We start from the raw sequence: 57,671 nt of genomic DNA, 5'->3' as shown, positions 1-57,671 counted from the left end.
TGGCTTATGCTTATTAGTACTGGTACGGACATTTGCTATGCTAGGTGAAAATTTAAAACAATTCGTGAACCCACAACAGACGCATGATAAATAAGCACGGACATCTAAGTGAGAGGAGGTCGATTATGCTAGAAATTAGCAAGCTTTCTATTCGGTTTAATCGGCTGGATCGCCGCCTGCGACAGGTGCATACAGAAACCATACATAATCTTCATCTATCCGTTACAGCCCAAGAGATTCTAGCCGTTGTAGGTTCCAGCGGTTCTGGTAAAAGTCTACTCGCACATGCCATATTAGGTATTCTCCCCAGTAATGCGCAAGTCACGGGTAGCATCCAATTTAAGGGTGAAGAATTGACGCCAGATAGACAAAGACGGATACGTGGGAAAGAAATCGCGCTCATCCCACAATCTGTTCAGTATTTGGATCCATTGATACGCGTCGGTGAGCAAGTGCAGCAATCCGTTCGTCAAGGTGATCCGGTAGCACTTAGGCGGAAGGCTTTTAACAAGTATAACCTCGCTGATTATGTGGCAAAATGGTTTCCCTTCCAGTTATCCGGTGGCATGGCTCGTAAAATTCTTGTCTCAACCGCAACGGTTAGCGGAGCTAGATTGTTCATCGCCGATGAGCCAACACCCGGACTTGATACTTTAGCAATGACGGAGACATTGAATCGTTTCCGTCTATTGGCGGAGGACGGCTGCGCGGTGATGCTGATCACACATGATATCGAGGCTGCTTTAACTGTAGCGGATAGAATTGCCGTGTTATATGCGGGAACGGTTGTGGAAATTGCGCAGCGCAGCGATTTTACGGGTAACGGGGAGAGACTGCGACACCCCTATACAAAGGCGTTATGGAAAGCACTCCCAGGTCAACAATTTGTTGCTATCCCTGGCTCTCAACCATTACCGGATGCATTACCGAAGGGGTGCGTGTTTGCTCCGCGTTGTTCGTCAGCAACAATCGAATGTGAAGAGTCTTCACCAGAGCCGCGTACACTGAGGAACGGAGAAGTGAGGTGCTTGCATGCCACTTGAGGGGAAATCACTTGGCTATCGTTATAACAAAGGGGCATGGGTTTTGCAGCAAATGACTATTCGTATGGAAGCTGGCGAGTTTGTCGGACTTGTCGGGCCAAGTGGTTGCGGCAAATCTACGCTTGGTAAATTACTTGCGGGACACCTTCAACCCACGGAAGGTCATGTTCTTCTAGACGGCGGTTCGATACCTTCTGGTGTACGAAATCCTGTGCAATTAGTTCTTCAGCATCCTGAACAGGCGGTGAACCCCAAATGGAAGCTGCGGAGAACATTGGCGGAGTCGGGCAAAATTGACGAACATATGTTATCGGAGCTAGCCATTGAGGATGCGTGGTTAAATCGCTACCCTAGCGAACTATCGGGTGGAGAATTGCAGAGAATATGCGTTGCTAGGGCGCTCGGATCCGGCACTCGTTATTTGATCGCAGATGAAATGAGCACCATGCTCGATGCCATTACGCAAGCACAAATTTGGCAGTCGGTGCTGAAATGGGCTGAGCGAAATCATACAAGTATACTGGTCATTAGTCATGAGCATCAATTAGTGAATAGATTATGCAGTAGAGTAGTGGAGTGGCAGAGTTAAAAAATCTCTAATGTTTTACTAAATTTATGACGACAATATGATAAAATTAAATTAGTAAATGACATAGATGATTTATCCTCTGGGGGGAAGCTTCATGTTATCGCGTAGACAGTTTATTAAAAGATTGCTTGCAACCGCATTCGCATTAACGGGTGTCGGTGCACTGCTCAAACAATCATTAAAGGGATCTGATACGAAAGTAGCGGTGACGGATGCCTCGCAGGAGCACATAATCCCGCAAGTATCCGCACATCCGGTTTCGGTGGACTCCAACAATCATCGATTATTACTCTCATTTTTCCTACTTAGCGATGTGCATATTTCCAACAATGGCACCACTACGATTATTGATAAGCTTCATTCGGCATTGAAAGATATCACTCATTTTGAGTCGCCCGTAGATACGATCGTATTCGGCGGGGATATCACGGATATAGGCCGGGATCAAGATTACAAGCTTTTCCGAAAAGTATTAGACAACTACAAATTACCGCCTCTCTACGCGAATATGGGCAATCACGACTATTACGACATTTGGATAAGCAGTAAGGGAGATTGGTCCGCGGAAACTGTCCCCAACGGGAAAACTGATGCGATGTCCCGTGAACGCTTCATGAAGTTTTTTGGCTATAAAGATAAGCCTTACAAAGATGTCTGGATGAATGATGTACATCTGATTATGATGTCGCAAGAGACCTATGTGCAGGAGAACCCTGAGGTGGGGGAGGGTGCATGGTATTCGGATAAGCAGCTTGCCTGGCTCGAAAATATGATGAAAACGCATGAAGATGGAAAGCCAGCTTTCGTCTTCATCCATCAACCACTGCCGGCACCCGATACAGAAGGGAAACCGCCTCAATTGCTCCGAGCCAAAGAGTTTCGGGCAATCTTAGCGCCTTATAAGAATGTTTTTGTCATGTCCGGGCACACCCATCGTAACTTCGCAACGGAAAATCACTATAACACACAGAACACCTTTCACTGGTTCAATAATGCTTCTGTCGGTAAAACACGCAGTACGGACAATCCCAATTGTGCGCAAGGCATGTATGTTCAAATCTACACCAACGAAGTTGTGGTTCGTGGCCGGGAATTTTCGGATAAGACCTGGATCGAATCGGCAACATACACCGTACCCATGGTTCATGCCAAACAAGCATAGTTGTATGATCATATAAATGGTATTTAGGGGAAAGGACATGCACATGGGGCATGTCTTTTTATATTATCCCGTGCTCCGCGCGAATAGATGGATTTAATACAGTTAAATTTGGGGATTTCTCGTCGAAAATTAGATTAGATGGATAAGCTACAGGTAATTTTAGACATTTTACTCGATAGGCACAAAAGTGGCAGTTTTAACTACATATTTTACAGTTAATTCGAATTTCAGAGGGAATTCCCTTTAAATAGATGTAAATTTTCCACTTAATACAAATAAACAGGCTATATCCGCCAGTGAATACTAAACGACATTTTCATCTTATTTATTTACCATGGTACAATTAGTTGCTATCGCGTAGTTTAACGGATTCTGAGGAGGCGTTGTAGTTGGATATCAAACGAATATTAGTGACCGGGCGAATGTATAAAGAGCTTGAAAAGCTTGCTTCAATGGACACGAAGAGGGAGTATCTGTTTCTTTCAGAGACGGAAGTATGTCCGAATCACTTCGACTGGGCGGATGGTTATGTGGCCTTTAAACCGACGGAGTCGTTTCATTTCGGTAAATTGCTGTGGATTCATGCGCTTGGAGCCGGCGTTGATGCATTTATATTTGATCGCGAATGGAAAAAGGATGTCATGTTAACGCGTACGGTCGGCAATTTTGGGCGGAAAATAGGGGAATATTGCTTAAGCTATCTACTTGCCGATTTACAACGTCATGATATATTCCAGCATGCTCAGTCCCAAAGGCAATGGCTGCCATCACAGCAGAAGCTGCTGCATGAATTGAATATCGTCATTATCGGAACAGGTACGATTGGCGAGGAAGTGGGGAGGATGCTTAGCAATTTTGGAGTAAATATATACGGAATTTCTCGCAGTGGCGCAGCGAACCGTCATTTTAACAAGGTACTTCCGATTACCGAAGTGCACCAGGTGTTACCTCAAGCCGATTGGGTCGTAAACACGTTACCCCTAACACCAAGCACGGAACGTTTATTTGAAAGACGCTTATTTTCCTACATGCAGGGTGCTGGCTTTATTAATGTTGGTAGGGGCGCTTCGGTGGATGAGAACGCACTACTGGAAGCGATTGAACTGGGACAGGTGCGTAGAGCAGTTCTTGATGTGTTTAGGGAGGAACCTCTACCCGTACTTTCGCCGTTGTGGGCTCATCCGAACGTGGTCATTACGCCGCATATTTCTGCTGTTACAGGGGTGGATGAAGCAATTGAGGGATTGCTCGCTGTGCTTGGAGAAATCGATAATGGACAAGAGCGAGTTAGCCAATCGGTGGATGTACAACGAGGTTATTAGTTCTTTATGAGTTGTATTCCTGTAAAATTAGGAGCCAATCTAATAGTTATAGAACTTTATTACGGAGCCCATTTTGGGCTCTTTTTGACGTTTGAGAGATTAGAATTCCTATGATAAATTAGGCCATCGACGAGCCTGTTAATCTTCAGGTGTTGGATAATTATTTGAGCGGATCTTCTCTACGATTGCTGAAGGCGGCGAATGGGGAAGAGGCGCTGGCGCTTATCGAACAGCAGGTACCTGATCTCCTGCTACTGGATGTGCTGCTGCCTGATATGAACGGCTACGACATTTGTCGTCGTCTTCGCGAACGATATGACGAAAGTACTTTGCCGATCATCCTGCTAACGGCCAAAGGACGATTGGTCGATCTACTGGAAGGCTTCGATGCTGGGGCAAATGATTACATCGTCAAACCGTTCACCCGTCATGAACTGCTGGCACGTGTAGGCATTCAAATGAAGTTGTCGCGCTTCACATTAGAGTTAGAACGGATGGTTCAGGAGCGTACCTCCGAACTGGAGTTTACGACGAATCGCCTTCGAGAATCCGTCCGTGAAACGGCTGAGACGCTTAACGAATTGACGCTAATGGAAGAGCGGAACCTGCTCGCCCAGGAAATTCATGACCACGTCGGACACACGCTAACCACCTCCATCGTACAGATGGAGGCTGCCAAAATGCTGCTCGAACGCGGCGATCCCCGCGGCAACGATAAGCTGGCGCTTTCGCAGCAGCTGGTCCGTAAAGGGCTGGACGATATTCGTGAGTCTGTCCGTACTTTGAAGCAGCAAGGAGTGGATTTCCAGCTGGAACCCGCGCTTAAGCAGTTGCTGGCACAAACGGAGGAAGTAGCAGGGATGAAAGTCGACCATGCCATTTCACCGCTTCCGCCGCTAAGCTCCATGCACAAAAAAGCGATCTACCACGCGCTCAAAGAAGGGCTAACCAACGGAATTCGCCACGGCCGCTGTACTAGCTTCCAGTTTAAACTTAATACTAGTGATGACAAACTGATCTTCTCGCTTTGGAACGACGGAGAGCGCTATGAGGCGACTGCCTTGGGCTTCGGTCTTCAGTCGATGATGGAGCGAATCACGCAATTGGGGGGCAGTCTTCGGATATCCCGGGACGTGGAGCAGGGAGCAGACGGGTGTTTGTTAGTCATTGAGTTGCCAGTCGTAGGAGTCAAGTAGAAGGGAAGTGAGATAGTCGAAATAATCGACTATCTCGCAAGAAACTGGCGCCTGCGAGGGTGAGATAGTCGAAAAAATCGACTATCTCGCAAGAAACTGGCGCCTGCGGGGGTGAGATAGTCGAAATAATCGACTATCTCGCAAGAAACTGGCGCCTGCGGGGGTGAGATAGTCGAAATAATCGACTATCACGCAAGGAATCAGTGCCTAGGGAAGTGAGATAGTCGAAATAATCGACTATCTCGCAAGAAATCAGCGCCTGTTGGGGTGAGATAGTCGAAATAATCGACTATCTCACAAGAAATCGGCGCCTGCGGAGGTGAGATAGTCGAAATAATCGACGATCTCGCAAGGAACCAGCGCCTGCTGGTGGGAGATAGTCGAAATAATCGACGATCTCGAGTAACTTCACCAGCGATGGAATAAAATCGAACTCCTTCGGCAACAAAAAAAAAGGATTCCCCGCCACATACATGGCTTTGGGAATCCTATTTGCTATGCTTATGCCTCGCGCTCCAGCTCCTTGCGAACGATCGGCGCGACTTTCGTGCCGAGCAGCTCGATCGTGCGCAGCAATTCATGATGCGGCAGTGTGCTAACATCCGCATGCAAGAGGAATCGCGTTATGCCGAGGTTCTTGCGGAGCAAGATGATTTTCTCCGCTACATACTCGGGATCGCCGACGTACAGTGCACCGCGAAGGCTTCGCGCTGCATCGAACGTGTCACGCGTGTAGGGCGACCAGCCGCGCTCACGGCCAATCGTGTTCATCATGGCTTCCGTTGCTGGGTAGAACAAGTCGGCCGCTTTCTCACTAGTATCCGATATGAAGCCGTGCGAATGCGTCGCGATCTGCAACTTGCTTACGTCGTGACCCGCTTTAGCGGCCGATTCCTTGTATAGATTGACTAGCGAAGCGAACCTCTCCGGCATACCGCCAATAATCGCAAAGACGACTGGCAGTCCTAGTATGCCAGCGCGAATCGCGGAATCCGGATTACCGCCAGTTCCGATCCATACGGGTAACGGCTCTTGTACAGCTCGCGGATAAACGCCTAAGTTATTAATGCCAGCGCGATGGCCGCCTTTCCAGCTTACTTTCTCTGTTTCGCGGATCGCGAGCAGGAGCTCCAGTTTTTCCTCAAATAGGCTGTCGTAGTGGTTTAAGTCGTATCCAAAAAGCGGAAAAGATTCGATAAAAGATCCGCGGCCCGCCATAATTTCTGCGCGTCCATTGGATAATCCGTCTAAGGTGGAGAACGCTTGGTAAACGCGAACTGGATCATCCGAAGATAACACCGTCACGGCGCTCGAGAGGCGGATTCGTTTGGTCGTGGAAGCAGCTGCCGCCAAAATAACAGCCGGTGCTGAGCTCGCATAATCTGCTCGATGATGTTCGCCAATGGCATAAACGTCTAGGCCAACTTGATCGGCCAAATTTATTTCCTCTACCGCTTGACGGAGCCTTTCCGCATGTGTGATGCCATTAGCTCTTGGAGCAGCCTCGAGAAATGTGCTTATTCCTATTTCAAAAGTTGATGTTGTATGGTTGGACATATTAAATCGCTCCTTTCAGATTAACTCTATTATACTATAATATATAATGTAACTCAAGAAAAGTAAGCAAGTTACTAAGCGCATCCATTCAATCTTCTCTCATCTGTTTCTTACCGTAAACTCGAAAAAGCTTTACAAAAGACATAAAGTGATGTCTGATTATACATGTTGTCTATCAAATTCACATATCGCTCAGGAGGTTAAGTATGCAAACAGGAAATCGCATGTTTCGAACAGAAGTGGTAAATGGGTGGGGACGTCTTCCAGAAGGTCAGACTTTTGGTTATACGCATGGCATTGTTGCCGATTCGGAAGACAATATTTACGTACTTCATACAGGCGTGCCGAATATGTCGGTATTCAGTCGTTCAGGCGAATGGATCAAATCGTGGACTGTTGAAGGTATAGAAGCCAATGCACACGGTTTATACCTCCATAAAGAGCATGACGGTGAATATTTGTACATGACGGATTGTGGACTTGGGACAGTGGTAAAAACAACACTTAACGGTGAAGTCGTACTTCGTTTGACTCCGCCTGATCTAGGTGACGTTTACTCTGATGAAAAAAAATACAAGCCAACTGATCTGGCTGTCGCGCCAAACGGCGACATTTATGTGACGGACGGCTACGGTCAGCATTGGATTCATCAGTATAATGCCCAAGGAGATCGTATCCATTCTTGGGGTGGAACAGGAAGTGAACCTGGCTTAATGAAATGCCCCCATGGCATTTCCGTTAAACTCACGGGCAGCGAACCTGAGCTCTATGTTGCTGATCGAGGGAATCATCGCATTCAAGTATTCACACTAAGTGGAGATTTCAAGCGTTTTATCGACAATGATATGGATATGCCATGCTCCTTCTATTTTCATGAGGGACTCATGTTCTTCCCCGACTTACATAGTAGGGTGACTGTATTCAACTCGGAAGATGATTCACTTGTCGCTCATCTTGGTGAAGATCAATTAGCCTACAAACAGCAAGGTTGGCCTAATTTACCCAAGGAATATTATCGGGATAACCGCTTTAGTTCACCTCATGGCGTCTGTGTAGATTCACTGGGAGATGTCTATGTGGCCGAGTGGATTATCGATGGGCGTATAACGAAGTTGCGTCGTGTATAACGACATATAACAGAATTTAAGTAAGGCTGCCTGGTTTGAGGCAGTCTTTTTTCTTTTTTGCAGAACCATCAAATGGTGACATCAGTCTGTATTTTGCTTACCCAATCGGATAAGTAAAGGTTCAAAGTTTCGATTTTGATGACGCTGTTCATGTTTTGATGGGTATTCAGACGATAGGATATCGGAACATAATTAAGTAGTGCCCTCTTGTCAGAGGCGATCGAGGGTTTTCATTTTTGAAACACGAGGGGGCAATCGAATGGCTAGAATCTGCATTGTTGACGATGAACCAATCATCGGAGTTGGCCTCAAAACGCTGATTGAAGAATATAAACGATTTAATGAAATCGACGTATTTACGGATGGCGAGTCCGCCTTGTCGAACATTATGGCTAACCCTCCTGACGTCGTGTTGACAGATATACGAATGCCTCGGATGGACGGGCTAGAGCTATGCCGACATATACAGCAACTAAAGTTATCAACCAAAGTTGTCGTCCTTTCTGGATACGGAGATTTTGCCTATGCGCAAAAATGTATGTCCTACGGTGTACAAGAATATTTACTGAAGCCAATTACAGAAATCGAGCTTTTTCCAATATTGAATAAAATGCTATCCATGCGGGAAGCTGCACTTATTTCCTTTACTCATTTTGAACAATGGATCGATCAATTAGAAGAAGCGATTTGGATGATGGACAAAGTACGGGTCGATGAATTGCTTGATGAGGGCAAACGGGAGTTGTTCGATGTTGATACGGAGCTCCAACAACACCTGCGGGTATCCGACGCAGTAAAGTTACTTCACAAGAAACTGAATGCCAGAGGGGCATACAGGGTTGAGGTGAAACCATTTGTAGAGGAGCATACAGTCATCACGATTACGTACGAAAGGTTTCAGGTGGAAATAAGAAGCTGGATTCAGCGGCTGAGCGAATATCGCAATCATGAGAGAATCGATGTACTGGAGGCAGCGATTCAATATATTGATGAGCATCTCTTCGAGGATGAGCTTTCACTGGAGAAAGTTGCAGGGAAGCTAGGACTAACGCCGACCTATTTCAGCCATTATTTTAAGAAACATACGAACGAAACCTTCGTGCAACACCGGATGCGCAAACGCATTGATCGAGCTAAACAACTGCTTGCCGTACCCCATTACAAAATTATCGACATTGTAGCCGAGGTTGGTTACGAGAGCTACCCGCATTTTACGCGCGTATTTAAAAAGGCAACTGGATATTCCCCCACCGAATATCGCGGACTGCTCGGGATCAAGTAATGAATAGCAGACTTGTTCGTAAGGTTTACATCTACTTCGTCATTATTATCACGTTAGCCTTGGTGACGGTGGGGGTTACCGGCTATTGGCGATCGTCCAACGAACTGGAGAACCAGTATGAAGGGCTGTTGACTCAAATCGTTGATAATGTCCTACATGAAACCGATCTATTTCTGAAAAGCTATGAGAGGGCTACACTTTCAATTTTAATTTCACCTGTAGTGAAAGAGGCGCTAGATCTTCCCTACCATGCTACTTCAGGGTTTTATTCTTCCGAAATAGCGATGAAGGGAGTATTTCAACCCGTTCTCATTAACAATCCAGAAATCTCGATGACATACATCGTCGGTTACAACGGGTTCCAAGCAACCGATTTCAATGCTCACATTGTCCCTTTTAATTACAAGGGTTTTGATGAATATGTGGAACAGATGAAGGATGACGATACGATTAACGGGAAGCTCACGATCAAAGATTCCGGATTTCTAGACGGTCATCTCACACTCATACGCAAATTGGCGGATCGAACCTCATCTACCTTATTTAAAGGGATCATGGGTTTTGAGCTCAAAATTGGGGAGTTAAACACGCTCTGGAAGGGTATTAAACTCGGGAACTCGGGGTATTTTTTTATCGTTAACGATCGTGGGAAAATACTGTATCATCCGGATTCGAGCCGAATCGGGAAACAGCTCGATGGCATGCATTTCAATACGGTTGAAGCCAAAACAGATCAAGTATTTGAATTGCCCGGAGAACCGGGGCGAGTATTTTTCAGCAGAAAATCCGATTACTCCGGTTGGACGTTAGTGGCAAGCATGTCCATTTCTGAACAGCGACAGCCCATTTCCGATTTGCGGCAAACGATATTAATTGTAGGTATCATTACTTTGTTTTTGGCCACATTCCTAGCTTATCGATTCGGTCAATCGATTGTTCGTCCTGTTCGATTATTGGAGAATGGCATGCGTCAGACGGCAAAAGGTCTATGGACTCGAGTACCACTCACTGGGAGCTTAGATGAAATGGACCAGCTAATCATCAGCTATAATACGATGGTCTCTCGGCTGGAAGAGTTGGTTGAGCGGGTTTACGAGACCGAACTGCGCAATCAAGACAATATGATGAAACGGCAGCAAGCGGAGTTTCAATCCCTGCAATTACAGATTAACCCGCACTTTTTGTACAACACGTTGGAAATTATTATTTGCTATGCTGTCATCCAAAAATCCAGCGAAATCAAAGACATTGTTCGTTCTCTGTCGTATATGCTGCGTTATTCCATCCGTACTGACTTGGAGGAAATTACGGTAGCGAATGAGCTCAAACACATTCTGTACTTCATGTCGATTATGAAATATCGCAACCAGCGCGAATTCGAGATTGATGTTCGGATCTCTACGGATTATTTGCTGGACAGCATGGTTCGTTTGACGCTGCAACCCTTGGTGGAGAATGTATTTAAGCATGCGTTTCCCTATGGAATCGAGGATAAGCACACAATCATTATAGACGCTTGGAAGAATGAAGCGGATTTTTATGTCATCGTTCAAGATAATGGCTGCGGTATCGAAGCCGAATCCCTACTGCAATTAAACACACGACTCCTGAATAGCCGACAGGAGAAGCTGGTGGATACGCAACCCACATTCGAAGGCAGCATCGGACTGCTCAATGTGCATAACCGAATTCAGATGGTTTTCGGGCAGCAGTATGGACTTTCTGTTCAAAGCGAGCAGGGGAGCGGCACGAAAGTTACGATTCACATGCCAACTTCCAGTGCAAAAAAAGTCATAGCGGTGTAAATGAACACAATGCTTGGCGCACCTTGCTTTTTGTATGCTGTAGACAGATGTACATTACACATACCGAGTTATGGTCATCGACTAGGGAGGGATTTATGGACATATCGGCTAGTAAAAGTGGCACACGATCTGCAGTTTTCGTGAAAAAGGAAAATTACTTGTTTAGGCTTAAGAAAAATGCATCCAACCATTGGCAGCTTTACGTGCTAATGCTGCTGCCCATTATTTATTTGATCATTTTCAAATACGTGCCGATGTATGGTGCTGTGATTGCGTTCAAAAATTATATTCCCACAAAAGGGGTATGGGGCAGTGATTGGGTTGGGCTGAAGCATTTTGATCGTTTTTTTCATTCGTATGAATTTGTGCGGATTATGAAGAACACAGTCGTTCTCAGCCTCTATAGTTTACTTGCGGGGTTTCCGTTCCCCATCATACTCGCGCTTTCCTTGAATTACGTTAATTCTCGTTTCTTTAAAAAATCCGTGCAAATGATCACCTATGCGCCGCATTTTATCTCTGTCGTTGTCATGGTAGGTATCATTTTGCAAATGATGGATCCTCGGGTAGGCCTGATCCAGAAGATTATGAAGTATTTCGGACTGCCTACCATCAATTTCATGGGTATACCCGAGTGGTTTTCACATGTTTTTGTCTGGTCCGGTACTTGGCAAAATGTTGGATTCTCCTGCATCATTTACTTGGCAGCGCTTGCAGCTGTCGATCCTTCGCTCCACGAGGCAGCTGTTGTAGATGGCGCGAATAAAGTACGGCGAATGTGGCACGTCGATTTGCCTGGTATTCTGCCGGTTGCGGTCATTCTGCTCATCATGAACACCGGCCATGTGTTAGACATCGGCTTCGAAAAGGTGTTGCTGTTGCAGAATCCGCTGAATATGAGCTCATCGGAAGTCATCGATACCTTTGTGTACAAAGTCGGTTTGGCATCAACCGCAATCAATTATTCCTATTCATCTGCCATTGGGTTGTTTAAATCGGTCATTAATTTGATCCTGCTCGTTCTCGTTAATCGAATAGCTAGACAATTAGGGCAAACCAGTCTGTGGTAAAGGAGGCGCGTCAATGACGGGAAGCATTAAGGAAAGTGCAGATGACAGACTTTTTACAATTCTGAATTACATCATCCTATTTATTTTTACTATTACGATTCTATATCCGTTGATTTATATTGTCAGTGCTTCCTTCAGCTCATCCACCGCGGTTATTTCCGGCAAAGTCTGGTTGTATCCGATTGAGCCGACGCTAGCGGGTTATGAAGCAGTATTTAAGCATCGCTTGATCATGTCGAGCTTCTTGAATTCCGTATTTTATACCGTGGTGGGAACAACCATCAATGTCCTGTTTACACTCATTGCGGCATATCCGCTTTCGCGAAAAGATTTTATGCCACGTAATGCCGTCATGGCGTTGTTCGTATTCACCATGATGTTTTCAGGGGGATTGATCCCGTCGTATCTGGTTGTGAAAGAGCTTGGTATGATCGACACAAGGTGGTCATTAATTATTCCAGGAGCGCTCGGTGTGATGAATATGATCATTGCCCGCACGTATTTTCAAACGACCATTCCCGAAGAATTGCTTGAAGCCTCTCAAATGGATGGCTGTAGTGATTTTACATTTGTACGAAAGATCGTACTTCCCTTGTCAGGCCCTATCATAGCAGTCATTTCCTTGTTCTATGCAGTAGGGCATTGGAACCAATACTTTAGCGCATTGCTCTATTTGAAACATCAAGAGTTGTACCCGATTCAATTGGTGTTAAGGGATATTTTGGTGCAAAACGAGGTCGATGCGTCGATGATAACCGACCTTGCAGATCAGGCTGCAAAAGATGGTCTGCGGGAGTTGTTGAAATTTTCCCTTATCGTCGTGTCTACGCTGCCCGTGCTCATCATCTATCCATTCATACAAAGGCATTTTGTCAAAGGCATGATGATTGGTTCATTAAAAGGCTAAAGGGAGGTTTTTACATGAAAAGAGGGTTAAAAGCTTTAGTAGCAATTACGGCATCGTCATTAGTACTTCTAAGCGCATGTTCGGACAGCGGATCGAAGGAGGCTGCCAAGCAGACGGAAACCATCGTCGATGATCAAGTAACACCAGCGGGCCAATTCCCGATCACGAAAGAAAAGACAACACTCAAAGTGATGGTCAAAGGCTCCAGCATTGTCGAAAACTTCGCAACAAACGAGTTCACCAAGTGGTTAGAAGAGAAAACGAACATTCATATCGATTGGGAAGTGGCTCCGGAAAAAACATTTGCAGAGAAGCTCAACGTTTCACTCGCAAGTGGTGATTACCCAGACGTGCTGCTTAACATGAGTGTATCGCCGATTCAGCAATCGATTTATGGGAAGGACGGCGTCTTTATTCCGCTGAATCCCTACATCGACAAATATGGTGTTGAAATGAAAAAGATGTTCGAACAAGTTACCTATGTGAAAGATCTGATTACGATGCCTGACGGTAAAATTTATTCGGTTCCACAGGTCAATGATTGTTACCATTGCTCACTTGGTCAGAAAATGTGGATTTATAAACCTTGGCTTGATAAACTTGGGTTAAAAATGCCAGAAACGACGGAAGAGTTTTATCAAGTACTCAAAGCTTTTAAAGAAAAAGATCCGAATGGAAATGGTAAAGCAGATGAGATCCCGCTTGTGGGTGCAACGAATGGACCCTCCTCTACGTTAGATCTATTTCTGCCAAGTGCATTTATCGAGAAGGATTTCAACCTGCGCTTTGTGAAGGATGGCAAGGTCCAAGTTGCCTATAATCAACCTGAGTGGAAAGAAGCTTTGAAGTACATGAATAAAATGTTCGCCGAGGGCTTAATTTCCCCGCAAACGTTTACGCAAGATAGAAACCAGCTGAAACAAATGGGGATGAACCCGGAAATTCCAATTCTGGGAGCCATTGCGTCACAAAATCAGACGGTATTCGTCGAAGTGGATAACGCGAGATTCAAAGATTACGTCTCCGTTCCTCCGCTCAAAGGGCCAACAGGGATACGTTCTACAGCCTACAATCCTTATGCGGTTTCTGCAGGACAATACGTCATTACGAATAAAGCGAAAAATCCGGCTGCCGCATTCCGTATGGCTGACTTGCTGCTTTCGGAAGAAGCGACACTCCGCAGTACACAGGGACGTCCAGATCAAGAGTGGGTGCGTCCTGCCCAAGGTGAGCTTGGCGTTAACGGTAAGCAAGCGGTATGGAAACCGATCGTATCGTTTGGCAAGCTGCAAAACATACATTGGGCGCAAGCAGGACCTTCGCTGCGTACGAACGAGTTACGCTTAAGCGTAGCGGCGGATCCGAAAAATTCACTTGAACTTATTTTATATAATGAAACGAAAAAATACGAACCTTTTGGAACGAATCCGAGCAAGATTGTACCGCCATTGTTCTTCACAAACGAACAGGCCGAGGAACTATCTACGCTTGAGAAGACATTGACCGATTACAGAACTGAATTTTTCGCCAAAACAGTTACAGGCTCACTAGACGTTGAGAAAGAGTGGAACAACTACTTAAGCACGTTGGACAAAATGAATATTAAACGCTACTTGGAAATTTACCAACAAGCTTATACCCAATTTAAAGCTAAGAAATAGAAACAGAAATAGAAATAGATCACATCCAGATCATACAGAATGATGTGGCAAGGGAGAGCGTGTTTAACATGAAAGAGAAAACGATTAAGACGGATTTAGCTGAACGACCTCATGTCGTATTTCTTATAGCGGACGATCATCGTGGTGAAGCTATCGGAGCTTACGGCAATGAAGCCGTGCGGACGCCGGTGCTGGATTCGCTGGTAGCCAGCGGGACAGCATGTCGGAATACACATATATTCGGTGCTCTAACCGGAGCGGTTTGCGCGCCAAGCAGAGCATGCGTCCATACCGGTATTCCGCTCTTCCGAGCGACGATCGGCAAGGATATGACGAACCGGGAACATTCGAGCGTAATTCGCTCGGATGTTCGGCTCATGCCGCAGACAATGCGCGATGCTGGGTATCGTACACATGCGGTCGGCAAATGGCACAACGACAAGGCAAGCCTCGCCCGGAGTTTCGAAGGGGGAGATAAGCTGCATTTTCACGGGATGAGCGATCATACCCATGTTCCTGTGTTTGATTATGACCCGTCTGGGATGTATCCGAAGGAACAGGAATATATGGAACATACGTTCTCAACTGAGTTGTTTACCAACGCAGCCGTCAACTTTATCGAGGATTATGAGGAAAAGCAGCCATTTTTCCTGTATGTCGCTTATACAGCACCGCATGATCCGCGAACCGCGCCTGAGCCGTATGCAAGTATGTACGACAAGTCTGATATAACGCTGCCTCCGAACTTTATGCGAGAACATCCATTCGATACAGGGGATATGGTCGTGCGGGACGAAAAACTTGCGGGGTGGCCGAGGGACGAGGACGAAATTCGGCAGCATATGGCCGATTATTACGCGATGATAAGCCACATGGATGCGCAAATTGGTAGGGTCATTGAAGCGCTGAAGGCTAAGGGCATCTATGACAATACGCTCATCGTCTATACTGCGGATCATGGCTTGGCAGTCGGGCAACACGGACTGATGGGCAAGCAGAACCTTTACGAACATAGCGTGCGCATCCCGCTTATTTTCCGAGGCCCGGGTGTGCCGCAAGGCAACCAGGTGCATGCGCTGGCCAGTAATATCGATATATTCCCAACAGTTGCCGGGCTATGTGAGGTCGACTTGCCTGAGGAAACCGAAGGCATATCACTGCATCCCATCTTCTCAGGAGAAAGCGTTGGTGATCGCGGAATCGTAGGCTCCGTTTATCGAGATTTGCAGCGAATGGTAACGGATGGTCGATGGAAGTTGATCCGATATTATCGCTCGCCAATTACTAACACAGGGACGGAACGAATCCAGTTGTTCGATCTACAAGACGATCCATGGGAAACGCATGACTTGTCCGCAGAGCCTGAGTATGCTGAGCACATTAAACGGCTTGCCTCTGAATTAGTAGCTTGGATGCATGCTTCCAGTGATATTTTGCAAGATAAGCCCGTGATTCCAGTTCTCGTATAGATTGAAAGGTGAAATGAACATGCAAACCATTGAAATCAATAACGCTTGGTTTCGGGGTGCCGTTTCCATTGAAACGAATGAAAACGGACTTCAACCTTGGCGTTTACCTCACGACCAGCTCCGCTTATATGCATCTAAATTAGTGGAGAAAGCAGGTGAAGCAGCGGGTGTAAGACTTGCTTTTCTAACCGACTCCAGGACAGTGGGTCTACACGTCGCATCTGAGGATCAAGATAGACAATTTGACATTGTAATTGAAGATGAATACATCGGAACCAAGACTCTCCTTGCTGGTGATGACCTCTGTTTATTTTCAAACTTACCAGACAGTATGAAGCGAGTTGACTTATATTTTCCGCAATATGCTGTCGTCACTGTGAAATCTCTCAAGGTTGATGTGGGGGCAACGGCTGTGCTCGCGCCAAGCAATCAATCAAGGTGGGTTACATACGGGAGCTCCATCACACAATGCACCACTGCTGAAAGTCCAGCTCATACGTGGCCGGCAATCGTTGCACGCCATAGAAGTTGGGATCTGACATGTTTGGGATTCGCTGGACAATGTCATTTGGAACCCATGGTTGCTCGCGTCATTCGTGACCTTCCAGCTGACGTCATTTCCTTGTGTCTTGGCATTAATGTGATGGGTGGCCATAGTTTAAATATCCGGACCTTTCGTTCTGCGATCTTTGGCATGGTGTCGATCATTCGGGAAAAGCATCCCTATACGCCTATCTATTTATTTTCGCCTATTTATTGTCCTCACAGGGAAACGGACGAGAACGTAGTAGGGATGAACTTGGTTACCATGAGGAAGGAGATCCAAGAAGCGGTGAATATCCTAACTTCTTATGGGGACTCAAACCTTACGTATGTAGACGGCTTGGAAATCATGGGAGAAGCTTTTGTCGACCACCTTCCAGACCAGCTGCATCCGAATGCAGGAGGCTATAAAATTATGGCTAATCAGGTACTCGGAAAATTAAAAGATAGGTATATGTAAGTAAGATTGCTACATACGCCATTTATTCAAAAATCCCTTAATGAACCGGCTGCATGTGACCCGGCATTAAGGGGTTTTTTGTAATGTAATTGTACGGAACTGTGACGTTCGCCTATATCCTGAATAGTGTAATGTAAGACACGGATATCTCCTAGGAGTGAGCATATGACTAAGGTCAAAAATCTTTGGAAACCTGTATTCATGAATAAGATTAAAATTAAGAAATCTACCGGCGATTTACCTCGAGGACCCGTTAACTTATTTGCTCGCTTAATCAGTCCGAATCCAATTACGACCTTCACCCCCGAACAACGTTTCCCGATCATTAATAACACGGCTTTTATCAGCCAGTATTCTAGTGTTGTTGGCGATGTAACACTTAGTAAAAATGTCTATATCGCACCAAATGCCACGTTGCGTGCAGATGAAGGTACGCCTTTTTTTATCGGGGAAAATACGAATATTCAAGATGGAGTCGTCCTGCACGGACTGGCTCACGAATATATCTTGGTCGATAACAAAAAGTATTCGATCTATATCGCAAACAGCGTCTCCATTGCTCATGGGGCACTCATTCATGGTCCTTGTTATATTGGGGAAAAGGTATTCGTAGGATTCAAATCTATCATATTTAATGCCTCTATAGGGCATGGCTCAGTGATATCTATGGATTCCGTAGTTACCGGCGGAGTAAAAATTGCGCCTAATCGATTCGTTCCACCTGGAGCGCATGTGGATACGCAAGCTAAAGCTGACTCTCTGCGCAGAGTGCCGAAAGATCAAGTTGAATTCGCCCGCGAAGTACAACGCGTAAATCGGGAGTTCCCTCATTCTTATCATCTATTATTCGGTACAGAGCGGTGTTCTTGTGGCGTCGCCTTTGAGCGAAACTTTTTATTGAAAAAATGATGCTACATTGCTAAAGGGCTGCCGGGTGGCAGCTCTTTTCTTATTGGATACTAATCGTAAACGCAGAGTTTCTTGCTCCCTGAATGTTATTTATGATTCCTTATGAATTTGTGCTAAAATATGGATAGGCAACTTCTTGCTCTACATATCTAAGCATACAGCAAATCCCAAAATATTAATTCTGGAGGTACTACTATGGATGATTATTTTTTGGTTAAAGACGGTCGAATTGTACGCTGGGACGGGATAACACTGGGTGGAACCAAAATCCGAGCCGATGAGCTAGTCGAGTCATTTGGTCGTAAAGCTCTTGAGGAAATTGAACGTTTTGGTTTTTACAGCATAAAGAAAGCTTAACGATTTTTTGGAATAACAGTATCTCAATCAAAGCCGCGGATAACGTGGCTTTTTTATTATGACATAAGGTGACATATTCAAGGTTTATATTTGTTGTAGATCGACGAAAGGAGCAACTACTCTTGAAACGGAAAATAATTTTAGATTTGGCAGTAACGTTAGATGGGTATATCGAAGGGAAAAATGGAGAAGTTGATTGGTGCGTGATGGATCCTGAAATGGGGTTTGTCGATTTCCTAAACCAAATTGATACCATCTTGTATGGCCGGAAAAGCTATGATTTATGGGGACAATATACACCAGAGTTAGATCATGCGGATGCTGATAAAGAATTGTGGAGCTTAGTTCATAGTAAATATAAATATGTGTTTTCCAAGACACAAAAAGGTACTGATCATAAAGCCATCTACATCAATGATAATATTTTTGAAGAAGTAACGACATTAAAGAATAAGCCTGGCAAAGATATTTGGCTATATGGCGGAGCAAGTCTTATTACAACTTTTATCCATTTAGGACTTGTTGACGAGTTTAGATTGTCTGTTCATCCCGTTATTCTGGGAGAAGGTAAGCCGTTATTCGTTGATATTAAACAGAGGTTGAATTTACAACTAGTGCATACAAAAACGTTTTCATCTGGCGTTGTGCAACTCATCTATCATTGGAGTGGGAAATAAATAAAAAAATGTAGACTCTCAGTTAATTGCTAAGGGTCTACATTTTTAATTTCCAGAATTTACTTGCTACTTTATAACCATAAACGTATAGTAAGTATAATAATTGTGAACAACCCTATTTTAAAGGAGGAACAGTCTATGAAAATAAAAGAATCGGGAATTATTTTGTTTACAGAGAATTATGAGAAAGCAGTGGACTATTATGTAAACCAAATTGGATTAACATTACGATTGCAAAAAGATGATTTGTCATTTTTAGATTTTGGGAATAGTTACTTATTAATCGAAGGAAAGGGAGTAGCATCGCAGAGTGAAAAAACAAGAGCGCAAAGTTCCGTATGTTTAAGAATTGATGTTTATGATTTTGACCAAACCGTGTTTGAACTTAAGCAAAGAGGTGTGGATGTTGATGTAAAAAGATTTGATTGGGGGATCATTGGCGTCATTATTGATCCAGAGGGTAACAGGATAGAGATAAAGGATGGGAATATAAATTGAAAATTTTATCAATTAAGGGCTGCCGCGGGGTAGCTCTTTTTGTAATGTAATCAAGGTAGAACAAGTAGAACGGGAAACTTGCAAAAGTTCATGCTTTGAATTAAATCCATAATCTGGTAGTGTTATTTTATACAAAAATTAAGGCTAGCGAAGTAAATCTTCCTGCCTTTTTATTTTACTCAGGAGGACAATCTTGGAAAAACTAAATTCCCTAAACTACCCAGGAAAAATTTATCTCATTATCGTCCTGTGTGTTGCTACGTTAATTAGTTTAATCAGTGTCTATAACATCCAATCTCCGTCTGGAAATAGACTCTATTTATTTATCTTTTGGGATACATTTCTTGCATGGGTACCAGTAGGAATTGCCGTAATTCTAGATTTACTATTTTGTTATACCCGTAAGAAAATGCGTGCAGTATTATTCCTATTCGTGGGAGCTTCATGGTTTTTCTTCTTTCCCAATGCACCTTATCTTGTGACGGATTTACTTCATGTATTCGCGCGGTACAGCTTTGACCCTACTAAGCGATTTTGGGCAGATGTCGTGTTTTGGCAGCATTTATTTAGTATATTTACGATCGCTATACTAGGGCTTTTATTGGGATCAGTTTCGCTGTTTTCCGTGCAGAATTTGGTGAGAATAACATTTGGGGTTATTTCTAGCTGGATTTTTGTAATTTTCGTTCTCTTACTAAGTAGTTTTGGAATCTACATTGGCCGGTTCGTTCGATGGAATAGTTGGGACGTTATCATGCGACCAGGTTATATCTTGAATGAATTAGTTATCATGTTAACGGATAGAAGTAAGCTTTATCATATTTTCTTTTTCTGTAAGTTCATGTTTATGGTTTTAATCATTAGTTACGTACTGTTCTATGCCATAACAAGAGTTAGGAAATTATAGTTTAACTAACTGATTTTACGATAATATAACCCAGATACATACCAATAAAGAACAACCCGGAGGTTCAAAGTTTCATGATTGGTAAATCTAGTCGATCCACTTTTCGAACACGATTGGAGGAGATGGTCGCATCTCTGAGCCATAACATCGTAACGGGAAAACTGCAGCCCGGTGAGTACTTGCCATCCGAATTAATGCTTGCGGAGCAGTATAGTCTCAGTAAAAACTCGATCCGCTAAGGGTTGAATCAATTACTCGCACAAGAAATGATTGAAAAAGTGCCACGTGTCGACACTCGCGTAGTTGGAGCAGGGTTATGCGAGAAGTTGACTTTGAAGTTTGGGTATTACCCGACCCTTACGTTGGAAGGCTAATGAGACCGTTCACAAACGTTGGTAACCTGTATGTGCAGCCATTCACGTTTTCACCAATTATTTTGTGTTACAACAAAGCTCATTTCAGGGAAGCCAATCTGCCTGAGCCGGACAGCAGCTGGAATTGGGACGATGTGCAGCGTACTGCGCTTAACTTTTCGCAAAAACATGAGAGGTTGGGTTTATTTTTTCTTTAACACGTAGTGGAATTTCCTTTAAAAGCTCAGACCACGAAACGAAAACCGATTTGTCCCAAGTATATTCGATAAATTCCATCGTTGGTCGGAAACGGAATGTTTGCATGTAGCGTTCTACCATTTGGTTCGTTTCGCTGTGGCGCATACGTTTTGACAAGCGCTAAACCGAGAATTATTTGCTGATCTTGCATAATTGCTTCCTCCTCTTAGCTTAACGATTCGCATTTAATTCCAAGTTGATTATGGAACATTATGTAAAGTTCCCTCGTCTATAACATATAGGAATGACAGGGGGGACCAGAATGAAAAATAATTTTAGGAATAGTAAGCTTCTTGCGACTGGCTTGCTGCTGATACTGATTGGGAATGCATGTGGTAATCCTGCTGAAAATTCGATGTCATTGGAGAAACGACAAGTTACAGCGGACAAAGTTGATGGGCGAATCATTAAAGCAAGCAACGAGTTCGGCATGCAGCTCCATCGGCAACTGGTTCGAACAGAACAGGACAAGAAGAAAAACATTTTCATTTCGCCCACCAGCATTTCTTTGGCGCTTGCCATGTCTTACAACGGAAGTAAGGGGGAAACGCAAGCCTCAATGGCCAAAACGTTAGGCTGGCAAGGCATGTCCTTGGATGAAATAAATCGGGGGAACGAGATGCTCATCAACCTTCTGCAGCACTCGGGCAGCGGCGTTAAAGTGAACATTGCCAACTCACTTTGGTCACGAAAGGGAGCAGCGTTTCACATTGATTTCATGAAGACCCTTCAAAACTTTTATGACGCCAAAGTAGCTGAACTCGATTTCAACAGTCCCAAAGCGCCTGACACCATCAATGACTGGGTAAATAAGAATACCAACGGGAAAATTCCGCAGATAATTGACTCCATCAATCCCAAGGAAGTTTTGATCCTGATGAATGCGGTCTATTTCAATGGAGGGTGGAAAAAGGAATTCCAACTTTCTGGCACGAAAGAAGAAAGCTTCAAACTGCCTGATGGATCCACCAAACAAGTGCAGATGATGTCGCAATCAGGCACCTACGAATATTTGCAGGAAGAGGGATTTCAAGCCATTCGTTTGCCGTACGGACAGGGGCAGATGGATATGCTGATCATTCTTCCAGATGAATCGTCTTCACTTGATGCTCTTCACGATAAGCTTTGGGCAGATCCCGAGCGCTGGTACAAGTCATTCCAGTCGAGCCGAGGTGAAATCAAGCTTCCCCGTCTGAAGATCGACTATAGTGAAAAGCTTAAAGAACCTCTCATGGCTATGGGCATGACGCTGCCTTTTGACGAAGTTCATGCAGATTTTTCGGGCATGGCACCTGTTCCACCCAACCTTTTCATCAGTGCGATAACACACAAAACGTTCATCGAGGTCAATGAAAAAGGAACAGAGGCTGCAGCGGTCACTTCGGTACAGATGGCAGGGGCTTCCGCACCAATCGATGGACCGTTCCAGATGACGATAAACCGGCCGTTTTTCTTCGCGATTGAAGACCGCCAGACCGGGGCATGGCTTTTTGTAGGGTCCGTGGTTGAACCATGAGCACAAACTAAAATTGCAACGAGTTACTGCGCAAACAAACAGAATCATGATCAAAGCCTGGGCCTTCACACGCCGAGGCTTTTTGACATGTAGTCAAGCACTAAGTGGAAGAATGATGTTGATGTGACACCAAGAATGAATGGAGTCAGAATTTCATAAAATAGGGAAGCCATGATTTGGAAAGGAGCCTTATATGAATTTGTATGACCCTGCTAGGATTTCTCGCTCTACTATACCTGAGAATCAGGAATTTCCAATGTTAGCTCTTTCAAGCTGGGTTACCCCAGAAAACAAGTTTTATATTCGCAATCATTTCCCATATCCGGCATTGCCAATAAATGATTGGATGCTTAGTATAGTAGGATTTGTCCAACACCCAATTCATCTGAATTATCAAGCAATATTTCAATATCCTCAAATCACATTGCCAGTTACTATGGAGTGTTCAGGAAACAAAAGAGCGTATTTCCGGCCTAAAACCAGAGGGGTTCAATGGGAACAGGGGGCTGTAAGCCATGCGATCTGGACTGGAGTTTCTCTTAGAACTTTATTACAGGTAGCTGGAATTAGTCCAAATGCTCGTGAAGTTATATTCGAAGGAATGGATACAGGAGAACGAACGGACTTTCCAGGCACTTTCCGGTTTGCCCGAAGCCTCCCTATAGAGAAAGCTATGCATCCCGATACTCTGATTGCCCTTTACATGAACGGAAAACCTCTACCATACAAACATGGATATCCAGCAAGACTAATCGTTCCGAATTGGTATGGTATGGCTTCTGTCAAATGGCTCTACCGCATAGTAGCTACTGATCAAGAATTTAAAGGTCCTTTTCAAGACAATGATTATGTCGTGTACCGTTCTGAAGCAGATACTCAGCGTAGACCAGTTACATTAATGAAAGTGAATGCCGTAGTATCCCAGCCCACCGATCAAACAATTATGAGAAGAGGAATGCATATCATTACAGGTACAGCATGGTCAGGTCACGGATTTGTTAAAAAGGTAGAGATTAGTCTTGATCATGGAAAATCATGGAGCTTAGTGAGATGGCTTGATCCAGAGGAAAAGTACAGCTGGAGAAGGTGGGGGTGGGATTGGCATGTGCTTGTACCTGGAACATATCTTATTATGGTAAAGGCAACTGATGACAAGGATAATACCCAACCCCTTCAAGCGGAATGGAATGTGAAAGGTTATGAAAACAACTCAATGCCTCAAATTCAGGTCTATGTGGAGTGACCAGTATAGAGCAGCATAAGATTATGGACGAATCGTAACACGAGTATGAATGGGAACGAGCTGAGCGAGCTGAAGCACATCCTCGTTGTACATTCGGATGCAACCGTGACTAACTTCCCTTCCGATCGAAGAAGGATCATTGGTTCCGTGGATGCCGTAGTGTGGTTTAGATAGGCCCAACCAAAAGGCTCCGAATGGACCTCCGGGGTTAGGTTGTTTATTAATGATCGTATATTCGCCATTAGGTGTTTTTGTAACCATTTTGCCGATTCCAACCGGGAATGAGCGAGTAACCGTATTTCCATCAAGCAAATACAGATTACGGTCGGATAAATCGACGATAATCCGATAGTTTGGCATAAGTTTCGCCTCCTAAGCATTATTCTATGCATGCCTAGTTTCGGAAGTGATAGGAAGCGATTATCAGAGAAGCGCGAGGAAACAAAAAAACCTGAGCAAATTGCTCAGGTTCTTTCATATTGCATATATACAGACACGATGATATAATCGGTTTACGACTTTATTTACTTTCATGAACATAATTATTACATCCTACACTCTAAGTGTAACATGCCGGTAAAACACTTGTCAAATGTTTTTTATCACTCTATGGTTAGGAGAGATCTTGAATGAGTTTTTTGGTTCTCGGGTTTCAGGAAATGGAAAAAACGCAGCTTTCACTCGTTGGCGGAAAAGGTTTGAATTTAGGAGAACTATTTAAAATTGAAGGTCTGCAAGTCCCAGAGGGATTCGCTGTTACAACAGTTGGGTATCAAAGAGCTCTCGGTCAAAACGAATCGTATCATGCTTTGTTGGATCGCTTAACTACACTAAAAGTAGATGATCGTGATCAAATTGGTGAAATCAGTAAACAAATTCGACAGATCATCAAGGACTTAGAAATTCCATCTGATGTTGTCACAGCAGTTACTGACTATCTTTCCCAGTTCGGTGATGAACATGCGTATGCCGTGCGTTCTAGTGCGACCGCAGAAGATTTACCACATGCCTCTTTTGCTGGTCAACAAGACACCTATCTAAATATTATCGGCATCGATGCCATCTTACAGCATATTAGCCTATGTTGGGCCTCTTTATTTACGGATCGCGCGGTCATTTATCGGATGCAAAATGGATTTGACCACAGTCAAGTATATCTTGCCGTTATCGTTCAACGAATGGTTTTCCCGCAGGCTTCAGGGATTATGTTTACCGCGGATCCCATAACGTCTAATCGAAAGAGGCTATCCATAGATGCCAGTTATGGCCTGGGAGAAGCGTTGGTCTCAGGGTTGGTCTCTGCCGATGGTTATTCCGTACAAGATGGGGGAATCGTCAATAAGCGGATAGCAACCAAAAAATTGGCCATCTACGGAAGAAAAGAAGGCGGAACAGAAACCAAGCAGCTCGACCCTGATCAGCAAATATCTCAAACACTTACGGATCAACAAATTTTACAGCTAGCTCTTATTGGAAGACAGATCGAAACTTATTTTGGCAACCCACAAGATATTGAATGGTGTTTGGCTGATGATACATTTTATATTGTCCAGAGTAGGCCGATCACGACGTTATACCCGATCCCTGAAGCGAATGATCAAGAAAATCACGTCTATCTATCTGTCGGTCATCAACAAATGATGACAGATCCCATAAAACCACTGGGATTGTCTTTCTACCTGTTAATTACTCCTGCACCTATGCGTAAAGCTGGCGGGAGGTTGTTTATTGATGTTGCACCTAGGCTAGCTACACCTGTTGGTCGGGAAGCTTTATTAACTACCATCGGATCCGATCCGCTCATAAAAGGCGCACTCATGACCATCATAGAGCGAGATTTTATAAAACTATTACCAAATGATCCAACAGCACCACCAATGCCAGGCAGAAGTCATACAGATATGCTGGAACAAATTGAAAACAATCCGAACATCGTTTCTGATTTGATTCAGAGTAATCGCGCATCGGTAGAAGAGTTAAAACAAAACATCCAGACGAAATCAGGATTCCATGTCGTTGATTATATTCTGGAAGATATCCAGCAATTAAAGAAGATCTTATTTGACCCACTAAGTACGGCTGTGTTTATGACTGCCATAAATGCTTCATTATGGATCAATGAAAAAATGAACGAGTGGTTAGGTGAAAAAAACGCAGCAGATACACTTTCTCAATCGGTACCCTACAATATTACTTCAGAAATGGGTCTGGCATTAATGGGTGTTGCAGATGTGATTCGCCCTTATCCGGACGTCATTGCTTATTTACAGCATGTGAAAGATGATAACTTCTTGGATGAACTGGTTAAGTTCGAGGGTGGACAGGAAGCTCATGACGCAATCTATGCGTATCTCCATAAATATGGTATGCGATGCGCCGGAGAAATCGATATTTCTAAAACGCGTTGGAGTGAAAAACCAATTACACTGGTTCCCATGATTCTGGGTAACATCAAAGCTTTTGAGCCTAATGAAGGTCATCGAAAATTTGAACAAGGGCACCAGGAAGCTTTGGAAAAAGAACAAGAGTTATTAGCTCGAATACGCCAATTGCCGGATGGTGAACAAAAAGCTGAAGAGACAAAACGAATGATCCGCCGCATTCGGAATTTCATCGGTTATCGTGAATATCCCAAATACGGTTGGGTTAGCCGTTATTTCTTGTATAAGCAGGCTTTACTGAAAGAAGCCGAACAGCTCGTACAAGCAGGAGTCATTCTTGAAAAAGAAGATATCTTTTATCTCTTTTTTGAAGAGCTTCACGAAGTCGTACGCACAAACAAACTGGATTATCAGATCATCAGCAAACGTAAAGCCGAGTACAAATTATATGAAAAACTAACGCCACCGCGTGTTATTACGTCAGATGGTGAAATCATTTCGGGTACATACAACCGAGAAAATCTCCCCGCTGATGCGATAGTTGGATTACCTGTTTCTTCAGGCGTAATCGAAGGACGTGCACGTGTCATTTTAAATATGGAAGATGCAAATATAGAAGAAGGGGACATATTAGTCACGTCCTTTACTGATCCAGGCTGGACACCGTTGTTTGTATCCATTAAAGGACTCGTCACCGAAGTTGGTGGATTGATGACGCATGGCGCCGTTATCGCGCGTGAATATGGCTTGCCAGCTGTTGTTGGGGTGGAACATGCAACCAAACTGATTAAAGATGGGCAACGAATTCGCGTGAATGGAACAGAAGGGTATATTGAAATTATATAGGCAGTTAAAAACGATGCCCTTTGTGGGGGCATCGTTTTTATAACGAGAATTGATTAGAAGGAGATATACAATTCGTATCGAATACTCATAACGATGAATCCTAAGGACGTATTTGGTGATTTAACTTACTAAAGGTAGTTCAACTATGGGGTGGTGAACGTGGGCAGCACTTCGCTTAGGAAACGAATAGTCGCAACGCTGATATCGAGCTTTTTGGGATGTTCCATTTTAATGGCAGCGGTCTCGTACAATGCGATTGACACAATGCAGCAAAACAAAATCAAAACAAACATGGCCTTCGATTTGTACCAGCAATCTATGAAACTCACGCAAGTATATTACAATCTACTCCAGGTAACACAGCAAATGACTCCTCAAGGCAATGTCGGCAACCTCATGGATACCTATTTCTCCACAGACGATCTCTATAATAGACTTCAACTTTCACTAAGTGTATCAAATAATATCGGACTGATCTCATTCTCTAACCCAGCAATGGAACTAGTGATGTATTATAACCCAGAGGAGAAGCGCCCTCTTTATTCAAATCTGCCATTGCGTGAAGATTTCAGGATGCAATCTCTGCCTAATGTGTCTGGCAACGAGAGTATCAACTATCAATCGCCACATTTGTCACTTTGCAGGTTCAGCGATGATCAGGTCGTTTCGGTGACGAGAGAAATCACTTTTTCCGATGGAACGAAGCAAGTGATTTATGTCGAAGCCAAGTCTGAACTGGCGACTGACATTAGTAAACTTTCATCCAGTCTAAATTTACCGTATGTACTAGTGTTGAGTGATCAAGACGAGAGGGTGAAGTACAGCAGCAATCCAAGTGTTTTTTCACCCGGCCAGAACTTAGTTCTGGGAGGAAGTTCTGGTGTGACAGAAGGATACATATGGGATCAGCTAGTTAGCGATTACGGTTATCATATCGCACTAATGCTACCTGTAGAGAGCTATAACCACGAATTTTACACATGGAAAAATCATATGTTGTTAATATTAGGCATCGCTCTTATCATTCTTTTATCGATCGCTTTGCTGTTGCTGCGACTGATTAACAGGCCCTTGCGCGTATTCGAATCGGAAATGGTGGCACTCGGAAGAGGTCACATGGGCGCAATGCAATATCGAACAGGCATTTCCGAATTTGACAAGCTATTTGATCAGTTTAATAAAATGAAGCAACAAATTCAGCAATTGATTATCGATGTGGAACACAAGGAGAAACGACGGCATCAGTTGGAAATAGAAAAGCTCGCTTATCAGATTAACCCGCATTTTCTAATGAATACGCTTAATTCCGTACGTTGGCTGGCTATTATGCATCGGCAGCCTGAAATCGACAAGTTTGTATCCACGTTGATTTTTTTGCTTAGTTACAATTTAGGGAAGACCCAGGAAACGGCAACGCTCCGCACAGAAACCAAGGTCATGCGCGCCTATCTTGAACTGCAGCAGAAGCGCTATGATTTCCAAGTGAATTTGGATATTCCTGACGGAGACTATCTCGACAGTCCTGTCGCCAGATTTATCCTTCAACCGGTTGTAGAGAATGCCGTCTGTCATGGGCTTGATGAACACGGCAAGCTGGAGGTGCGCATTCAGCCAGACGAAATCGCTGGTGTCATCCAAATCATGATTCGCGATGATGGCAAAGGACTTAGCGAGGAGACGCTTGCGCTCCTACAGCGTGAATCACCTGATCAACAGCAGGGAGGCAGGGGGATCGGTCTACGATATGTGCGGTCGATGTTGGAATCCTTCTATGGTGATAGAGCACGTCTGCAAATTGACAGTACTCCGAATCAGGGTACAACCGTTATCATGTATCTCCCCTATTGAAAGGAGAAACAGATATGATCCGTGTTTTAATTGTCGATGATGATAAACTCGCGCGAAAAGGACTAATTTCCATCATGCCATGGTCTGAACATGGTATGCAGGTAGCTGGAGAAGCTGCGAATGGTGCAAAAGCCTTGGAATTTCTGGACCAGCATGCCGTGGATCTCATGTTTGTCGACATCTCTATGCCTGTGATGTCAGGAATAGAGCTGATACAAGCTGCACGAATCAAACACCCGAGTTTGCGTTCTGTGATGCTTACTTTTCATGAAGATTTTGAGACTGTGCAAGCAGCTTACCGGTTGGGCGTTCTCGATTATATTTCGAAAGTTCGCTTAGAGTTAGAAGATGACGAGCAAATTCTGGGCCGAATTCGGCATAAACTGGCTGACGAATTTCCACAGCACACAGGTAAAACCGCATCCACGACAACGGTGTCTGTTCAAACGAATCGTGTTGAGAATGAGAACAGTTTCCGAGAAGATGAGCAATGGCGCAAGCTCGAACAAGATTGGCACTCTCTATATTGGTTGTATAATGAGGCTGTTTTCCAATCTTTATGCACGCAAACGATAGAGTCGAATCGTTCAGTTCGCCGTCTAGAGGGGTTATTCATGCGAGTGATCTCACAAGTCGAGATCGCCGCTCAGCTAGATACGGGGTTCTGGTCTGAAATCGATGACATCCGGACAGCGGTGGAATGGATTCGCCGCTACCGAATTTTAATCTATTCGCAAGTAAGCAAGTCAACAGATTTAACGAAAACGATGATTTGCATGCTCAAGGCGGTTGTTTTCATTCACCAGCATACAGCCGAAACGCTGCATGCAGAAGATGTGGCCGAACATGTGAATATGAGTCGGAGCTATTTTTGCCAATGTTTTAAAAAGTCAACAGGCTCAACGTTCAACGACTATCTCCGGCAAGAGCGGATCCGTGCGGCTGAGCGGCTTTTATGCGAAACAAATCGGCCAGTGACATGGATTGCCAATGCTGTCGGTTATGGCGACTCCAAGTATTTTTCACAAATTTTTTACGAGCAGACGCGGTTGCTTCCATCGGAATTTCGGGCACAATTCAATGCCATAGGGAGAATTGATCACTGAATGTCGAACAAATCCCCCCCCTGAATCCATGAGTTCATCCTAAACACGAGACATCCTTCAGACTTTTTATCTAAACCTTGTATGTATAATAATGGTGAAAGGATATAAGGGAGGGATTAAGTTGAAAAGAAAACTTGTAAGCGTGCTCCTGACAACATTTCTGGTTTCAAGCTTGGCAGCTTGTACGTCTCCAAATGAAACAAAGGAGACGACCACCCCATCAACATCAGATGTGAAAGCTTCCGCATCACCAGAAGTGAAAGCGCCTTCAACGACAAGTTCAACACCAACAACTGGGGATGATGTAGCATTTGCCAGATTTCCGTCTCCCGTCGACGTTCATATCGGTATGGTTGTAGACCCAACAGACAAAACGTTGCCGCAAGGTGACAGTGTAGGTAATAACCAATATACCCGCTATCTGAAGGAGAAGTACAATATCAACATTATTGTTGACTGGACAGCAGCAACTGGCAATGACTATAAGCAGAAGGTTAGCCTATCCATTGCATCGGCCAAACTTCCGGACGGTATGGTCGTTGATGACCGTTCCTTTATGACAAAAGCCGCCAGTTCGGGATTACTGTACGATATCACCGATTCGTTCAACCAGTATGCTTCTTCGCAAGTAAAGGAAATTATGGCCAGCACACAAGGACGTGCGTTGGAAAACGCAAGCTTCAAAGGCAAAATGACATCACTCCCCAATATCACCGTGGATACCGATGGGGTTCACATCATGTGGATTCGCAAGGACTGGCTCGATAAACTGAATATGCCGGTGCCTAAGACAGTTGCAGACGTTGAGAAAACAGCTAAAGCTTTCATTGATAGCAAGCTTGGCGGAGATAAAACAATTGGTATTGCAGGTCCGTCAAAGAATACGTTCCCCTACGCTACTTTCCTCGTTTCGTCCAACAACATGGGTGGATTCGATCCGTTATTTGGCGCTTTGGATGCATATCCGGGCTATTGGCTGGATAATGGCAATGGATCGGTCACCTATGGAACAACTACGGACAATACGAAGAAGACACTTGCTTTACTGGCTGATTGGTATAAGAAGGGGCTCATTGACCCAGAAGTTGGGACACGTGATAACGTAGGGGATCCAATCAATGCGAACAAAGCGGGGATATTCTTTGGTCCGTGGTGGAATGGGGGATACGGAAATGGCGATTCCTTCAAAAACGACCCGAATGCCAATTGGCAAGCCTATCCTGTATATACCGATGATGGCAAATGGAACACCCATATGAAGACAACAGGCAGTACGTATACGCTCATTAGTAAAAACGCAAAACCAGACGTGGTCAAAGCTATTCTCATAATGAATAACGCGCTTGTTCGCGATGAGGCTACGTTCAATTTATCCGTCAATGTGGCCTGGTACCCACTTCGCAACGTAATGGCGGCAGCTAATGAAACCGAGTATGAATATACCGAGTTACTCAAAGTACTGAACGGGCAGAAGAAACCGGAAGATTACAATGTACCTAACAGCTTGTATAAGCTGATGTATGCGGATGCGAAGAAAGTACAAAACGTCATTAAGCCGCCCTACGATAATCTAAATGTCGGCAACTTCGACAAGACAAACTTCGGTGATTTCCAGCGTCTATATTCGCTTATGATTGGCGACCGTTCATTCTCAACAATTCCGATCAATAAAAAAGTGTTCAGTGTGACCTATAACCAAACACCGACAATGGAGACCAAATGGGCTAACTTGAAAAAGATGGAGGATGAGACTGTACTAAAAATCATCCTTGGCCAAGCGTCCATCGATACTTTTGATAAGTTTGTTAAAGATTGGAAGGCTCAGGGCGGGGATCAGATCACAGCGGAAGTAGCTGAACTTCTAAAAAAATAACATGTACAAACTTGCAAAAGGCGTTGGTGGACTCAACGCCTTTTGCAAATTTTCAAAATGCCAACTGAGATTGGGGGACAACCATGATGAGGAAAATGGGCTTTCAGAAGCATTATTATTTGATGCTGCTTCCAGGCATGATTTGGCTAATTCTATTCAGTATTGTGCCGATGTTCGGCATCGTGATGGCATTCCAAAATTATAATCCCGGAATGGGTATTTTCGGTTCCGAGTGGGTTGGGTTGGAAAATTTCAACTACATGTTTCAACTGAATGACAGCAAATCAGTCATCACGAACACCGTTATTATCGCTGTGGGTAAAATTGTATTTAATTTAGTAATCCCATTGATTTTTGCGATTTTGTTGAATGAACTTACCAACTTGCGCTACAAAAAGTTCGTTCAGACGGTCGTTTATTTGCCGCACTTTTTATCTTGGGTCATTATGGCGACGATTGTTATCGGTATTTTTGGGTATTACGGCGTTGTCAACACAGTCATTGAAATGTTTGGAGGGGATCCCAAGCTTTTTATGGCGGATGCAAGTATATTTCGTCAGTTGGTTATCGGCACCGATGTGTGGAAAGAGTTCGGTTACAATGCCATTATTTATCTTGCAGCACTAACAGGAGTCAATATGAATCTGTATGAAGCAGCAGCAATCGATGGAGCCAATCGTTGGCAAATGATTAGGAATATTACACTTCCTGCACTGACGACAACGGTCGTGCTGCTGGGAGTTCTAAGCCTCGGTAACGTGCTGAATGCTGGTTTCGATCAGGTATATAATCTCTATAATCCGCTTGTATACTCAACGGGTGATATTTTAGACACTTGGGTATATCGACTGGGTTTGCAGAATCTACAATTCTCACTAGCGACAACGGCAGGGTTATTCAAGTCTGTCATCAGCTTCGTGCTGATTGTCATATCATACCGCCTGGCGTACAGATATGCAGATTATACGGTGTTTTAGAAGGGGGTGTTGCAATGGTAAGAAATACGACTTTAGGATCACGTACTTTCGAAATTGTCAATGTGATTCTCCTTGGCTTGTTGCTGATTAGCTGTATATATCCACTATGGTATACCTTCTGTGTGTCCATCTCTGATAAATCAGCAGCAAACGCAGGATTGGTTACGCTCTATCCCATTGGTTTCTCATTAGCCTCATACAAAGAGATCATAAACGATAATCTTTTCTTAAACTCATTCTGGATTTCGATCCAACGAACCGTGCTAGGTACCGCATTCTCTATGATTGTAAGTATTTTGATGGCCTATCCACTGGCGAGACCTAAGAAAGATTTTACAGCGCGCAATACGTTCATGTGGATACTAGTTTTTTGCATGGTCTTCAATGGTGGTCTGATTCCATGGTATCTCACTATCCAACACTATGGTTTGATTAACTCGATTTGGGCGCTGGTGCTCGGCGGTGGTGTCCCGATCTTCAATGTTATTTTGATTATGAATTTTTTTCGAAATCTCCCGAAAGACCTTAGTGAAGCAGCAATTGTAGATGGTGCCGGCCCTTGGGCAACGTTGTTTCGGATCTATATTCCTTGTTCCATTCCTGTATTAGCGGCAGTAGCGCTGTTTATCAGTGTATATCACTGGAACGAGTTCTTTAATGGTCTAGTGCTGATGAACACTTCCGATAAATATCCGCTCCAAACCTATATCCAGCAGTTGGTTGTTAACATCCCGGTCGGCACAAACCTCACGCCTGAACAGTATAAAAAGCTATCTGAGTTGTCCAATAGGACACTCAATGCCGCCAAAGTCTTTATAGCCATGGTGCCTATGCTAATCGTGTATCCATTTTTACAGAAATATTTTGTATCTGGCATCATGCTGGGAGCTGTAAAGGAATAGTAGAACGAGGGTTGAAGGGCTTACTTCGCGGTAAGCTCTTATTTGTGTTTATTAATGAATTAATTTAATATTGTTTAAATAGAAACAAAAATTATTATTATAGGGTTCATGCAAGAGCGGGTGGGAGGACAAGCCATGAACAAAGAAGATCAGGTCGTCATGGGTTTCAGAGACTTGTATAACAAGATGGTTTGGCTGAATAAGGATAAAATGGAAGACAGTCTTAAGGGGTATACATCAACTGAAGTACATTGCATTGAATACATCGAAAATAATAGTGATTCCAACGTGACAAAACTTGCGGAAACGTTTTATATGACGCGCGGTGCTATAAGCAAATTAACTCAGAAACTTATAAAAAAAGGCCTTATTGTAAGCTACCAGAAGTCGGATAATAAGAAAGAAATCTATTTTAAGCTTACTCAACAAGGAAAAGAAATTTATAATATCCATGCGGATCTGCACAAAGAGTTTCAAGAGCGGGATAAAGCTGTATTTGAGCAAGTAACCGAGGAACAATTTGACAGTGTGCTTAGCTTCGTGAAAAAGTACAATAGTCATTTGGATGCAGAGATAAAGAAAATGGGTATAGATAGCGTCTCGGAATAAATGATAATAGTGACACTTAAACCACATGCAGTCGGGCTCTCTGGAGAACGGCTGCTTTTTTATTGTTGTATTTTTGTTGACAAGGAAACAATAGTCCGATACTATAAGTTTGTTTCCATGGAATCATAATTAAAACTATCGAGGAGGAATTACATGCCCATTTTTAGATCACATAATACAAAGAACACAACTCAAACCGTAAATAAACACGCATTACTATTCGGTCTTATCTCTGTGTTTCTTTGCGGAATAGGTTTCAGTATCATAGCACCTGTCGTCCCGTTCTTAGTGCAGCCTTATACAAGCAGTCCAGGAGAACAAGCTATCATTGTAACGCTGTTGACATCTGTTTATGCCCTTTGCGTATTTTTCGCGGCGCCTATACTAGGCGTATTGAGCGACAAATATGGCCGTCGTCCATTGCTCTTACTATGTCTCACGGGTTCCGCAATCGGTTACTTTGTTTTTGGCATGGGTGGAGCTCTATGGGTGCTATTTGTTGGGCGCATCATAGAAGGTATAACAGGAGGGAGCATTAGCACGATCTTCGCTTATTTTGCAGACATCATACCTCCCGAACAGAGAACCAAATACTTTGGGTGGGTGAGCGCGGTTGTAGGTATAGGTACCGTCATTGGCCCAACTGTAGGCGGATTGCTTGCCAAATTTGGTTATTCTGCACCCATGTTTGTTGGAGCATGCATAACATTATTGAATGTAGTTTATGGATTCTTTTTTATGCCGGAGAGCCTTGATAAGATCAATAGATTGAAAGAGATTTCACTTGTCAAACTGAATCCATTTACACAGCTTGCCAATATACTTGCCATGAAAAACTTACAAAGGCTATTCATCTCAGCATTTTTACTTTGGATACCTAACGGATCCTTACAGGCCGTATTTTCACAATTTACATTGGATAATTTCAGTTGGAAGCCTGTATTAATCGGTCTTATGTTTTCAATTATGGGCGTCCAAGACATCATTGCTCAAGGTTTCGTCATGCCAAAGCTTTTAATGAAACGCAGTGATAAACAGATAGCCATTCTTGGCATGGTTTCGGAGATTATAGGCTACTGTCTAATTGCGCTATCAGCATTATTCTCATTTTATCCTCTTTTTATCATTGGCATGTTTATATTTGGTTTTGGTGATTCAATCTTTGGACCTTCATTCAATGGGATGCTTTCCAAGTCTGTCGATGCGAGTGAACAAGGGAGGATTCAAGGCGGTAGCCAATCTATTCAAGCTTTAGCAAGAATGATTGGGCCAATCGTTGGAGGTCAAATCTATGTATCACTTGGTCATGCTGCACCCGCTATTATGGGAATGATCCTTATTACAGCGGCAGTAGCAGTTTTATATAGGAGAACGCAACTCAGTCAAACAAAACTCTAAATCACATTCCTTTAGCAGGCAGGATTACACAGCAAAATGTTGAATTCTCTGGAAGAAGTTAAATCACCAGAGGTGAGATATGAAACATTGTGAAGATAAGGTAGCAGGACATGCAATGATTGATATGTTTAACGGTATTGAATGGAAGGAAAGAAACCCAATTCTGAACGACTTGTTTCAATCAGGCTCTGAACTGACGTGTAGTCCACTTTCGCCAGGACTTGAGGCAGAAGTGGTAAAGATCACACTTGGAGAGAATCAATTTGTACTGAAAGTGTGGAACCGACGTTCGAAACCTGACGTCGCGCGTCAATATCACCTACTGGAAGCTCTACTTCATCAGAAAATCCGCGTATCCGTACCGATCGGTTATGGACAAACCGAAGCTGGGGATGCGGTGTTGCTGACCCGATATCACGGAACGACGGTTACGAAGGTGAGTCCGAGCATTTTCAAGAAGATAACGTCTGTTCTAGCTGACATTCATCGATTGTCTCCAGATGATTTGGCGGGGATGGAACTAGCTAAGTATGATTTTATTACTTATTTTTTCCCTGGGATCGAGGCATTTCCAGTAATGAAGGAGAATCTGATCGATCTCGTTGACGCCGCGGATATGAGAATGGACCGGCTCATACACGGGGATTTCAATCTTGGCAATATGCTAGAAGAGGATGGACACTACACGGTGATCGACTGGACGAACGGGCAATTAGGAGATCCTAGGTATGATCTGTCATGGGCTTGTCTGCTTCTGCGTATCTATGTGAGCGAGAGCAAATACCTTACCTTTTTATACAAATATCAAGAAGAAATTCCTGTAGCTGCTGGGGAATTGGAGATCTTTGAAGCGATGGCTTGCCTGAGGTGGCTGCTGCTCGATCGAATCGCTGGTGTGCCCAAATACCCGAATACAATGAAGAGAGTAAGAAAAATCGTCAGGGACAATCCATTAATAAATGAGAATGGGCTGCTGTAAAGTGGAAGAACGCCTGAGAAATCGGGCTTTTTTTGGTTAAGAAAAGGAATCTTCCTATGTTCTCACGAATAGTGGAATTGTGATTTATTCTGATAGCATTACACACATGCAGAGGAGAGGGACAGGTTGACACAAGAGTGGCAGGCCAATTGGCTGACAGATCGTGCTTTTATGAATTTGGAAAAACCCTATCTTTACCATAAAGAGCATGATGAGGTTACCGTTGAACCGTATATCCCGGATTTACAACATCACCATTGGTATGTAAGAAATGTATTCATGTTGGATGACAAGGTGATAGATGGGGACAAGATCTGGCTTCATCTTACTGCAGATGATTATTACAAACTGTATATGAATGGTGAGTTCGTTGGACAAGGGCCCGCACAGAGTGATGCGAATCATTATTATTTCAATCGTATAGATGTAAGTTCCTTTTTAAAAGTTGGGGAAAATGTAATAGCCGTTCATGTCTACTATCAGGGGCTGTTAAATCGCGCTTATAATAGCGCCGATAACCGACAAGGTCTCATAGCGGAACTTTGGGCAGGCGAGCATTTACTGATCAAGACAGATCGGACATGGAAAGCCAAGAGAGTTAATGATAATCGACCTGGAGTGACGTTCGGTTATGATACGCAATTTACAGAGCATTTGGATGCAAGGCTATCGGAGCGAGGTTGGACAGAACTTAGCTACGATGATTCTGATTGGGCACATGCAGATGCTGCGGAGCATACGGATTATACATTTGTTCAGCAGCCAACGCCGCTGCTCTCCGTATATAAGAAGCAGCCTACACATGTCGAACGGCTTGCAGCAGGTCATTATCTGATCGACTTCGGAAGCGAGTTGACAGGCCAATTCGCCATGCGTGCACAAGGAAATGCGGGAGAACAAGTACATATTATGTCAGGGGAAGAGCTATTGCCTGGAGATAAAGCAGTTCGCTACGAAATGCGCTGCAATTGCCTTTATCATGACCAGTGGACGTTATCCGGTGACATAGATAACTTCGAAACCTACGATTATAAGGCATTTCGTTATGTGGAAGTGCAAGGGCCTGAGGAAGCGCTGAATCCGGAATCTTTCCACGCGGTGGTCAGGCACTATCCGTTAGATGACCAAAGCTGTCTGCTTCACAGCTCAGATGAGTTGATGAATCAAATTTTTGACATTTGCAAAAATGGTGTCCGATATGGATCCCAAGAAAATTTCGTGGACTGTCCGAGCCGAGAGAAGGGGCAATATCTGGGTGACAATACGATTATTGGTCACTCCCACATGCTGCTCAGTGGGGATTTACGGCTGACACGCAAGGCTATTGAGCAATTTGGGCGTAGTTCGTTCGTTTGTGAAGGCATTATGGCCGTTGTTCCAGGACATTTCATGCAGGAAATAGCTGATTTCTCTTTGCAGTGGCCGATGCAAGTTTTGACGTATTATCGTTACAGTGGGGATACGGCATTCCTTCAGGAAATGTACCCGTATGCGGAAGGTTTACTTAAACATTTTGAGAATTTCGAGCGTGAAGATGGATTGCTTGAAAATTTCACGGACAAATGGAATCTGGTCGATTGGCCACAAAATTTACGTGACAACTATGATTTTGATCTGAGCAGGCCAGTCGGTCCCGGCTGCCATAATGTCATCAATGCACTATATCTCGGCTGTGTAAGCAGTGTAAACGAGATTCGCGAATTACTCGAAGTTGCTTATGAGAATCGGCTACCGCGATTAAAAAAGAGCTTCTTAGCAGCTTTCTATGATGAGAAGAACCGCTTGTTTATAGACTCGGAGCAGAGTACGCATCATGCTCTGCATGCCAATGTACTCCCACTGCTGTTCCATATCGCTCCAGAGGAATCAGTCAGCGCGATTGTTGACATGATCCGCGCCAAGCGGTTTGCATGCGGCGTTTATTTCTCCTACTTTGTCATGAAGGCACTTGCGGAGGTCGGAGAGCATGGGTTGATTTATGACTTGCTCTCAGCCGATGATGAACACTCATGGGGGAATATGATCAAAGAAGGAGCAACCACCTGCTTCGAAGCATGGGGGAAAGATCAGAAGTGGAACACTAGCTTATGCCATCCATGGGCAAGCGGGCCGGTTCCAGTACTGATCGAGGATATTATAGGTCTAAAGCCAGCGAAGCCGGGGTGGCAAGAGATCGCGTTTTGTCCGAAGCTTCCTGCAAGCTGGACGTCATTCTCCTTACAGCTGAATGTTCCAACCGGTACGATTCAACTCCGCTATGAGAATGGGGAATGGAGCGAGAGCTTCCCAGCTGGTATCCCAGTCAGACGAGGATAAAACTTTGTGTACATAAGAAAATAAGTTAAGTATATCTAGCCGGCTGACGTTTAATTGTCAGTCGGCTTTCTTTTTTGAAATTTACAAGCACTTAGAAAGTAACCAGTATAATCATAAATATGCTATTATTGGGATATATGGGATGTGCCTAACAAGATAAAGACCCGAGTAGAGAAGAGGAGCTGAGAATACGTGAAAAAATGGCTAACAATGACTGCCCTTTCTGCGATGTTGCTTAGTTCATGCTCAGCCGCGGGGGAGGGAAGGTCGACAATCGCCGATACTCTTTCGGGAACCAAATCCCACAAACAACAATTAATTCATGCCGAAGGAACAAATGTCATAGACCGGATAGCCGTACCGAAAGGCTACGAGAGAGTTCCCGTAGAGGATGGGTCATATGGGCATTATTTGCGTAATCTACCCCTGAAGCCACATGGTTCCAAGGTACATTTGTTTAATGGGGATCTTAAGGCTAAAGAGGTTTACGAAGCTGTGCTCGATGTGGATGTAGGTGAGCGGGATTTGCAGCAATGCGCCGATGCGGTTATGAGGCTGCGGGCGGAATACCTGTATGGCATTGGCAATTTTGATAAGATTCATTTCAATTTTACGAATGGCTTTAAAGCTGACTATGCAACGTGGAGGAAAGGGAATCGGATTGACGTTTCTGGCAACAAGGTCTCATGGGCCAAACGAGGAGCACCCTCCAACAGCTACGAGGTGTTTCGAAGCTATTTGAACATGGTATTTGCGTACGCAGGAACGTTGTCCTTGTCAAAGGAAATGAAACAGGTACCGCTATCAGAGATGCAGCTTGGAGATGTGTTTCTGGAAGGGGGCACGCCTGGACATGCAATTGTGGTATTGGATATGGCTGAGAACCCCAAAACCGGTGATAGGCTCTTTCTACTAGCTCAGGGATACACACCTGCGCAAGATATACACATTCTGGAGAATGGAGCGAATGGAGAGGGTAATCCTTGGTATTCCACTTCGTTTGAGGGAAAGTTGAATACCCCGGAATGGACATTTACAAGGGAACAACTATATAGGTTCACAGACTAATGCGAGGGAGAAGGCCCAATTGGATCTTCTCTTCTTTGTTTTTCCGGTCCATTGATCAGGAGATCAGTCTGCCTTTATGAAGAGACTTCAAATTCTTATTGGAGTTAGAAATGATAGGGAGCATTTTCAAACTGCTAATCATAGGAGAAAGGCATTGGTGGCAAGTTGGTACATATTCAAAGGAGAAATTGTCCCGAATCCAACCCTTACAATCTTCATTATTACATGCCCAGACTTTCGTGTCTTCCTGAATGAGATCCTCAATCGATTTTTTTCGAAAATACATGGTTTGCTCCTCCTTCTAATAAAAAAACTGCCCTTAACACTTGTTAAGGACAGTTCACTGTGGATTGATTACAGTTTTACAACATTTTCAGCTTGAGGACCGCGGTTGCCTTGAGCTACGTTAAATTCTACGCGTTGTCCTTCGTCTAAAGATTTGAATCCATCTCCTTGAATTGCGGAGAAATGAACGAATACGTCATTTCCGCCTTCCATCTCAATAAATCCAAAACCTTTCTCTGCGTTAAACCATTTCACTGTTCCTGTTTCCATAATAAAATACCTCCAAATTGTTATTAACATGCTTTTTTCAAACAAAAAAAATCACACATTGAAAAAGGCACCATTACACAAATGATCACTTTTTCAATATGTGAGTTTATGTCAAAGCTGTTTATTGACCAATCATAGCACACAAAAGTGTGATAAGCAAATTAATAATGGTTCTCTCTTTCCTATATGACATATGTCATACCGTCTACATGATGTTTATGACTGCAACGAACTGAAAGCGATATCTATAATGAAGATAGGATACGACAACTGATATTCGCTAACATGTCCTGCGCAACATATCGAGGAGGAACGATACGATGACACAATCCACACTAACTAACTTAAAAAAACAGGTTGCCCCTTATGAAAAATCAAATACGAGGGCTAGTATCAAACAGCTCATTAATACCTTAGGACCTTTAGTCGTACTATGGGTAGCTGCCTATCTAAGCCTATCTATATCTTATTGGATCACATTACCGATTACGATCATCGCATCTGGATTTGTGATACGTACTTTTATCATTTTCCATGATTGTTGTCATCAATCGTTCTTCAAAAGCCGTAGAGCTAACGAAATCGTCGGTACAATTACAGGTATCCTTACACTCTTTCCCTATCAGCAGTGGAAAAATAGTCATTCCATCCATCATGCAACGAGCAGTAACCTCGAGAAACGTGGAATAGGTGATATGTGGGTACTTACCGTCGACGAATATGCCGCATCTTCCGTATGGGTCCGAATGGCATATCGGTTATATCGGAACCCATTCATTATGTTCGGACTTGGTCCCATCTTTTTGTTCCTATTTACGAACCGCTTTAATACGAAAGGTGCTAGACGCAAGGAAAGAATCAGTACGTATATGACGAATGTTTCCATCCTTGCTTTATATGGGTTACTGATCTGGATAGTTGGATGGCAGTCGTTTGTTCTGATTCAAGCTCCGATTATGTTCGTAGCAGGCTTGATGGGAATCTGGCTGTTTTATGTGCAACATCAGTTCGAAGACTCCTACTTCGAGAAGGAAGATGAGTGGAGTTATGTGAAAGCCGCGGTAGAAGGAAGCTCCTATTATAAGCTGCCGAAGCTGCTACAATGGATTACTGGAAATATTGGGTTTCATCATGTTCATCATTTGAGTCCGAAGGTGCCCAATTATAATTTGGAAAAAGCGCATAATGCAACGCCTCCACTTCAAAAAGCAACGACTATAACAATCGGCACCAGTTTGAAGTCGCTAAGTTTTAAACTATGGGATGAGCGTAATAAAACGTTTGTCGGTTATAAAAATAAAAAGCAGGTAAACCTTAAGGAAAATGAGCATGATCCTTTGACTAACAAAATAAACATAAAAGTCCGTAAATCAACCTTTCAAGGGCAATAAATACATCGTTTCATGTTTATGTTAAAATATAAGTAAAACTATGTTGGAGAAAAAGAGGCTAAACGGACTATGCAAAAGTGGTATCAAATTTTTCACAAAAACACCGGCATTAGTCCGTATGTGTGGGTTGTCTTCTATATCCTCCCTTTTTATTTCATATTTCGTTCTTCGACCATATATCACATTGTATTAGGCACAATCATGATTGTGGTTTTCTTTAGTTGTTATGTGCTGTCCTTCGTATCTAAAGGATGGATTGTGTACTTTTGGACTAGTATACAAATTATTATTTCGGTTATTATGGGCATCGCCTTCAGCTATGTGTACTTCTCACTGTTTATAGCCTTTTTTATTGGTACCATGAAAAGTCGAGCAGGATTTATTACGTTGTACTGCATACATCTAGTTACCACCATTGCAACGGTTAACTATGGATTGGTATCCCAAAATCCTGTGTATTTTAACCAATTGCCCTTTATCATCATTTGTGTAATTGCCGTTATCCTCATTCCTGTCACGACGTTCAACCGGAATAGGAGTGAACAACTCCAGGGACAGCTAGAGGATGCAAATAAGCGGATTTCCGAATTGGTAAAGTTAGAAGAGCGCCAACGAATCGCCCGCGACTTACACGATACACTTGGTCAGAAACTCTCATTAATTGGTTTAAAGAGTGATTTGGCTGGGAAATTAATTAGCAAAAATCCGGCGCAAGCACAAATCGAAATCAATGATGTACGTCAGACAGCTCGAATTGCGTTAAAGGAAGTTCGAGAAATCGTAACGCAAATGCGTGGTACAAGACTAGTGGAAGAGATGTTTCGAATCAAACAGATTTTGAAGGCTGCAGAAATTGACCTCATTGTAGAGGGAGATCCGAAGTTAACCAACACGTCTCTGATCAATGAAAACGTGTTGAGTATGTGTTTGAAGGAATCTGTTACGAATATTATCAAACATAGCAGTGCTACTTCATGTTCAATCTCTATTGAACCATCACCAAGCGATCTCGTTATTAAGGTCGAGGACAATGGGGTTGGGATAACGAAAGAATGTCTTGTGTTACTTGGAAATGGCTTACGGGGTATGAAAGAGCGACTAGAGTTTGTAAACGGCTGTATGGAAATTGTCTCAGACAAAGGAACCATGATTGTTATAAAAGTTCCGAATGCTATCATACCACCAGAAAGGGAGGTGCGGATATGATCCGAATTGTGATTGCCGAGGACCAGCGGATGCTGCTTGGCGCACTTGCTTCCTTACTTGATTTGGAAGAGGATATGCAGGTCGTTGGTAAAGCGAGCAATGGCGAGGATGCTGTCAAACTAGTTAAACTGCATAAGCCAGATATTTGTGTCATGGATATCGAGATGCCCATCATGAACGGTTTAGATGCGGCGGAAGAACTAAAGGGACTGGGTTGCAAAGTCATTATCTTGACTACGTTTGCTCGTTACGGGTATTTTGAGAGGGCTGTCAAGGCAGGAGCCAACGGTTATTTGTTGAAAGATAGCCCAAGCGAGGAACTCGCTACCTCGATTCGGAGCGTTATGGCTGGCAGACGAATTTATGCCTCAGAGCTAGTAGATGAGACTTATCATGAAGAAAATCCTTTGACCGAGCGGGAAAAGGAAGTCTTGAACCTGATCGCTGATGGGAAAAACACGAAGGAAATCGCTGATCACATGTATATTACAAGAGGTACTGTTCGCAACTACATTTCCGTTATTCTCGATAAGCTCAATGTCAGTAACCGAATTGAGGCTATTATGCGTTTCAAAGAGAAGGGCTGGTTCAAATAGTTTATTTAGTTAACGTGCCAGGGTATAATCACCTCATGCGGTGACGTACTTGTTGAGGCCGGTCACCGTGAGGGATCGGTAAATTTAGGCGGAAACACGTGAGCGACAGCTTTCGTCCTTTTTGAGGACGAGGGCTTTTTTTTGTTTTCACAAATTTTGAATTAGGAGGAACTGGATCATGAGCATATTTATTGGAGGAGCATGGCCTTAGGCTAACGGATCACTTCACTTAGGACGGGTAGCGAGTTTACTTCCAGGAGACGTGATTGCGCGGTATTTTCGGCTAAAGGTAGAAGAGGTACTATATGACCACTTGGGCATATGTTGAGTGTCCCGCTGGAAGAGCGCTAAACCAAGTTGAAGTATTGTTCCAACGGATTGATGTAAGCAAAGCATTTTGATTGATTATATAAGCATGCAAAATAAAGCCCATCTGCTGTGGATCTGCTGGGCTTTATTTTTATACTCGCTTATTATTTACTCTGATGTTTTCTTCATTACTAGGCTTAATAGCGAATAAAGCAAGAAGCGCAGCAACAACACATGTACCCGAGATGCTGTAAAACATAAGTTGTGATGACATCTTCATAAGGACTGAAGCCAGTGGAGGGCCTAACGCAACGCCAATGAATCTCATCGAACTATAGATAGAAGTTATTGTGCCTCGTTCTGCTTTATCAATCCCTTCCGTTATCAGGGCATCTAAGCAGGGAAGTGTGACACCAATGCCAATGCCGGCAATACTAACTAAAGTAATCAATACGTATAGAGATTGTACCATGCCAGAAATAACAAGTGCTGCAGTCACAATAGCTACGCCACTAAAAGTAATCCACTTCATTAACTTCTTGTTTTCACCAATTTTTTTGCCAGTTAGGAAAGACGCAAGACATAGCGCTGCCGAAGGGATGGCAATCACACAGCCTTTCCATATGCCTTTAATCTGATATTTGTCTTCAAGTGTGTCCGATAAATAAAACAATGTCCCAAAAATGACAAACATACAGATGCAACCAATGGCAAAAATTGCAGATAACCAACGACCATTCTTCGAAAATATTTGCTTAAGGTTTTGAAGAAAGTGACTAAATCTAACTATTACTTCTTTCTCATCTTTTTTCTTAGGGGATTTAACTAGAAAGGCAACTAATAGTGTAGATACCACACACAACACAGGGATGGTGAGAAAGGGGAGAAACCACACCACGAAAGCCAACACCGATCCTAGAATAGGACTCAGAACTTTGCCTAGCGTGTTGGCCGTTTCTACAATCCCCAGGCTTTTACTGACTTCACTTTCGTGTTGGTACATGTCACCGACAAGTGGCAGTACAATGGGGAAAGCTCCCGCCGCGCCTACTCCTTGTAACGCTCGTCCTAGCATAATGACTACATAAGGGTGTTCCAGCCACCATGCGCCTAAACCAGAAATCAAACCACCAATGCCAGTTATGAGTAAACTGGGGATAATAATGATCTTCCTGCCGAAGCGATCCGACAAATACCCCGCAATCGGTATAAGTAGGATAGCCACTGCTGAGTAAATCGTAATTAATAAGCTCACTTGGAATGAAGTTATTTGTAATTTGTTGCGAATAGATGGTAGGACGGGAATAAGCATAGAATTTCCCAACGTCATAATTAAGGGGATGGACGCAATAGAAAGTAGACTCCATTTATTTGTTTTCATAATCCAGTGCCTAAACCTAGCCATAAGAAATGCACGTTATCACCTCTTGCATTAATTTGCGCAATCATTATCGAATTAATCCCATTAATCCAGTTGGTATTTAATTAATAATGAATTGGATAAAGCGAAAGCACGAAGATCCCCAGAGCTGTTAGTTTGTGCGAATTATTAAGATATATCAACCAAGAAGATAAGGCAGGAAGGAATAGGCATGTACATCATCATGCATAATAAGGTTTAACAGAATATACATAACAAAATGAATATGAAATAAGTTAGGAGCCATAAAATGAAAACAATAGTAATACCGAGTTTATTTGTTTGTTTGAGTATTGCAACTGCCATGTCATTTCCAATTTACTATGCACTAAAAGGAAGATGAATCTAAAAATACTATCTTTTGTCGTAAAAAGAGACTACTGAAGGTTACGCTTCGGTAGTCTCTTTGCTGCAAAATCTGTCTGCAAAATAACAACAGAAATGGAAGCACATTTCGATTGAATCGATTCATACGTATTCCTGTGATCGCATTTTTATGGCTGTACCTACATTTGGTCCCGATGCTGCGTGGGTTCGCCAGTAGTTGGAAGACGAAGCCTGGTTAGCACTTCCTGCAGTTCAAGCAGGGCGAGTTCATTATATCGATTTCTCGTTGGCCAATTATAATCCAATCTGAGGCAACAAAGAAGCAAGATCATAAGTATCACTAATTTCAGAAAAAAAGCAGTAGCTGCAGGGTTAAAAGTATTTTATAGCGGCGTTATTATGCTTGCCCTTTTTCCAACGGTATACGGAGCTGATTGGCCTGAGAGAGGTTGGTGCTAATAATTTAGCACGGTAACTAGCGTTCATAGCTAAACGAAATTGGCAGCCAACCCAAGTGGATTGGTTGCCTTTTTTAAAAATGACAGTAAGATTTATTCTCAATTAGTTACATACTTGAATAGTTCGAAGGCTACAGTTAAGATTTCTAGTAAATGTTTTTCATGAAACTTTGCAAGCATCATGGATTCCTATGGAGTCAAACGAAGATTCACACGCACTCAGTAAGTCAAAGCCCAAATCGGACTAGAGTTAGAAGCAATCACGATTGCACAATTCAGGAAGCGTTCCGCGTTTCAGCCGCTACGGCGCGTTGCGCCCTGTCTGCTGGCAGCAGCAAGAACAAGACTGCTAGGAGAGAAGCCGTCAGGAAAACGGCCGAACCCACGAGCGAGACGGAGATCGCATGGGCAAAAGTCATATCTGAAGGAACTTCCTGCCGGTTCGTCGTCTCGAAGACGGCGATCAGGACTGCGAGTCCGAGCGACGCGCCAGTCTGATGAGCGACGTTGACGAGCCCTGACGCTGCTCCTGCATCCTTGGCTTCCACACCGGACAACCCTAGCGTCGTAAAAGGCTGAAAGATCATTCCAGCACCACCCCCCATGACGATCAAAGGGAAAAACAGTTGAGGAAGAAAACTCGAATCAGCCGAAATGAGGCTCAGCCAGCTTGTTCCAGTGATCGCGATTATCAACCCGGCGATTAATACTTTTGCATGACCGAATCGGGCTAAAAGCGTAGGCATGGCATACATCATCCCGAACTGAACGACCGTGAACGGCATGATCGCGAGTCCAGCCTGCAAAGAATTGAAATGAAGGACCTTTTGCAGAAACTGCGGAACGAAGAAAAAGATCGGATAATTTCCACACAAGAGCAACAGCCTACCCAAATAAGCTCCGGATCGTGTTCGGCTTGCGAACAGACGAAGTGGGGTAATTGGCTCTTTCGCCCGTGCTTCGACCCGTACGAAAGCCGCTAGCGAGACACCTCCGAGAGCAAGCGAACTCCATACTTCCGGCGCTTTCCATCCGACAGACGCGGCTTGAACGAACCCGAATGCCAGTGCCGTCATGCCGATCACCGACGTCATGGCTCCCATGATATCCAGTCGCCCCGCTTTCGTCTCCGTCTCCTGCATATACCGAGGCACCATAAGAAGCAGAGCGACGCCGATCGGTACGTTGAGGAACATCCCGGCGCGCCAAGATATTAGATCCGTCAACAATCCGCCAATGATTAGACCAACGCTGCCGCCGGCTCCCGATACGGCGCTGTAAACAGCAATCGCTTTCGTCCGTTCCCGGCCTTCCGAGAAGCTTACGGACAACAGGGCGAGTGCAGACGGAGTCGCCATCGCTGCGGCCAATCCTTGCAAAGCTCGTGCTGCAAGCAGAATCGAAGCGGACGGCGCCAAGCCGGCCAACATCGAGGCCAGCGAAAACAAGGCGATCCCCGCGGTGAATGTTTTTCTCCTTCCTAGGATGTCCCCCGCTCGAGCGCCTAACAACAAGAAGCCTCCGAACGCCAAAATATAAGCGTTTTGCACCCAAGTCAAAGCGGCCGTCGACAGATGGAGAGTACTGCCAATTTCCGGTAATGCGGTAACCAAGACTGAAGCGTCGAGCACCATCATTAGCTGACAGGCGACGATTATTGTCAAAATAATTCGTTTCGAATGTTCATTCAAGAGGATAACCTCCCTTTCGCGTTATAACGGTTATTATGACGCGATTCGGTATCGGGAAGTAGCTCATTCCTGCTAAAAAATTGATCAATACTGCAAAGAGGTAAAACATATTGTTGGATTAACAGGTTTGCGCTCTTATAGGAAATGCGTATAATAGGAGAGGATAGAAGGAATGGAGGAACGTTTCTATGCAGACGAAATTGGATCAATTATTGAATATAGTGGATTCCCTTTATCTTGCAGAGGGCCGTACGGAGACGTCAATACCCTTTTTTTCGCTAGTCCGACGCAACCGGCCGACGGAGATCATACCCGGCGTTCTAACTCCCTCTTTTTGCCTGATTCTACAAGGGGGCAAGAAGCTTCACCTCGGTCAAGACACGATCTATTATAGCGCAGGCGACTATTTAGTTTCGTTGATCGATATACCGGCCTCTGGACAAGTCATCGGCGCTTCGCGGCAATCGCCGTATATCGGCTTACGAATCGATATAACGGCGGAAGAGATTGCTTCTGTCATGTCAGATACCGGTATCACTGTGGAGCCACTCGACCGAAAGCTCGGCCCAGGAGCCTACGTAGGCAAATCCGATGAGCACTTGCTGCTCTTATTCATCCGGCTGTTGGAACTGCGAGTTAAGCCAGAGACGGAAATCCGCTTTCTGTCTTCGCTGATCAAGCGCGAGATGATTTTCCGCTTGCTTACGGGAGATTATGGGCACTTGTTTGTCCAACGGGTTTTCATGGACCAGCAGAATGAGGGGATCAGTAGAGCCATTGAATGGATAAAAGAGAATTACAACAGAACCTTTACAATCGAAGAGGTAGCGAGATCGTCCAAAATGAGTGTCTCAGGACTTCATCACAAATTCAAAGCTGTCACAACGATGGCTCCCCTGCAATATCAGAAGCAGCTTCGCCTTCAGGAAGCGAGACGCCTCATGCTGAACGGCTCCGTGAACGCGACATCCGCCGCGCTGGAGGTCGGATACGAGAGCCCGGCTCAATTCAGTCGTGAATACCGCCGGCTTTTCGGGCTCCCACCGCTTCAAGATATGAAAGCGTTCCACAGAAAACCAGTACCGGAAGCGTTCGAGACCAGCTAAAGCATTCAATTCCTCATTTTGAATTAATGTTTTGTCTATAGTGGCGTATTCTTTTTAAAATGTGTAAAATAATGTTATCTGAAAATGGAGGGGCTTTAATGACAATAGGATCCCAGGACGATATCGATGGTCTGAAGGCAATCGGCAAAATCGTTGCAATGACGATTAATGAAATGAAACGTCACACACGTGTTGGTATGACTACAAAGGAACTTGATGAAATCGGAGGTAGCTTTTTGAAAAGGCATGGGGCTGTGCCGGCACCGAAATCAACATACAATTTCCCAGGCAACACCTGTATAAGCATTAACCATGAAGTAGCCCACGGAATACCTGGAAATCGCATCATCCAACCTGGCGATTTAATAAATATTGACGTTTCGGCAGAATTGGGAGGTTATTATGCGGATGCGGGGCAGTCTTTTCCAATAACTCCAACCAATCCATCCTTATTGCGTTTATGTGAATACACACACAATACGATGATGAAAGTAATCTCTTCACTTAAGCATGGCGTTAAATTGAATGAAATCGGACGGATTATTCAAATCGAGGCTAAAAAAGGCGGCTATAACGTTATTAATAATTTGTGTAGTCACGGTATTGGAAAATCCTTGCATGAGGCTCCGACAGAGATTCTTCCTTTCTATAACAAACACGATAAACGTGTATTGAGAGAGGGTTTAGTCATTACGATTGAGCCTTTTTTATCAACGGGTGCGGATTATGTCGTTGAGCAGTCGGATGGGTGGACATTTAGTTTACCGGGCGGCGGCTTTGCGGCACAACATGAGCACACCATTATTATTACTAAGAATCAACCTATCATCGTGACGGTAGCTTAGGATAGCTGTACAAAAGTGGAGGACGCAGAACGTTTGTTCAATGATGATGATGTGTCAACGCGCTAGGACCAAATGGTCTAGCGCTTTTTTTGTTTCAGCAATTTAATTATAGTTTGGTAGAACATTTTTTCTATTTTGGAACTATTTGAGAGCACACGTCGTATGTATCATGCAGAGAAAATTCCGCTGTCGAAAGGAGGTGACCTAGACAATGAGTATTAATCTTGTAAAAGGTCAAAAAATAGACTTAACGAAAGGCACTACCGGCCTTTCTAAACTTGTAGTTGGTCTTGGATGGGATCCAGTGACAAGTGAATAAATCTGCTTATATCCGAGTAGTGAATGCTGCCAATAATCAAGAGTTGATTCGGTTTAATTTAACTGATAATTACGCAACGAGCTGAACGTTACCAATAAAATAATAAAACGGAGGTAATCATTCCATGCCAATCAATCTATCTAAAGGTCAGAAAGTAGATCTTACAAAAACAAATCCAGGGCTATCAAAAATATTTGTAGGTCTTGGTTGGGACACGAATAAATACGATGGTGGCGGCAATTTCGATCTTGATTGTTCTGTGTTTTGCACAAACGCTGCAGGTAAAGTTGATAATGAGAAAAACTTTGTTTTCTATAACAACAAGGAAAATGAAAATGGATCTGTTATACATAATGGTGACAACCGTACAGGTGACGGCGCTGGTGATGATGAACAAATAAATGTTAATTTATCGGCGGTTCCAGCAACGATCGAGAAAATTGCTTTTGCGATTACGATTCATGAAGCTGCAGCGCGTAATCAGAACTTTGGGCAAGTTTCCAATGCCTACGTTCGTATTGTTAATGAAGTGGATGGCCAAGAGCTAATCCGTTACGACTTGGGTGAAGATTTCTCCATTGAAACTGCTGTGGTCGTAGGTGAATTATATCGGAATTCAGGTGAGTGGAAGTTCTCGGCGGTAGGCAGTGGGTACAGAGAAGGCCTTGGCGGTTTAGCGAAGGATTACGGTTTAGCTTAGTAATATGGAATGATAGAAGCCCTCGCCTTATACGCGACGGCTTTTTGTTTTGTCTTAGTTTCAATTGAATATGGGCAATTTGCGTACCCTCCTACTAAGCTGTTTTTGAGTTTCTTGCCCGTACTCGGGAGTACATGGCTTTCAGAAGACCGTCAATTTGAGCCGTTGTTTGAAATCGCGATGCAAAAAGAACTTTATCAACTCCTATTCGAATGGTTATGTGCAGAGTCTGCCGTGGAGTGGAGTCGAAATCCCCAGAATCGCACCGCAGAAGGAATGGTACAAGATGTATTGGTGGTTGTGGCGGCGGGGCTGGCACCTGTGCTGTCATAATCAATCATACGGATTTAGCTTGGGGGCAACCTGGTTCGCCGAACCTTATTTTGGTTAAAGGGAATGGAGAGGCCTAACCCAAAGGAGATGTTTTTCATGCCAAACGTACAAAAAGTAGTATTAGAAGCAGCCGCGCTTAAAGTTGTGCAAGATAATGAAAACCCACCGTATTTATTTGACCTGGGTCCGGAGAAAGGGCGCGAAACAGTCGATGCTGTCCAATCAGGAGATATTGAGAAACTACCGGTCGACATTCAAGATATAGTAATCGAGGGAGGTTCGAGCGGTCAAGTATCGATTAGGCTGATGCGCCCGAAAAATGTAACGGCAAAGTTGCCGGTCATTCTTTACATTCACGGAGCCGGCTGGGTATTCGGCAACTCACATACCCATGATCGCCTCATCCGAGAGTTGGCGGTCGGTACAGAGGCGTGCGTTGTATTCCCGAACTACAGCCTTTCGCCGGAAGCCAAATATCCTACGGCCATCGAAGAAATTTACGCCGTCCTGCAATGGATTTCCGATAACGGTGAAGAAAACAGGTTCGATACGGATCGCCTCTATGTAGCTGGTGACAGCGTAGGCGGAAATATGACGGCAGCTATTACACTGATGGCGAAAAATCGCAAAGGTCCAAAGATTCATAAACAACTGCTCTTCTATCCTGTAACGAATTCGAGCCTGAATACGGAATCTTATAAGGAATTCGCAACTGGTTATTTCCTTCGGAAAGATGGTATGGCTTGGTTTTGGGAGCAGTATGTGGCGGAGCCGCGGGATAAGGAAGACATCTATGCAGCACCGCTGCGCGCGACCACAGATCAGCTTGCAGGACTCCCACAAGCACTCATTATTACGGCTGAAGCCGATGTCTTGCGCGATGAAGGCGAGGCATATGCCAATAAGCTTCGCGAAGCAGACGTTCACGTGACGGCTGTCCGTTTTCAAGGCATAATTCACGATTTCGTTATGCTTAACGCTTTGGCGGACACGGCTGCAGCTAGAGGTGCGATTATGCTTGCAAACGCGTGGTTAAAAGAATAATCAGAACGGTAGGAAGTATAGGCAACCTTTTTCCATATAAGATGTACAATGACCATTGGAAAAAGGGTGGAGTGAAGCTGCGGGAGTGCCTTGGGCTTACCGGCACTAAAGCCGGATGCGAGAATGGGGACTGCGGTGCATGCACCGTATTGGTTGATGGCGCGCCGATCAAATCCTGTTTTATGCTTGCTGTTGAAGCTCCTGGCCGCAAGGTCACAACGATTGAAGGCTTAGGTGGAGAGACGGCTGTGCAGCAAGCATTTATTCCAGCTACGAAGAGATCCGGGAAGCTGTCCAAGTTGCGAAGGCAAAAAGCAGGATGAAGGGTGACAGAAATAGTTAAATCAAACAAAAACCATCGCCATTATGAATGGCGATGGTTTTATTCAATAAAGGGTAGGAATCGGAGGACACGCTACAGTATCGATATACCTTGAATCTATGCCATCATATAACCAGAATGATCCTGTCCACCTAAAACCTGATGTTCCGAAGGACTCTACACGAATCGGAAAAAACCAGAAACTGTCGCCATTTTTTAACCATACATAGGTGTATTGATTAACGCAATCGATCATGTATGAGCCAGAGGACTTTGCCGGGGGATATGTGGGCGGCGGAGGCAGCTGTTGCAAACTCATTGTCCATTCCACTCCTTTAAAAGTAGGTGTTTATCATTCCTTATTCATGTTATGTAGGTGAGTAACCATTTGTCTGTGCGGCTGCCTAAGATTAAAGACGTTAATCTTTATGTTCAAATAAAAGTATGGGAATGTGAAACGGTATGTTACATTACTTTTAAGTAGTTATTTCGGGAATTATGTGTATCAAATTTGTTATGGAAACATGTATACGATAAAATTAATTCCAGATAAGGAGAAGCAAAATGAAAATTGCGAATGCTATTTTAATGAAAGAGATTAATTTAAATAACGTACGTCAAGCACTTAAACAAATCGAAACGGCTACCAAACCACAACTGTCCAAATTAACTAAACTCAGTGTGGTCACCGTTAATTCTCTTGTTAAAGAATTGCATGAACTAGGAGAAATATTTGAGGACGAAACGGTCCCTTCCAACGGTGGAAGACCGGCTTTAACCTATCGTTTTAATTATGATTTTAGTCTAGCACTTGTTATCAGTTTAAAAGAGAATCAAGGCAACGAACTAGTTACTGTTATGGTTGTTAACTTAGAAAATCGAATTATAGATAAAGAAGAACATATATTGCCACGGTTTGAACGCCAATTTCTTTACGAAAGTATTGAACATCTTATCAATCTGTATCCTTCCATTAAAGTGATTGGCGTTGGAATCCCAGGGCAAACAGTAAACGGAGAAGTGACGGTAACTAGTCATAGTGAATTAAAAGGAATCCGTTTAGCTGAAGAAATCGAATCGAAGTTTAATTTGCCAGTGTTGGTTGAAAATGATGTTAATGCAGCTGTCAGCGGTTTTTATGCGAACCATGAATTTTCTGATGATAGGTCGATCGTTGGCATTTACTTTCCTACAAAATATCCTCCAGGCATGGGAATTTATCTTAATGGCAGTTTAGTTAAAGGTAAGAGCGGAATGGCTGGAGAAATTAAATTCCTCCCAAACGATCAACAATGGAGTCAAATGAACAGTACACTATTTGTCCATTCCTTATGTCAGCTCATTCATACTGTGAATGCTATTCTCGCGCCAGACATGGTTGTCGTTTATGTAGATAGGGTAGACGTAAATTTCTGGAGAAACGAGTGGGAGAGGTATCAACAGGAACATATCATGCCGACCTATCCTGAAGTGATCCAACAAGACGCGTTCCAAGAGGATTTCGAATCTGGCATGCGATGGATCACACTAAAAGAGCTGGAACCGACCATTAATTTCAATTAAGAAAGTCCCCTGAGATTCCTTCGATTCCTTCAGGGGTTCTTTTTAATATATTGACAAAAAAATATGAATCGCACATACTAAATAAAGATTCTTTATAAAGTATAATTTTAAAGGGGGTGGTTATATGGCTACATGGTTTTTACTTATTATATATCTTGCTTTCGTCAGCCTCGGTCTTCCAGATTCATTGCTGGGATCAGCTTGGCCTGTCATGTGGCAAGACATAGGGACATCAATGGGGGCGGCGGGAATTGTGTCCATGACGATAGCCGCGGGGACCATTGTATCAAGTTTAGCTAGCGGTGCTATAGTTAAACGTCTGGGAACCGGAAAAGTAACTCTAATTAGTTGCTTATTAACAGCAGGGGCGTTACTCGGATTTTCAATTTCACCTTCCATGCTGTGGCTCATTATTTTTGCTATTCCCCTTGGACTTGGTGGTGGCTCTGTTGATGCAGCTTTAAATCATTATGTTGCTGAAAATTATAAAGCTCATCACATGAATTGGCTCCATTGTTTCTGGGGAGTTGGGGCTACAATGGGTCCAATTGTAATGTCAGGATATATAGGGGATAACGGCTTCTGGAGGGGAGGATATGTTGCGGTATCCATTGTTCAGTTTTCACTCGTTGTTATATTGTTTGTCACGCTTCCTCTTTGGAATCGTGTGGCTGCCAAACGTAAGGAAGAACGTTTACGAATGAGTGAAACTACCAATAAACCAGAACTTGAGCCGGTCGACTCATCCTTAACGAAGGTAAATATCCTACAAATCAAAGGTGTAAAACCTACTCTAATCGCTTTCCTATTTTATTGTGGCGTTGAAATGACCATAGGACTATGGGGGGCCAGTTATTTGGTTGGTCCATTGGAAATTTCCGCTGAGAGTGCGGCCCGCTGGATCTCCTTGTATTATGCAGGCATTACATTAGGAAGGTTGATAACCGGATTTATTGCCCTTGAGGTTAGTAATCGTGTGTTAATTAGATACGGACAGATCGTAACAATTGTCGGGGGAATATTTCTTCTACTTCCATTATCGGGTACATTTTCTTTAATTGGAATTATTCTTATAGGATTAGGCCTTGCTCCGATATATCCTGGACTTTTGCATGAAACTCCCGCTCGTTTCGGACGCGATAATTCAGCCAAATTAATGGGGTACCAAATGGCAGTCGCCTACACCGGAACAACATTCCTTCCCCCTATGTTTGGTCTTATTGCGTCACAAATTAGTTTATCTCTATTCCCAATTGTCGTCTTAGTATTTCTCGCCCTAATGTTGATAAGTGTGGAAACGGTGAATCGTATCTTAAATAAACAAGTGAAGGGGAATAACTTGTGAAAATCGCGCACATTGCTATGTATGTAAAAGATCTGGAGCTTAATAAACAATTTTTCATCAAATTCTTTAATGCCAAATCCAATGCAATGTACGTTAACGCTCAGACCGGGTTGAAAACGTATTTTTTAACCTTTGATGAAGGGGCTGATTTAGAGATTATGTCTAGGCCGAATATGACGGATGGATCTAAAGAGTTGACCAGGGCAGGATTCAGCCATATGGCATTTAGTGTTGGCAGCAAAGAAAAAGTTGACTTATTAACTAGGCAGCTAGCGGATGCCGGTTATGATATCTTAAGTGGCCCTCGTACTACGGGAGATGGTTATTACGAAAGTTGCGTATTAGGACCTGAAAATAATCAAATTGAAATTACTGTTTGAGTGCTGTATCTAAGTTCATTCAAAAATCGCTACTATATGCACTCATGAGACATCTGTGACCAAAGCAGATACGGGATCGGCCTGAATGTGTTCGCCACAGAGAACCTATTTAAAAATATGATCAATTTCGTTGATTTCTTTTTTTGTCAGGTGGACGTCTAATGTTTTTAAATTATCTAGCACTTGATCTGTTCTTTTTGCACCGGGAATGACAACATCAATTGAATCATGTGTTAAATACCAAGCAAGGACTACATGAGCAACTTCGGCATTTTTTTCATTTGCAATTTTACGGAGCTGCTCTACCTTTTCTAAATTTTCATTAAATTTACCGCCATGGAAGTGAGGCATATCTTTACGAAAATCATTGAATGTCATATCCGTATTGTATTTACCGGCCAGCAAGCCCGAAGCTAGTGGAAAGTATGGAATAAAAGAGATTTTATTCTCTGTCGTATAGGGAAAGAATTCTTGTTCCGCTTCACGCTGCAGCAAATTGTAGTTTCCCTGTAATACATCAACATAGTCATCCTTATTGGCTTCTTTCAATTGTTCGAGTGAAAAGTTAGAAACGCCAATTGCTCTAATTTTACCTTCGTCTTTAAGCTGGTTTAAGACTCCAACCGCCTCATCCTTTGGTGTATCCTGATCTGGAAAATGAATATAAAATAAATCAATGTAATCTGTTTGCATCCTTTTCAAACTATCTTCAACGGCTTGTTTTAAAAAATAAGGTGAATTATTCATGGCAAGATCATTGCCGACAAGTGTAAGGCCGGCTTTTGTTGCAAGGATGAGTTCATGACGCTTACCTGCTTCTTTTATCACTTCACCTACTAACTCCTCTGAACGTCCTATTCCATAAAAAAACGCTGTATCTAAAAAATTCACTCCATTGTTGATCGCAGTCCGCACCAAATCTTTGCCTACTTCTTCATTTAAATTAGGAAAAACATTATGCCCACCCACAGCGCTTGATCCAAGCCCGATTGGATTGACAACTAAATCTGTTTTACCAATTCGTGTTAGCTTCGTCATTCTCTTCAACTCCCTCTCATTTTACCCTACTTTTACCAGTATCCACATCATAATGCATTACGTTACGTAAGTTTCAAGCGCATAATAAAAAAATTTGATGGCGACCGAAAATGAAAAATAAAAAACGAAGCGAAGCACACGAAAAAATGTGCTAGCTTCGTTTTTTTGTCGAGTAACAAGAAAATAGATCGATAAGCATTGTCCCATTCACCGCATCTATGGCTATTGTGAAATATATTAATTACATGTATGCATCATTTTCGTACTATAGTGGAATTACGAAGAAATAAGCATTTTTACGGAATGGTACGCACTCAATCATCTATAGAAGTAGTTCGCTATCCGTAGATCTGTCTGAGAGGAGAGATTAAATATGATGCACTTTTATTTCTCAAATAAAGCTCATATTTTTTGGGATGATGTGATTGAAGCCGTTGTGATTCGTTGGAACTCCTTAGCACAGGAAGATGAGTTTCGCGTGCCTCTTAATAAACTCATTGAACTTGCAG

53 protein-coding genes and 3 pseudogenes (1 of these 56 running past the window's edge) are annotated in these 57,671 nt (G+C 43.5%); 48 read left to right on the top strand and 8 right to left on the bottom strand.

Translation table 11 applies throughout. The features are described 5' to 3' along the window. The 6 genes from AB4114_RS21030 to AB4114_RS21005 form a co-directional block, all read left to right on the top strand. Window positions 1-94, top strand: partial view of an ABC transporter permease gene (locus AB4114_RS21030; RefSeq protein ID WP_441990202.1) — the final stretch only. The gene continues 764 nt to the left of window position 1, outside the view; 94 of the gene's 858 nt are visible here — the last part of the coding sequence; its start codon lies off the left edge, out of view; it ends in the stop codon at window positions 92-94. A gap of 31 nt (window positions 95-125) precedes the next feature. Continuing rightward, a complete protein-coding gene (locus AB4114_RS21025) occupies window positions 126-1,043 on the top strand; it encodes an oligopeptide/dipeptide ABC transporter ATP-binding protein (protein ID WP_441990201.1) in 918 nt (305 codons plus the stop codon). After that, window positions 1,033-1,632: an ABC transporter ATP-binding protein gene (locus AB4114_RS21020; protein ID WP_441990200.1), complete on the top strand. Its 600-nt coding sequence runs from the start codon at window positions 1,033-1,035 to the stop codon at window positions 1,630-1,632. The genes AB4114_RS21025 and AB4114_RS21020 overlap by 11 nt, the downstream gene beginning before the upstream one ends. A 94-nt stretch (window positions 1,633-1,726) precedes the next feature. Continuing rightward, the gene (locus AB4114_RS21015; RefSeq protein WP_441990199.1) at window positions 1,727-2,794 is read left to right on the top strand and encodes a metallophosphoesterase family protein; all 1,068 of its coding nucleotides are present in this window, start codon (window positions 1,727-1,729) and stop codon (window positions 2,792-2,794) included. A gap of 389 nt (window positions 2,795-3,183) precedes the next feature. Continuing rightward, window positions 3,184-4,116 carry a D-2-hydroxyacid dehydrogenase gene (locus tag AB4114_RS21010; RefSeq protein ID WP_441990198.1) on the top strand — a complete coding sequence of 311 codons (933 nt, stop codon included), beginning with the start codon at window positions 3,184-3,186 and terminating at the stop codon, window positions 4,114-4,116. Between the two features lie 125 nt (window positions 4,117-4,241). Continuing rightward, window positions 4,242-5,312, top strand: a complete 1,071-nt coding sequence (locus AB4114_RS21005; protein ID WP_441990276.1) for an ATP-binding response regulator — start codon at window positions 4,242-4,244, stop codon at window positions 5,310-5,312. 501 nt (window positions 5,313-5,813) lie between these two features. Here AB4114_RS21005 and AB4114_RS21000 read toward each other — a convergent pair. Further along, window positions 5,814-6,869 carry an LLM class flavin-dependent oxidoreductase gene (locus AB4114_RS21000; protein ID WP_441990197.1) on the bottom strand — a complete coding sequence of 352 codons (1,056 nt, stop codon included), beginning with the start codon at window positions 6,867-6,869 and terminating at the stop codon, window positions 5,814-5,816. Window positions 6,870-7,075: 206 nt separating this feature from the next. Here AB4114_RS21000 and AB4114_RS20995 point away from each other — a divergent pair, with 206 nt between their 5' ends. From AB4114_RS20995 to AB4114_RS20925, 15 genes are all read left to right on the top strand, one after another. After that, entirely contained in the window at window positions 7,076-7,996 is a 921-nt protein-coding gene (locus tag AB4114_RS20995; protein WP_441990196.1) for a hypothetical protein, read from the top strand. A gap of 259 nt (window positions 7,997-8,255) precedes the next feature. Beyond that, a complete protein-coding gene (locus AB4114_RS20990; RefSeq protein WP_441990195.1) occupies window positions 8,256-9,278 on the top strand; it encodes a response regulator transcription factor in 1,023 nt (340 codons plus the stop codon). Then, window positions 9,278-11,083: a sensor histidine kinase gene (locus AB4114_RS20985; RefSeq protein ID WP_441990194.1), complete on the top strand. Its 1,806-nt coding sequence runs from the start codon at window positions 9,278-9,280 to the stop codon at window positions 11,081-11,083. The genes AB4114_RS20990 and AB4114_RS20985 overlap by 1 nt, the downstream gene beginning before the upstream one ends. A gap of 95 nt (window positions 11,084-11,178) precedes the next feature. Next, window positions 11,179-12,153, top strand: a complete 975-nt coding sequence (locus AB4114_RS20980; protein WP_441990193.1) for an ABC transporter permease — start codon at window positions 11,179-11,181, stop codon at window positions 12,151-12,153. Window positions 12,154-12,166: 13 nt separating this feature from the next. Next, a complete protein-coding gene (locus AB4114_RS20975) occupies window positions 12,167-13,060 on the top strand; it encodes a carbohydrate ABC transporter permease (RefSeq protein WP_441990192.1) in 894 nt (297 codons plus the stop codon). Window positions 13,061-13,074: 14 nt separating this feature from the next. Continuing rightward, entirely contained in the window at window positions 13,075-14,721 is a 1,647-nt protein-coding gene (locus tag AB4114_RS20970; protein WP_441990191.1) for an ABC transporter substrate-binding protein, read from the top strand. Window positions 14,722-14,789: 68 nt separating this feature from the next. Continuing rightward, on the top strand, window positions 14,790-16,190 hold the full coding sequence (locus tag AB4114_RS20965; protein ID WP_441990190.1) for a sulfatase-like hydrolase/transferase: 1,401 nt from the start codon (window positions 14,790-14,792) through the stop codon (window positions 16,188-16,190). A gap of 19 nt (window positions 16,191-16,209) precedes the next feature. Further along, entirely contained in the window at window positions 16,210-17,193 is a 984-nt protein-coding gene (locus AB4114_RS20960; protein WP_441990189.1) for an SGNH/GDSL hydrolase family protein, read from the top strand. 165 nt (window positions 17,194-17,358) lie between these two features. Next, on the top strand, window positions 17,359-18,102 hold the full coding sequence (locus AB4114_RS20955; protein WP_441990188.1) for a carbonate dehydratase: 744 nt from the start codon (window positions 17,359-17,361) through the stop codon (window positions 18,100-18,102). Between the two features lie 195 nt (window positions 18,103-18,297). Next, the gene (locus AB4114_RS20950) at window positions 18,298-18,459 is read left to right on the top strand and encodes a hypothetical protein (protein ID WP_441990187.1); all 162 of its coding nucleotides are present in this window, start codon (window positions 18,298-18,300) and stop codon (window positions 18,457-18,459) included. Window positions 18,460-18,545: 86 nt separating this feature from the next. Further along, the gene (locus tag AB4114_RS20945; protein WP_441990275.1) at window positions 18,546-19,136 is read left to right on the top strand and encodes a dihydrofolate reductase family protein; all 591 of its coding nucleotides are present in this window, start codon (window positions 18,546-18,548) and stop codon (window positions 19,134-19,136) included. A gap of 138 nt (window positions 19,137-19,274) precedes the next feature. Beyond that, on the top strand, window positions 19,275-19,634 hold the full coding sequence (locus AB4114_RS20940) for a VOC family protein (RefSeq protein WP_441990186.1): 360 nt from the start codon (window positions 19,275-19,277) through the stop codon (window positions 19,632-19,634). A gap of 193 nt (window positions 19,635-19,827) precedes the next feature. Continuing rightward, window positions 19,828-20,541, top strand: coding sequence for a DUF1361 domain-containing protein (locus AB4114_RS20935; protein WP_441990185.1), 714 nt, complete (start codon window positions 19,828-19,830; stop codon window positions 20,539-20,541). A 74-nt stretch (window positions 20,542-20,615) separates the two neighbouring features. After that, a complete protein-coding gene (locus AB4114_RS20930) occupies window positions 20,616-20,780 on the top strand; it encodes a GntR family transcriptional regulator (RefSeq protein WP_441990184.1) in 165 nt (54 codons plus the stop codon). A gap of 77 nt (window positions 20,781-20,857) precedes the next feature. After that, window positions 20,858-21,112 carry a hypothetical protein gene (locus AB4114_RS20925; protein ID WP_441990183.1) on the top strand — a complete coding sequence of 85 codons (255 nt, stop codon included), beginning with the start codon at window positions 20,858-20,860 and terminating at the stop codon, window positions 21,110-21,112. Window positions 21,113-21,138: 26 nt separating this feature from the next. On the opposite strand, the gene AB4114_RS20920 is transcribed toward AB4114_RS20925, so the two are convergent. Further along, complete coding sequence (locus AB4114_RS20920) at window positions 21,139-21,303, bottom strand: hypothetical protein (RefSeq protein ID WP_441990182.1); 165 nt, start codon at window positions 21,301-21,303, stop codon at window positions 21,139-21,141. A 111-nt stretch (window positions 21,304-21,414) separates the two neighbouring features. On the opposite strand from AB4114_RS20920, the gene AB4114_RS20915 reads away from it, so the two are divergent. Continuing rightward, a complete protein-coding gene (locus tag AB4114_RS20915; protein WP_441990181.1) occupies window positions 21,415-22,668 on the top strand; it encodes a serpin family protein in 1,254 nt (417 codons plus the stop codon). 193 nt (window positions 22,669-22,861) lie between these two features. Continuing rightward, complete coding sequence (locus AB4114_RS20910; protein ID WP_441990180.1) at window positions 22,862-23,911, top strand: sulfite oxidase; 1,050 nt, start codon at window positions 22,862-22,864, stop codon at window positions 23,909-23,911. A gap of 21 nt (window positions 23,912-23,932) precedes the next feature. Here the strand turns inward: AB4114_RS20910 and AB4114_RS20905 are convergent, their stop codons facing one another. Further along, complete coding sequence (locus AB4114_RS20905; RefSeq protein ID WP_441990179.1) at window positions 23,933-24,271, bottom strand: L,D-transpeptidase; 339 nt, start codon at window positions 24,269-24,271, stop codon at window positions 23,933-23,935. Between the two features lie 269 nt (window positions 24,272-24,540). Between AB4114_RS20905 and ppsA the strand changes: the two genes are divergently transcribed. The 11 genes from ppsA to AB4114_RS20850 all read left to right on the top strand — a co-directional run bounded on the left by ppsA (window position 24,541) and on the right by AB4114_RS20850 (window position 40,214). Continuing rightward, window positions 24,541-27,138, top strand: a complete 2,598-nt coding sequence (gene ppsA, locus AB4114_RS20900; protein ID WP_441990178.1) for a phosphoenolpyruvate synthase — start codon at window positions 24,541-24,543, stop codon at window positions 27,136-27,138. Window positions 27,139-27,369: 231 nt separating this feature from the next. Continuing rightward, on the top strand, window positions 27,370-28,986 hold the full coding sequence (locus AB4114_RS20895) for a sensor histidine kinase (RefSeq protein WP_441990177.1): 1,617 nt from the start codon (window positions 27,370-27,372) through the stop codon (window positions 28,984-28,986). A 14-nt stretch (window positions 28,987-29,000) separates the two neighbouring features. After that, window positions 29,001-30,092: a response regulator transcription factor gene (locus AB4114_RS20890; RefSeq protein ID WP_441990176.1), complete on the top strand. Its 1,092-nt coding sequence runs from the start codon at window positions 29,001-29,003 to the stop codon at window positions 30,090-30,092. Between the two features lie 121 nt (window positions 30,093-30,213). Then, entirely contained in the window at window positions 30,214-31,965 is a 1,752-nt protein-coding gene (locus AB4114_RS20885; protein ID WP_441990175.1) for an extracellular solute-binding protein, read from the top strand. An 86-nt stretch (window positions 31,966-32,051) separates the two neighbouring features. Further along, window positions 32,052-32,942 (top strand): ABC transporter permease, encoded by an 891-nt coding sequence (locus tag AB4114_RS20880; RefSeq protein ID WP_441990274.1) that lies wholly within the window; start codon window positions 32,052-32,054, stop codon window positions 32,940-32,942. Between the two features lie 14 nt (window positions 32,943-32,956). Then, window positions 32,957-33,844 carry a carbohydrate ABC transporter permease gene (locus AB4114_RS20875; protein WP_441990174.1) on the top strand — a complete coding sequence of 296 codons (888 nt, stop codon included), beginning with the start codon at window positions 32,957-32,959 and terminating at the stop codon, window positions 33,842-33,844. A gap of 135 nt (window positions 33,845-33,979) precedes the next feature. Beyond that, the gene (locus AB4114_RS20870; RefSeq protein WP_441990173.1) at window positions 33,980-34,453 is read left to right on the top strand and encodes a MarR family transcriptional regulator; all 474 of its coding nucleotides are present in this window, start codon (window positions 33,980-33,982) and stop codon (window positions 34,451-34,453) included. Window positions 34,454-34,606: 153 nt separating this feature from the next. After that, window positions 34,607-35,851, top strand: coding sequence for an MFS transporter (locus tag AB4114_RS20865; protein ID WP_441990172.1), 1,245 nt, complete (start codon window positions 34,607-34,609; stop codon window positions 35,849-35,851). A gap of 79 nt (window positions 35,852-35,930) precedes the next feature. Then, on the top strand, window positions 35,931-36,830 hold the full coding sequence (locus tag AB4114_RS20860; protein WP_441990171.1) for a phosphotransferase family protein: 900 nt from the start codon (window positions 35,931-35,933) through the stop codon (window positions 36,828-36,830). Between the two features lie 126 nt (window positions 36,831-36,956). After that, a complete protein-coding gene (locus AB4114_RS20855) occupies window positions 36,957-39,146 on the top strand; it encodes a family 78 glycoside hydrolase catalytic domain (protein WP_441990170.1) in 2,190 nt (729 codons plus the stop codon). 192 nt (window positions 39,147-39,338) lie between these two features. Next, window positions 39,339-40,214 carry a DUF4846 domain-containing protein gene (locus AB4114_RS20850; RefSeq protein WP_441990169.1) on the top strand — a complete coding sequence of 292 codons (876 nt, stop codon included), beginning with the start codon at window positions 39,339-39,341 and terminating at the stop codon, window positions 40,212-40,214. Window positions 40,215-40,269: 55 nt separating this feature from the next. On the opposite strand, the gene AB4114_RS20845 is transcribed toward AB4114_RS20850, so the two are convergent. Together AB4114_RS20845 and AB4114_RS20840 are read right to left on the bottom strand one after the other, a co-directional pair. Continuing rightward, a complete protein-coding gene (locus AB4114_RS20845) occupies window positions 40,270-40,500 on the bottom strand; it encodes a cold-shock protein (protein WP_068669718.1) in 231 nt (76 codons plus the stop codon). A gap of 68 nt (window positions 40,501-40,568) precedes the next feature. Next, entirely contained in the window at window positions 40,569-40,769 is a 201-nt protein-coding gene (locus AB4114_RS20840; RefSeq protein ID WP_056625586.1) for a cold-shock protein, read from the bottom strand. Between the two features lie 320 nt (window positions 40,770-41,089). On the opposite strand from AB4114_RS20840, the gene AB4114_RS20835 reads away from it, so the two are divergent. From AB4114_RS20835 to AB4114_RS20820, 4 genes and pseudogenes are all read left to right on the top strand, one after another. Continuing rightward, window positions 41,090-42,160 (top strand): fatty acid desaturase, encoded by a 1,071-nt coding sequence (locus tag AB4114_RS20835; RefSeq protein ID WP_441990168.1) that lies wholly within the window; start codon window positions 41,090-41,092, stop codon window positions 42,158-42,160. Window positions 42,161-42,229: 69 nt separating this feature from the next. Further along, the gene (locus AB4114_RS20830; RefSeq protein WP_441990167.1) at window positions 42,230-43,366 is read left to right on the top strand and encodes a histidine kinase; all 1,137 of its coding nucleotides are present in this window, start codon (window positions 42,230-42,232) and stop codon (window positions 43,364-43,366) included. Beyond that, on the top strand, window positions 43,363-43,962 hold the full coding sequence (locus AB4114_RS20825; protein ID WP_171636711.1) for a response regulator transcription factor: 600 nt from the start codon (window positions 43,363-43,365) through the stop codon (window positions 43,960-43,962). Before AB4114_RS20830 ends, AB4114_RS20825 begins: the two co-directional genes overlap by 4 nt. A 178-nt stretch (window positions 43,963-44,140) precedes the next feature. Beyond that, window positions 44,141-44,269, top strand: a pseudogene (locus AB4114_RS20820) (class I tRNA ligase family protein); the annotation flags it as partial. A 153-nt stretch (window positions 44,270-44,422) separates the two neighbouring features. Here the strand turns inward: AB4114_RS20820 and AB4114_RS20815 are convergent. Continuing rightward, window positions 44,423-45,652 carry an MFS transporter gene (locus AB4114_RS20815; protein ID WP_441990166.1) on the bottom strand — a complete coding sequence of 410 codons (1,230 nt, stop codon included), beginning with the start codon at window positions 45,650-45,652 and terminating at the stop codon, window positions 44,423-44,425. 1,099 nt (window positions 45,653-46,751) lie between these two features. After that, window positions 46,752-48,167: an MFS transporter gene (locus tag AB4114_RS20810; RefSeq protein ID WP_441990165.1), complete on the bottom strand. Its 1,416-nt coding sequence runs from the start codon at window positions 48,165-48,167 to the stop codon at window positions 46,752-46,754. 188 nt (window positions 48,168-48,355) lie between these two features. Here AB4114_RS20810 and AB4114_RS20805 point away from each other — a divergent pair, with 188 nt between their 5' ends. From AB4114_RS20805 to AB4114_RS20760, 10 genes and pseudogenes are all read left to right on the top strand, one after another. Further along, entirely contained in the window at window positions 48,356-49,273 is a 918-nt protein-coding gene (locus AB4114_RS20805; RefSeq protein ID WP_441990164.1) for an AraC family transcriptional regulator N-terminal domain-containing protein, read from the top strand. Window positions 49,274-49,371: 98 nt separating this feature from the next. Beyond that, window positions 49,372-50,118, top strand: coding sequence for a type I methionyl aminopeptidase (gene map, locus AB4114_RS20800; RefSeq protein ID WP_441990163.1), 747 nt, complete (start codon window positions 49,372-49,374; stop codon window positions 50,116-50,118). Window positions 50,119-50,329: 211 nt separating this feature from the next. Next, window positions 50,330-50,431 (top strand): annotated as a pseudogene (locus AB4114_RS20795) (TerD family protein); the annotation flags it as partial. 130 nt (window positions 50,432-50,561) lie between these two features. Next, the gene (locus AB4114_RS20790) at window positions 50,562-51,137 is read left to right on the top strand and encodes a TerD family protein (RefSeq protein ID WP_441990162.1); all 576 of its coding nucleotides are present in this window, start codon (window positions 50,562-50,564) and stop codon (window positions 51,135-51,137) included. Between the two features lie 114 nt (window positions 51,138-51,251). Beyond that, window positions 51,252-51,470, top strand: a complete 219-nt coding sequence (locus AB4114_RS20785) for a hypothetical protein (protein WP_441990161.1) — start codon at window positions 51,252-51,254, stop codon at window positions 51,468-51,470. Window positions 51,471-51,566: 96 nt separating this feature from the next. Then, window positions 51,567-52,514, top strand: a complete 948-nt coding sequence (locus AB4114_RS20780) for an alpha/beta hydrolase (protein ID WP_441990160.1) — start codon at window positions 51,567-51,569, stop codon at window positions 52,512-52,514. 77 nt (window positions 52,515-52,591) lie between these two features. After that, window positions 52,592-52,777, top strand: a pseudogene (locus AB4114_RS20775) ((2Fe-2S)-binding protein); the annotation flags it as partial. Window positions 52,778-53,400: 623 nt separating this feature from the next. Beyond that, on the top strand, window positions 53,401-54,399 hold the full coding sequence (locus tag AB4114_RS20770; RefSeq protein ID WP_441990159.1) for an ROK family protein: 999 nt from the start codon (window positions 53,401-53,403) through the stop codon (window positions 54,397-54,399). A gap of 124 nt (window positions 54,400-54,523) precedes the next feature. Beyond that, window positions 54,524-55,744, top strand: coding sequence for an MFS transporter (locus tag AB4114_RS20765; protein WP_441990158.1), 1,221 nt, complete (start codon window positions 54,524-54,526; stop codon window positions 55,742-55,744). Beyond that, a complete protein-coding gene (locus AB4114_RS20760) occupies window positions 55,741-56,124 on the top strand; it encodes a VOC family protein (RefSeq protein ID WP_441990157.1) in 384 nt (127 codons plus the stop codon). Before AB4114_RS20765 ends, AB4114_RS20760 begins: the two co-directional genes overlap by 4 nt. Window positions 56,125-56,229: 105 nt before the next feature. On the opposite strand, the gene AB4114_RS20755 is transcribed toward AB4114_RS20760, so the two are convergent. Beyond that, entirely contained in the window at window positions 56,230-57,162 is a 933-nt protein-coding gene (locus tag AB4114_RS20755; protein WP_441990156.1) for an aldo/keto reductase, read from the bottom strand. Window positions 57,163-57,671 lie beyond the last annotated feature (509 nt).

Origin of the sequence: Paenibacillus sp. 2RAB27 (assembly GCF_052115445.1) — a bacterium.
GTDB lineage: Bacteria > Bacillota > Bacilli > Paenibacillales > NBRC-103111 > Paenibacillus_E.
The sequence above is the reverse complement of the archived record's forward strand: the minus strand, read 5'-3'. Positions and strand labels throughout refer to the sequence as shown.

What these genes read in the sequence shown, in the direction of transcription:
- AB4114_RS20920 (WP_441990182.1), bottom strand. Translation starts at nt 21,303, where the DNA reads ATGCAAGATCAGCAAATAATTCTCGGTTTAGCGCTTGTCAAAACGTAT.
- AB4114_RS20950 (WP_441990187.1), top strand. Translation starts at nt 18,298, where the DNA reads ATGGATGATTATTTTTTGGTTAAAGACGGTCGAATTGTACGCTGGGAC.
- AB4114_RS20915 (WP_441990181.1), top strand. Translation starts at nt 21,415, where the DNA reads ATGAAAAATAATTTTAGGAATAGTAAGCTTCTTGCGACTGGCTTGCTG.
- AB4114_RS20980 (WP_441990193.1), top strand. Translation starts at nt 11,179, where the DNA reads ATGGACATATCGGCTAGTAAAAGTGGCACACGATCTGCAGTTTTCGTG.
- AB4114_RS20995 (WP_441990196.1), top strand. Translation starts at nt 7,076, where the DNA reads ATGCAAACAGGAAATCGCATGTTTCGAACAGAAGTGGTAAATGGGTGG.
- AB4114_RS20830 (WP_441990167.1), top strand. Translation starts at nt 42,230, where the DNA reads ATGCAAAAGTGGTATCAAATTTTTCACAAAAACACCGGCATTAGTCCG.
- AB4114_RS20880 (WP_441990274.1), top strand. Translation starts at nt 32,052, where the DNA reads ATGAGGAAAATGGGCTTTCAGAAGCATTATTATTTGATGCTGCTTCCA.
- AB4114_RS20940 (WP_441990186.1), top strand. Translation starts at nt 19,275, where the DNA reads ATGAAAATAAAAGAATCGGGAATTATTTTGTTTACAGAGAATTATGAG.
- AB4114_RS20895 (WP_441990177.1), top strand. Translation starts at nt 27,370, where the DNA reads ATGGCAGCGGTCTCGTACAATGCGATTGACACAATGCAGCAAAACAAA.
- AB4114_RS20925 (WP_441990183.1), top strand. Translation starts at nt 20,858, where the DNA reads ATGCGAGAAGTTGACTTTGAAGTTTGGGTATTACCCGACCCTTACGTT.
- AB4114_RS20790 (WP_441990162.1), top strand. Translation starts at nt 50,562, where the DNA reads ATGCCAATCAATCTATCTAAAGGTCAGAAAGTAGATCTTACAAAAACA.
- AB4114_RS20955 (WP_441990188.1), top strand. Translation starts at nt 17,359, where the DNA reads ATGACTAAGGTCAAAAATCTTTGGAAACCTGTATTCATGAATAAGATT.
- AB4114_RS20860 (WP_441990171.1), top strand. Translation starts at nt 35,931, where the DNA reads ATGAAACATTGTGAAGATAAGGTAGCAGGACATGCAATGATTGATATG.
- AB4114_RS20840 (WP_056625586.1), bottom strand. Translation starts at nt 40,769, where the DNA reads ATGGAAACAGGAACAGTGAAATGGTTTAACGCAGAGAAAGGTTTTGGA.
- AB4114_RS20765 (WP_441990158.1), top strand. Translation starts at nt 54,524, where the DNA reads ATGGCTACATGGTTTTTACTTATTATATATCTTGCTTTCGTCAGCCTC.
- AB4114_RS20845 (WP_068669718.1), bottom strand. Translation starts at nt 40,500, where the DNA reads ATGTATTTTCGAAAAAAATCGATTGAGGATCTCATTCAGGAAGACACG.
- AB4114_RS20865 (WP_441990172.1), top strand. Translation starts at nt 34,607, where the DNA reads ATGCCCATTTTTAGATCACATAATACAAAGAACACAACTCAAACCGTA.
- map (WP_441990163.1), top strand. Translation starts at nt 49,372, where the DNA reads ATGACAATAGGATCCCAGGACGATATCGATGGTCTGAAGGCAATCGGC.
- AB4114_RS20805 (WP_441990164.1), top strand. Translation starts at nt 48,356, where the DNA reads ATGCAGACGAAATTGGATCAATTATTGAATATAGTGGATTCCCTTTAT.
- AB4114_RS20930 (WP_441990184.1), top strand. Translation starts at nt 20,616, where the DNA reads ATGATTGGTAAATCTAGTCGATCCACTTTTCGAACACGATTGGAGGAG.
- AB4114_RS20905 (WP_441990179.1), bottom strand. Translation starts at nt 24,271, where the DNA reads ATGCCAAACTATCGGATTATCGTCGATTTATCCGACCGTAATCTGTAT.
- AB4114_RS20835 (WP_441990168.1), top strand. Translation starts at nt 41,090, where the DNA reads ATGACACAATCCACACTAACTAACTTAAAAAAACAGGTTGCCCCTTAT.
- AB4114_RS20825 (WP_171636711.1), top strand. Translation starts at nt 43,363, where the DNA reads ATGATCCGAATTGTGATTGCCGAGGACCAGCGGATGCTGCTTGGCGCA.
- AB4114_RS21015 (WP_441990199.1), top strand. Translation starts at nt 1,727, where the DNA reads ATGTTATCGCGTAGACAGTTTATTAAAAGATTGCTTGCAACCGCATTC.
- AB4114_RS21025 (WP_441990201.1), top strand. Translation starts at nt 126, where the DNA reads ATGCTAGAAATTAGCAAGCTTTCTATTCGGTTTAATCGGCTGGATCGC.
- AB4114_RS20755 (WP_441990156.1), bottom strand. Translation starts at nt 57,162, where the DNA reads ATGACGAAGCTAACACGAATTGGTAAAACAGATTTAGTTGTCAATCCA.
- AB4114_RS21020 (WP_441990200.1), top strand. Translation starts at nt 1,033, where the DNA reads ATGCCACTTGAGGGGAAATCACTTGGCTATCGTTATAACAAAGGGGCA.
- AB4114_RS20990 (WP_441990195.1), top strand. Translation starts at nt 8,256, where the DNA reads ATGGCTAGAATCTGCATTGTTGACGATGAACCAATCATCGGAGTTGGC.
- AB4114_RS20780 (WP_441990160.1), top strand. Translation starts at nt 51,567, where the DNA reads ATGCCAAACGTACAAAAAGTAGTATTAGAAGCAGCCGCGCTTAAAGTT.
- AB4114_RS20815 (WP_441990166.1), bottom strand. Translation starts at nt 45,652, where the DNA reads ATGAAAACAAATAAATGGAGTCTACTTTCTATTGCGTCCATCCCCTTA.
- AB4114_RS20890 (WP_441990176.1), top strand. Translation starts at nt 29,001, where the DNA reads ATGATCCGTGTTTTAATTGTCGATGATGATAAACTCGCGCGAAAAGGA.
- AB4114_RS21000 (WP_441990197.1), bottom strand. Translation starts at nt 6,869, where the DNA reads ATGTCCAACCATACAACATCAACTTTTGAAATAGGAATAAGCACATTT.
- ppsA (WP_441990178.1), top strand. Translation starts at nt 24,541, where the DNA reads ATGAGTTTTTTGGTTCTCGGGTTTCAGGAAATGGAAAAAACGCAGCTT.
- AB4114_RS20770 (WP_441990159.1), top strand. Translation starts at nt 53,401, where the DNA reads ATGAAAATTGCGAATGCTATTTTAATGAAAGAGATTAATTTAAATAAC.
- AB4114_RS20970 (WP_441990191.1), top strand. Translation starts at nt 13,075, where the DNA reads ATGAAAAGAGGGTTAAAAGCTTTAGTAGCAATTACGGCATCGTCATTA.
- AB4114_RS20875 (WP_441990174.1), top strand. Translation starts at nt 32,957, where the DNA reads ATGGTAAGAAATACGACTTTAGGATCACGTACTTTCGAAATTGTCAAT.
- AB4114_RS20960 (WP_441990189.1), top strand. Translation starts at nt 16,210, where the DNA reads ATGCAAACCATTGAAATCAATAACGCTTGGTTTCGGGGTGCCGTTTCC.
- AB4114_RS20985 (WP_441990194.1), top strand. Translation starts at nt 9,278, where the DNA reads ATGAATAGCAGACTTGTTCGTAAGGTTTACATCTACTTCGTCATTATT.
- AB4114_RS20965 (WP_441990190.1), top strand. Translation starts at nt 14,790, where the DNA reads ATGAAAGAGAAAACGATTAAGACGGATTTAGCTGAACGACCTCATGTC.
- AB4114_RS20870 (WP_441990173.1), top strand. Translation starts at nt 33,980, where the DNA reads ATGAACAAAGAAGATCAGGTCGTCATGGGTTTCAGAGACTTGTATAAC.
- AB4114_RS20910 (WP_441990180.1), top strand. Translation starts at nt 22,862, where the DNA reads ATGAATTTGTATGACCCTGCTAGGATTTCTCGCTCTACTATACCTGAG.
- AB4114_RS20975 (WP_441990192.1), top strand. Translation starts at nt 12,167, where the DNA reads ATGACGGGAAGCATTAAGGAAAGTGCAGATGACAGACTTTTTACAATT.